46 protein-coding genes, 3 pseudogenes and 1 riboswitch are annotated in these 55,835 nt (G+C 58.8%); of the genes and pseudogenes, 10 read left to right on the top strand and 39 right to left on the bottom strand.

Going from position 1 to position 55,835, the window contains the following annotated elements:
- From AC0L3A_RS28830 to sugE, 3 genes are all read left to right on the top strand, one after another.
- Nucleotides 1-208 (top strand): hypothetical protein (locus AC0L3A_RS28830; RefSeq protein ID WP_473255576.1); only part of this gene is annotated, 208 nt, incomplete at its 5' end.
- A 1,046-nt stretch (nt 209-1,254) separates the two neighbouring features.
- Complete coding sequence (locus AC0L3A_RS28825) at nt 1,255-2,127, top strand: radical SAM/SPASM domain-containing protein (protein ID WP_245329445.1); 873 nt, start codon at nt 1,255-1,257, stop codon at nt 2,125-2,127.
- 91 nt (nt 2,128-2,218) lie between these two features.
- A complete protein-coding gene (sugE, locus tag AC0L3A_RS28820) occupies nt 2,219-2,533 on the top strand; it encodes a quaternary ammonium compound efflux SMR transporter SugE (RefSeq protein ID WP_007600067.1) in 315 nt (104 codons plus the stop codon).
- A 663-nt stretch (nt 2,534-3,196) separates the two neighbouring features.
- Here sugE and AC0L3A_RS28815 read toward each other — a convergent pair.
- Together AC0L3A_RS28815 and AC0L3A_RS28810 are read right to left on the bottom strand one after the other, a co-directional pair.
- A complete protein-coding gene (locus AC0L3A_RS28815) occupies nt 3,197-3,718 on the bottom strand; it encodes a thermonuclease family protein (RefSeq protein WP_473255575.1) in 522 nt (173 codons plus the stop codon).
- A 433-nt stretch (nt 3,719-4,151) separates the two neighbouring features.
- Complete coding sequence (locus tag AC0L3A_RS28810) at nt 4,152-4,904, bottom strand: energy-coupling factor ABC transporter permease (protein ID WP_473255574.1); 753 nt, start codon at nt 4,902-4,904, stop codon at nt 4,152-4,154.
- 373 nt (nt 4,905-5,277) lie between these two features.
- Here AC0L3A_RS28810 and AC0L3A_RS28805 point away from each other — a divergent pair.
- Nucleotides 5,278-5,643: pseudogene (locus tag AC0L3A_RS28805) on the top strand (RMD1 family protein); the annotation flags it as partial.
- Between the two features lie 922 nt (nt 5,644-6,565).
- On the opposite strand, the gene AC0L3A_RS28800 reads toward AC0L3A_RS28805, so the two are convergent.
- The 8 genes and pseudogenes from AC0L3A_RS28800 to nifH all read right to left on the bottom strand — a co-directional run bounded on the left by AC0L3A_RS28800 (nt 6,566) and on the right by nifH (nt 14,200).
- Entirely contained in the window at nt 6,566-6,880 is a 315-nt protein-coding gene (locus tag AC0L3A_RS28800; protein WP_473255573.1) for a hypothetical protein, read from the bottom strand.
- 686 nt (nt 6,881-7,566) lie between these two features.
- Entirely contained in the window at nt 7,567-7,863 is a 297-nt protein-coding gene (locus AC0L3A_RS28795) for a ferredoxin family protein (RefSeq protein WP_473255572.1), read from the bottom strand.
- 40 nt (nt 7,864-7,903) lie between these two features.
- Nucleotides 7,904-9,211 carry an FAD-binding protein gene (locus tag AC0L3A_RS28790; protein WP_317245382.1) on the bottom strand — a complete coding sequence of 436 codons (1,308 nt, stop codon included), beginning with the start codon at nt 9,209-9,211 and terminating at the stop codon, nt 7,904-7,906.
- 11 nt (nt 9,212-9,222) lie between these two features.
- The gene (locus AC0L3A_RS28785) at nt 9,223-10,338 is read right to left on the bottom strand and encodes an electron transfer flavoprotein subunit alpha/FixB family protein (protein WP_433994762.1); all 1,116 of its coding nucleotides are present in this window, start codon (nt 10,336-10,338) and stop codon (nt 9,223-9,225) included.
- A gap of 1,148 nt (nt 10,339-11,486) precedes the next feature.
- Nucleotides 11,487-11,819: a nitrogenase stabilizing/protective protein NifW gene (nifW, locus tag AC0L3A_RS28780; RefSeq protein WP_473255571.1), complete on the bottom strand. Its 333-nt coding sequence runs from the start codon at nt 11,817-11,819 to the stop codon at nt 11,487-11,489.
- 106 nt (nt 11,820-11,925) lie between these two features.
- Nucleotides 11,926-12,354 (bottom strand): annotated as a pseudogene (locus AC0L3A_RS28775) (homocitrate synthase/isopropylmalate synthase family protein); the annotation flags it as partial.
- Nucleotides 12,355-12,514: 160 nt separating this feature from the next.
- On the bottom strand, nt 12,515-13,243 hold the full coding sequence (locus AC0L3A_RS28770; RefSeq protein WP_473255579.1) for a nitrogen fixation protein NifQ: 729 nt from the start codon (nt 13,241-13,243) through the stop codon (nt 12,515-12,517).
- A 66-nt stretch (nt 13,244-13,309) separates the two neighbouring features.
- Entirely contained in the window at nt 13,310-14,200 is an 891-nt protein-coding gene (nifH, locus tag AC0L3A_RS28765) for a nitrogenase iron protein (RefSeq protein ID WP_007600043.1), read from the bottom strand.
- A gap of 531 nt (nt 14,201-14,731) precedes the next feature.
- Here nifH and AC0L3A_RS28760 point away from each other — a divergent pair.
- A complete protein-coding gene (locus tag AC0L3A_RS28760; RefSeq protein ID WP_456766229.1) occupies nt 14,732-15,286 on the top strand; it encodes a peroxiredoxin in 555 nt (184 codons plus the stop codon).
- A 1,711-nt stretch (nt 15,287-16,997) separates the two neighbouring features.
- Here AC0L3A_RS28760 and AC0L3A_RS28755 read toward each other — a convergent pair.
- The 10 genes from AC0L3A_RS28755 to AC0L3A_RS28710 form a co-directional block, all read right to left on the bottom strand.
- Entirely contained in the window at nt 16,998-17,264 is a 267-nt protein-coding gene (locus tag AC0L3A_RS28755; RefSeq protein WP_456769731.1) for a hypothetical protein, read from the bottom strand.
- 10 nt (nt 17,265-17,274) lie between these two features.
- Nucleotides 17,275-17,634: a DUF3024 domain-containing protein gene (locus tag AC0L3A_RS28750; protein WP_456766230.1), complete on the bottom strand. Its 360-nt coding sequence runs from the start codon at nt 17,632-17,634 to the stop codon at nt 17,275-17,277.
- Between the two features lie 11 nt (nt 17,635-17,645).
- Complete coding sequence (locus tag AC0L3A_RS28745; RefSeq protein WP_456766231.1) at nt 17,646-17,885, bottom strand: nitrogen fixation protein NifZ; 240 nt, start codon at nt 17,883-17,885, stop codon at nt 17,646-17,648.
- A complete protein-coding gene (locus tag AC0L3A_RS28740; RefSeq protein WP_473255570.1) occupies nt 17,882-18,202 on the bottom strand; it encodes a nitrogen fixation protein NifZ in 321 nt (106 codons plus the stop codon). Before AC0L3A_RS28740 ends, AC0L3A_RS28745 begins: the two co-directional genes overlap by 4 nt.
- 126 nt (nt 18,203-18,328) lie before the next feature.
- Complete coding sequence (locus AC0L3A_RS28735) at nt 18,329-18,553, bottom strand: 4Fe-4S binding protein (RefSeq protein WP_473255569.1); 225 nt, start codon at nt 18,551-18,553, stop codon at nt 18,329-18,331.
- Between the two features lie 15 nt (nt 18,554-18,568).
- A complete protein-coding gene (nifB, locus tag AC0L3A_RS28730) occupies nt 18,569-20,122 on the bottom strand; it encodes a nitrogenase cofactor biosynthesis protein NifB (RefSeq protein ID WP_473255568.1) in 1,554 nt (517 codons plus the stop codon).
- A gap of 849 nt (nt 20,123-20,971) precedes the next feature.
- Nucleotides 20,972-21,196 (bottom strand): putative nitrogen fixation protein NifT, encoded by a 225-nt coding sequence (gene nifT / locus AC0L3A_RS28725; protein WP_007600030.1) that lies wholly within the window; start codon nt 21,194-21,196, stop codon nt 20,972-20,974.
- Complete coding sequence (nifS, locus tag AC0L3A_RS28720) at nt 21,193-22,404, bottom strand: cysteine desulfurase NifS (RefSeq protein WP_473255567.1); 1,212 nt, start codon at nt 22,402-22,404, stop codon at nt 21,193-21,195. The genes nifT and nifS overlap by 4 nt, the downstream gene beginning before the upstream one ends.
- A complete protein-coding gene (locus AC0L3A_RS28715; protein ID WP_473255566.1) occupies nt 22,405-22,677 on the bottom strand; it encodes a NifU family protein in 273 nt (90 codons plus the stop codon).
- Between the two features lie 39 nt (nt 22,678-22,716).
- Nucleotides 22,717-23,037: an iron-sulfur cluster assembly accessory protein gene (locus AC0L3A_RS28710; protein ID WP_473255565.1), complete on the bottom strand. Its 321-nt coding sequence runs from the start codon at nt 23,035-23,037 to the stop codon at nt 22,717-22,719.
- A gap of 324 nt (nt 23,038-23,361) precedes the next feature.
- Here AC0L3A_RS28710 and AC0L3A_RS28705 point away from each other — a divergent pair, with 324 nt between their 5' ends.
- Nucleotides 23,362-23,952 carry a hypothetical protein gene (locus tag AC0L3A_RS28705; RefSeq protein ID WP_473255564.1) on the top strand — a complete coding sequence of 197 codons (591 nt, stop codon included), beginning with the start codon at nt 23,362-23,364 and terminating at the stop codon, nt 23,950-23,952.
- A 741-nt stretch (nt 23,953-24,693) separates the two neighbouring features.
- On the opposite strand, the pseudogene AC0L3A_RS28700 reads toward AC0L3A_RS28705, so the two are convergent.
- The 10 genes and pseudogenes from AC0L3A_RS28700 to AC0L3A_RS28655 form a co-directional block, all read right to left on the bottom strand.
- A pseudogene (locus AC0L3A_RS28700) lies at nt 24,694-25,557 on the bottom strand (aspartate-semialdehyde dehydrogenase); the annotation flags it as partial.
- A 1,131-nt stretch (nt 25,558-26,688) separates the two neighbouring features.
- Nucleotides 26,689-26,973, bottom strand: a complete 285-nt coding sequence (gene fdxB, locus AC0L3A_RS28695; protein ID WP_473255563.1) for a ferredoxin III, nif-specific — start codon at nt 26,971-26,973, stop codon at nt 26,689-26,691.
- 13 nt (nt 26,974-26,986) lie between these two features.
- Entirely contained in the window at nt 26,987-27,187 is a 201-nt protein-coding gene (locus tag AC0L3A_RS28690; protein WP_369726381.1) for a CCE_0567 family metalloprotein, read from the bottom strand.
- Nucleotides 27,188-27,194: 7 nt separating this feature from the next.
- On the bottom strand, nt 27,195-27,665 hold the full coding sequence (locus tag AC0L3A_RS28685) for a NifX-associated nitrogen fixation protein (RefSeq protein ID WP_473255562.1): 471 nt from the start codon (nt 27,663-27,665) through the stop codon (nt 27,195-27,197).
- A gap of 10 nt (nt 27,666-27,675) precedes the next feature.
- Complete coding sequence (nifX, locus tag AC0L3A_RS28680; protein ID WP_473255561.1) at nt 27,676-28,071, bottom strand: nitrogen fixation protein NifX; 396 nt, start codon at nt 28,069-28,071, stop codon at nt 27,676-27,678.
- On the bottom strand, nt 27,962-29,476 hold the full coding sequence (nifN, locus tag AC0L3A_RS28675; RefSeq protein WP_473255560.1) for a nitrogenase iron-molybdenum cofactor biosynthesis protein NifN: 1,515 nt from the start codon (nt 29,474-29,476) through the stop codon (nt 27,962-27,964). Before nifN ends, nifX begins: the two co-directional genes overlap by 110 nt.
- 5 nt (nt 29,477-29,481) lie before the next feature.
- The gene (gene nifE, locus AC0L3A_RS28670) at nt 29,482-31,125 is read right to left on the bottom strand and encodes a nitrogenase iron-molybdenum cofactor biosynthesis protein NifE (protein WP_473255559.1); all 1,644 of its coding nucleotides are present in this window, start codon (nt 31,123-31,125) and stop codon (nt 29,482-29,484) included.
- Nucleotides 31,126-31,240: 115 nt separating this feature from the next.
- Nucleotides 31,241-32,800 carry a nitrogenase molybdenum-iron protein subunit beta gene (nifK, locus tag AC0L3A_RS28665; protein ID WP_473255578.1) on the bottom strand — a complete coding sequence of 520 codons (1,560 nt, stop codon included), beginning with the start codon at nt 32,798-32,800 and terminating at the stop codon, nt 31,241-31,243.
- Nucleotides 32,801-32,881: 81 nt separating this feature from the next.
- Nucleotides 32,882-34,384 (bottom strand): nitrogenase molybdenum-iron protein alpha chain, encoded by a 1,503-nt coding sequence (gene nifD, locus AC0L3A_RS28660; protein ID WP_007600010.1) that lies wholly within the window; start codon nt 34,382-34,384, stop codon nt 32,882-32,884.
- A gap of 2,608 nt (nt 34,385-36,992) precedes the next feature.
- Nucleotides 36,993-37,352: an XRE family transcriptional regulator gene (locus AC0L3A_RS28655; protein ID WP_473255558.1), complete on the bottom strand. Its 360-nt coding sequence runs from the start codon at nt 37,350-37,352 to the stop codon at nt 36,993-36,995.
- Between the two features lie 2,441 nt (nt 37,353-39,793).
- On the opposite strand from AC0L3A_RS28655, the gene AC0L3A_RS28650 reads away from it, so the two are divergent.
- The gene (locus tag AC0L3A_RS28650) at nt 39,794-40,861 is read left to right on the top strand and encodes a cytochrome-c peroxidase (RefSeq protein WP_473255557.1); all 1,068 of its coding nucleotides are present in this window, start codon (nt 39,794-39,796) and stop codon (nt 40,859-40,861) included.
- 818 nt (nt 40,862-41,679) lie between these two features.
- Here AC0L3A_RS28650 and metE read toward each other — a convergent pair.
- The 3 genes from metE to AC0L3A_RS28635 all read right to left on the bottom strand — a co-directional run bounded on the left by metE (nt 41,680) and on the right by AC0L3A_RS28635 (nt 47,075).
- A complete protein-coding gene (gene metE / locus AC0L3A_RS28645; protein WP_473255556.1) occupies nt 41,680-43,995 on the bottom strand; it encodes a 5-methyltetrahydropteroyltriglutamate--homocysteine S-methyltransferase in 2,316 nt (771 codons plus the stop codon).
- 99 nt (nt 43,996-44,094) lie between these two features.
- A riboswitch (cobalamin riboswitch) is annotated at nt 44,095-44,294 on the bottom strand.
- A 785-nt stretch (nt 44,295-45,079) separates the two neighbouring features.
- Nucleotides 45,080-45,283 (bottom strand): 4Fe-4S binding protein, encoded by a 204-nt coding sequence (locus AC0L3A_RS28640; protein ID WP_473255555.1) that lies wholly within the window; start codon nt 45,281-45,283, stop codon nt 45,080-45,082.
- 577 nt (nt 45,284-45,860) lie between these two features.
- A complete protein-coding gene (locus AC0L3A_RS28635) occupies nt 45,861-47,075 on the bottom strand; it encodes an EAL domain-containing response regulator (protein WP_473255554.1) in 1,215 nt (404 codons plus the stop codon).
- A 731-nt stretch (nt 47,076-47,806) separates the two neighbouring features.
- On the opposite strand from AC0L3A_RS28635, the gene AC0L3A_RS28630 reads away from it, so the two are divergent.
- Nucleotides 47,807-48,148 (top strand): GNAT family N-acetyltransferase, encoded by a 342-nt coding sequence (locus AC0L3A_RS28630; RefSeq protein WP_473255553.1) that lies wholly within the window; start codon nt 47,807-47,809, stop codon nt 48,146-48,148.
- Nucleotides 48,149-48,862: 714 nt separating this feature from the next.
- On the opposite strand, the gene AC0L3A_RS28625 is transcribed toward AC0L3A_RS28630, so the two are convergent.
- The 6 genes from AC0L3A_RS28625 to AC0L3A_RS28600 all read right to left on the bottom strand — a co-directional run bounded on the left by AC0L3A_RS28625 (nt 48,863) and on the right by AC0L3A_RS28600 (nt 54,379).
- Complete coding sequence (locus AC0L3A_RS28625) at nt 48,863-49,006, bottom strand: hypothetical protein (protein WP_473255577.1); 144 nt, start codon at nt 49,004-49,006, stop codon at nt 48,863-48,865.
- 569 nt (nt 49,007-49,575) lie between these two features.
- Nucleotides 49,576-50,403 (bottom strand): citryl-CoA lyase, encoded by an 828-nt coding sequence (locus tag AC0L3A_RS28620; protein ID WP_259217604.1) that lies wholly within the window; start codon nt 50,401-50,403, stop codon nt 49,576-49,578.
- Nucleotides 50,404-50,458: 55 nt separating this feature from the next.
- A complete protein-coding gene (locus tag AC0L3A_RS28615; RefSeq protein WP_473255552.1) occupies nt 50,459-51,724 on the bottom strand; it encodes a CaiB/BaiF CoA transferase family protein in 1,266 nt (421 codons plus the stop codon).
- Between the two features lie 50 nt (nt 51,725-51,774).
- Nucleotides 51,775-52,797 (bottom strand): ABC transporter substrate-binding protein, encoded by a 1,023-nt coding sequence (locus AC0L3A_RS28610; RefSeq protein WP_007599995.1) that lies wholly within the window; start codon nt 52,795-52,797, stop codon nt 51,775-51,777.
- A 33-nt stretch (nt 52,798-52,830) separates the two neighbouring features.
- Nucleotides 52,831-53,604, bottom strand: coding sequence for an ABC transporter permease (locus AC0L3A_RS28605; RefSeq protein WP_231143967.1), 774 nt, complete (start codon nt 53,602-53,604; stop codon nt 52,831-52,833).
- Entirely contained in the window at nt 53,588-54,379 is a 792-nt protein-coding gene (locus AC0L3A_RS28600; protein WP_473255551.1) for an ABC transporter ATP-binding protein, read from the bottom strand. Before AC0L3A_RS28600 ends, AC0L3A_RS28605 begins: the two co-directional genes overlap by 17 nt.
- Nucleotides 54,380-54,543: 164 nt before the next feature.
- On the opposite strand from AC0L3A_RS28600, the gene AC0L3A_RS28595 reads away from it, so the two are divergent.
- Both AC0L3A_RS28595 and AC0L3A_RS28590 read left to right on the top strand, forming a co-directional pair.
- Complete coding sequence (locus AC0L3A_RS28595; RefSeq protein ID WP_473255550.1) at nt 54,544-55,233, top strand: IclR family transcriptional regulator; 690 nt, start codon at nt 54,544-54,546, stop codon at nt 55,231-55,233.
- A 156-nt stretch (nt 55,234-55,389) separates the two neighbouring features.
- On the top strand, nt 55,390-55,835 hold a 446-nt coding region (locus AC0L3A_RS28590), incomplete at its 3' end, for a tyrosine-type recombinase/integrase (protein WP_473255549.1).

Here is a 55,835-nt window from a genome sequence, read left to right as displayed (position 1 = left end):
CCCCATTCGAGTCTTGACGGCAGCACGCCCGATCAAGCCTACTTCACCTCGCTGCCGCTCCGCCTGGCAGCATAACCGCGGCAGACGCGCTCCACTTATCGATGCGCAGATTCTGTTCAGACAACCGGGACCAGCTCAACCTGACTTCAAGCGACTGGGCGAGACAAAGAGGCTTTTAAGCGAAGCCAAGGATATCGAAGTCGGTTGACGATGTCGTTGTACGCGACACCGAGCGAGAAGCGCATCAAGGTCGGCAGGATGCTCGGAGTCGAAGCGAAATTGCGCGTGCCACTCGAGTTTTGTCCGATGAACACCGCAATGAGGTTGTCGGTGAACTGATCCCCCGTGAAAGACGATGAGCGAACCGCGCCCGAGCCAACCGTGAAACTGCTCATCGCGATACCGTAGATATAGGTGAAGTCGCCCGTGCCCTACTAGCGCCGCCGACTTGCTCCAGCGGTTTAGAAAAGTCGGAAGCCAGTAGGGCGGAACATTCGTACGCAAGGCCAGCGCGGCCCCACTCCTGTTCTGGACCCATCATCGAGAAGACGCCTCGCAAGTCCGACCGTAGCCCTGGCGCCCGGATATTTATCCAGCCGCCCTCCCGAGCACACGAAGAGCATGACGACGCCGTTCCCTCGTATAGCGTTTCCAACTATTGAGATTCACGACTTGGTGCATGAAGTGGTGGTAAAGAATTCGCACTGTTGACTGCGGCAAAGTGCATTCCCAGTCGGCACTTCGCGCGGCCGATCCCGATGCACGTCGATGATGATGACTTGGCCCTTGGGGCGGCGGCAACGGCCTCACATTTCATAGGAAGGCTGCGATTCAACTCATTTCGAGAGAGCTTAAATCGTACATAGCGTCATATTGTACGCTTTCGATCGCAGTTGCGCCTCCGTTGTGCCATTGCGAAGACAGTTATCGCGGATGTGTCGGCTTATGGACAATACCGGCAATGGCATGAGTGATGCTTGTTGGAACAAGCGAGAGGTTAGATCGACGCCGTCGATGCATGTGCACTCGGCAGCCACCGGATCCTGCTGGACTGGGGGCGCTAGGGTGAGTGAGCCGTCGGCGCTGTCTTCATCTATCGCGGCCGCGGCTTGCGACCGTGAAGTGTTGCGGTGATGGGCGACGAACCGAGGATGATGCATGAGCGAACCGACATGAGGGATGCAATGCGAGGGTGCCCCCTCAAGATCTCTTTGTTCCCAATGGCGGAGCGCGGACGTGGATAATATACAATCGATGACTGCACAGGAGCTGCGCTCTGCAATTAGTGGCGGCAGGGTCTTGGAGGTAACCACGACAACGGGCTGTGTCGTCGGATGTTCTTATTGCCCGCAGGACAAGTTCGCCGAACGGCAAAGAGCTATATCCGACGTGAAGCATCTTTCTTTGCAAGATTTCAAGCGATGCCTGGCGCGCGTACCAGCAACTGTGGACATCAGCTTTTCCGGGTATTCGGAGCCTTGGCTCAATCCGGCTTGCACCGAAATGGTTGAGCATGCCTACGCGTGCGGCCATGGAATCCGGATTTTCACAACCCTCGTAGGAATGAATGGGCGGGATCTAAGACGCTTGCGTGCGTTGCAGTTCCGCGGTTTCCTGGTGCACGTTTTTGACGACGGCACGCATATGGACAGTGGTCTCGTCAGGCGCAACTATGTCGATTTGATGCGTCAACTTGTTGATGCCGGCATTTCGTCACTGCTCTTCATAGTCATGGGCGAGGTGCATCCCGAACTAGTCGACATAATACCTGACGAAGCGCTCGTTCGCTCGCGTCCCCCGCGCAGCAGGCCTGCGAGCGGCGAGCTTAGGATGGTTGAAGCACGACAGCCAATCGTTGGAGCGCTGACATGTCCTGACGAACGGCAATATCGGAATGTTCTTCTCCCAAACGGCGACGTTACTTTCTGCTGCATGGATTTTGAGCGACGGCACGTTCTGGGCAACCTTCTCCGCGACAGACACAAGGATCTTTTCGAAGGGGCGACATTTGGCAAGATTGCCAGTCGCATGAACGGCGCGGACGGTTTTCTGCTTTGTCGAACATGTGAATTCGCCGAGCCACTGAGGTCGGAATGCTCATCCTTGAGAGCAGTTGACCCTGACTGATCGAAACGAATCGGGAGCCCAGGCGAGGACGGCCTTGCCGCTCATCATCACATCGGCCGCGGGGACGACCCCGCCATGAACGGAGGTCGCCATGGCCTGGAGCATTTTGTTGGTCGCCGGCCTCCTGGAAGTCGCCTGGGCAATTGGCCTCAAATACACCGAGGGCTTTACCAAGCTCGTCCCGTCCGTGCTCACGCTCGTGGCCATGGCTGGCAGCGTGATCCTGCTCGGCCTCGCTCTGAAGACGCTGCCCATTGGAACTGCCTATGCGGTCTGGACCGGCATCGGCGCGGTCGGCACCGCGGCGCTCGGCATCATCCTGTTCGGGGAGCCGGCCGCCGCGTTTCGCTTTGCCAGCATCGGACTGATCGTGGCCGGCATTGTCGGGCTGAAGCTCGTGTCCTGACGAAAACGTCGAAAGCATTGACCCCACTAGGTCAACGCCGCAAGGATCGGAGACTTGCCGCCGTGATTGTCCGACATGGACAATTGAGCTGGGCGCGTTCCAGCGCACCGCCGAGGGCGCTGCGCCGACAACGGCCCCGGTGATACTGTGGCCGAAGAAAGTCGCCGTGAATCAGATGCCGATGCAGGCCCTCTGGGCCGAGACCCGTTGACCGCTAGCCTCAGTGTCGCAACGCGAACGCCCATGGTGAGGACGATACGCCCGTCGGCAACCGGCGTGCCCACGGCCATGGCGTCTGGCCCGATGTACCACGCGGAGCGGCACGAACAATTCGCCACCGAACTCGCGAATACGAATAGAACAGTAATGGATCCCAGGTATGCCGCTGATGCTCCGGGGCGCCGGCTAAGAAAGTTCGCTTGCCCGAGTCATACGATGTCTGCCCTACGGAGCTGCAGGGGAGAAGATGCATCACAGAACGATATGATCGGCAGAGCGTCTTCATCTGCTTCCGACCATCCCGCCCAAGAGTACGAGACCATCCTACTCGTTGAGCATGGTTGGGCGGCAGTGGTGAGCTTGACTCACTCCCGATCGAGCCAGCTCGCCCGTGACTGTCACCTCACGCGGAGCAACCGCGTATTCTGGTGTTGGGGGTAGCCATCAAGGATGTGCGTTCGCGTCGTCAGAACAGCTGGCTGGTCGACCACCCAACCGAATGCAGGCTCGATATAACCAAGGTACGGCAAAGCTGCCCGCCCATAAGCCCAGCCCGGCACGATCGGCCGCGCGTTGCGCAGCATGGTATCGTCCCCTGGAGTATTGCTTCCAATCGAGCACGAGACCGTTGCGCACCAACCATTCTCCAATATCGGTGCCACCAGCTGAACAGGTCGCTGTCGTCCGTCCACACTCATCCTCCAGGACTGGCACGCAACTGACTTCGCGATCTTCAACGAAGCTTTCAAGATCGCGCGCGGCCCTGAGGCCACATTGATATGGATTGCCCTTGATATCTCGGCACATTTGGGTCTCATCCGGCGCGTCAATGCCCCAGAGTCGAACGCGTGTTCTGTTGATTTCAAGGGTGTCGGTGCTGATGACCTTTGCCGGCCCCGTCAGCCCGCCGGCCAGGACGATGCCGAACAGTGCGAGCATGGTCAACACCACGATCAAGCCTGGCATGGCGATTTTGTTCGTCGGACCGCAACCATTCCCGACGAGCGCAGCAGAGCGCTGCCAAGTGGCCAAAGGCGCTCGATCGCAGCAGTGCTAATGTTCCGTAGGTAAGACCGCTCGACAGATGATTCCTCCTGAATCAGCAGCGCACCCCTCCCCTCACCTCCAACCTCGCCCCCGATGCTGTGCGACCCGGCTGCTGCGCTGAGCGAATCGGGCCCGTGCTCCACGTCATTGCGGCAGTCCGCCTCGGCTGCATCGCGCACCGGCAGGACGCACTCCGTCGTGCGCGTCCGCTGATTAGCGACGAGGCAGGCGCAGACGGCCGGCCGCAAGTCGGCGTGATAAGATTTCCCGGTGGCCTTGTCCGAAATGAGCATAAGCTCGGCCGCCTTTCTGGCACCGATAGCAGCAAGCACGCGCCGTCCGCGGTCGCTGCTCACGGCAACTGTAAGGGAAAGCGTATGCATCGCTTGAGCAAAACGGGCGCTCCGACGGCCATCGTTGTTATCAACGGCAACATGCCTTCTACAGGCGGTTGGCGACAACTCCGCCCGCAGTCACGCCGCCCAACTTGTTTCGCGAGCGCCAGCACAGCCATCTCAACCTCTAGCTGGACCAGGGACATAAGTGCGTAGGAAACCCCGAACCACGCGATGTTATAGAGATTGGCGGCGCCGAAGCCGGCGCCGTAGAGGGCCCAAAACGTGACGCAGACAACGATACCAGACTGATACGCCGTCGAGAGGGCAAGCGCCTTGCTGTACTGCAGATCGCGATGCGCGGTGTTGGACGGGATGAGCCGACTGGCGAGCGCCTGCATCGCAAACAACGGCACCAGAAGCGTCGTGGCATTCATACCAAATTGCGGCAGGTCGGCCGGAACAAAGAGTATGTTTTCCAGCAACAGGCCGAGCGCAAGACCAAACGCAGCCGCCGCCGCGCCGAACAACAGAAACAGCATCGAGCCGGGGACGAAGCGCACCTCGGAGACGCCAACCGCAAAGTGCGGCAGGATCTCGAAGAACATGAACACAAGCGTCGCGGCGATGGCTTGCAGGGCAAATGAGAGAGCGCCCCGCTCGCGCATAGCCTCGACCAGAAGCTTGGCGGCGACGCAGCACGTCGCAAGGCCTATGGCGTAGCTCAACACAAGCTTGGCGCCTGTTACTATTCCCGGTTCGATATGCATGGTCCAGGTCCCTCTTGCCTTTTTACTCGGGCCTTGTGTGGAGACCGCTCGAAACGGCATTTCAGTTTCCGCACCTGGGTCGACCGCTAACGTCCTGCTTCCGCCATGTCGGACCGGGTGTGGACATAGCCTCCGCTCGGCCTGCGGGACTTCGATAGCAACAGCTATGCCACCCGCGCCACCGCGCTTAAGCCTCTGATTGCGCATTGAAACGTTCCGTCCCCGCAAGGCTCGCCGTGTGAGTTAGCTGACATACTCTGGATGAAATTGGACACACATGGGTGCCCCGTCTTTGCTCAACCTGTGCCGTTTCGAACAATCGTTCTACCTCCCTCCTTGAATCGGAAATCCTGCGGCCGCCGGCGCGAAGACACCCTTTGCACGCGAACTAGCCGAGCGCGGCCGACCGCGCGAGGACCCAAGGGCATTCTCCAGCTGATCGGCGATGCGCTCCTGGTCCAGCAGCGTGTGGCGGGCCGCGCAGCCATTGCCGAGAAGCCCGACGCACTCTGGGGCAAGCCGGCGCTGGAGCGGCTCTATTCGCGCCTGAAAGACGGATACGAATTGAAGGAGCGGCTTGAGATGCTCCAGCGCAAACTGCGGGCCATCTCCGGAACGGCCAACGCGCCGACGGGCATCATCGGGACACGGCGCTCGCTGCGTCTGGAGGGTTATAGTCGTGCTGATCGCGATGGAAGTTGCGATCGGATGCGGTCAGACTATTGCAGCAGCTCAGTGAAGTGCGGCTGGTCACAGCACGCGAGGCGCTTTCCTGGCGTCTGAGCGGGCCTACTAACGTATCAGGCCCGGTAGTTGCGCGGAACACGCTGTTCGGCGCACGCGGCGGCGTGTTTTGGCCAAGCCTTCGCCGTGCTCGTGCACGCGAGGTTCGACGAAATCCCGGTGCGGCTCGCGACCCAGCAAATAGGCGACGCGACTTCCGGCGCAATTCTCCGGAAATCGATCAACGATCATGAGTGTATGGCAGACGCGCGGCAGAGCGTTCACCCCGACGATCCAGCGTGACCCGAGAAGACCCTTTGTCAGTTTGCGGCGGACCGCCACTGAGCTTGTCCGCTGTTGCCGAGTAGCTCGCGGAATACTTGCCCTTCCCCCGTCGTTCGCCAGCGCGCGGCCAGTGATGACCGGAACAAGGATGGTCGATTTCACCAGAGCGCCTCGCTATGAGCGATCGCCTTTCGCCGCTTTGACACATCGCCGCGGCTCGGTCGACGTCTCCTTCGGTGATTTCCCTTGCTTGGCTGTTAGCGAAAGGCTCCAGGATCGAGGAGCGCAGCGCACCGAGCGTGCTACAACTGAACATGAAAGCTCCGAACCGCGGTCCTCGGGTTGACTAACGCGACGGTCGCCGAGCTATACGCGCTCGGGACTGCCATGGAGCGTGCATGGCAGCTCCGCGTCAGCGATAAACGGACGACAAGGAACTGCGCCGCGAATTTCAAGCGGTTTTGACCTCGCAAGCAGGCGCCGAGATATCCGACGTCGCTGTTGCCTGTAGACATTCCATCTGCAGGGATTGTCCTCAAAGCGCCCTCGCCACTCACGTGCGGGCGGCAACTTCCCCCAAATCCACTTCTGAACAGAACCCGCCATGGCGATGCTTAGCTGGCTCGTTCAGAAGGCCGGCGAGCCTGAGGCCTTCAAGGACTCCTTCGAGCCGCTGTTCGCGAACGATTGCGGCGAGCAGCGAAACGGCCTCCTCCCGATGGACGGAAGCCGACGTCAGGCGCTCGCTGAACCAAGAGGTCCATCAAGGTCGGAAGTTCAGCAACGTGGTCGCGTAAGGTCGAGACCACATCATTGGCGAGATAGGTCGCCAAATCCCCTTTCGCCGGCGGATCAAAGTCCAACTCGACCGCGGCGCGCTTCTCGATTGCCTCTCGTATCAACTCGCGCTGGGTTCGTGCATTCATCGAGAGCATGAACGCCGCATCCGCGAGCTTCTCGCGCGGCAAGCTTCTCAGTACGACTATGCGAGCCTGGATGTCGCCAATCGAACTCTCACGCCCTGCATCTGCTCGCCACGCGTTAGCTCCTGCCCTGCTCTTTTGTACCCGAACCATCGTCATGCTCTCCGGCGGACGATATATCCCGGCGATACAGCGGAATGGAAGTGCAAAGTTGTGTGGTGCATGCGCGCAGTCCGCCTGACGAACGCGGAACCGGCGGTCGCGCGAAGGACTCAGAATGCGCTATTTTCGTGATGCGCTCGTGCTTTTCTAGTCTACAAGGCGCGGGATGGCATGTTGTCGGGTCGTGGCTACGGCGAGCGAAGGCCTGCTTCCAACATTCCGTCAGTAGGTGATAGGCAGCGAGCCGGTGGCGGCGGGCGGATCACCGCCAACCTTCCAGGGAGGACGAAACCGGCCAGATATTCCGGAAGACAACCAGACCGTGGACCAGATCCGAGACGGACGACGTTGCGTTTGCACCCTTGCTTCGGATCCGCTCGCTTTGGCTATCTTCGGGAATATTATAGCGGAAACCGAAAACTGCGTTTGTCCACATGCAAGGGCCCGCCGGGTAGATGGAAAGATTGGGACACCGGTTGAACGTGACCGGGTTAAAGCCGATTTCACGCGTGATTTAGTTGCATCGCGAGAACGACGTAGCCGCCGTGGCAGGGCTCTCACCCGAAGTTTTAACCGAACTTGAATAGGACACCGTAACCGCCGCGTGGGTAACTCCACTTGATATCACCACTTTCTTCGCAGATCACCCTGCAGGTGCCGCATTCGATACACCCGTCGACTGTCACCTCAACATGACCTTTATCGCTGAGCTCGTAGCACCGTGCAGGACAGGCCTTCAACATCGACAAGAGCCGCGAGGATGGCGTGGTGTGCGGACGCACCTTGATATGGGCACGGCCGGAATCGACAAGATAACGGTTGTAGAATAGTTTATCCTCGACACGTTGGGATGGCTCGCTCGGCATTGTTTCTGGCTCCGTCGTTCGTCGTTGTCTTAGGTTTGGATCACCGCCAGGCCCGGGCAATGCGCAGGGCATCGCTAAACAGCCCACTCCAAGACCGCGCCTTGATGAATGAGCTCAGCATCAGCTTCTCTTTCTCGAGCTTTGGTGTGCCGTCGACGCGCACGTAATCCTGCATCGCCCTGGAGAAGAGCTGCGGATATGTGAGAAAGAAGTTCTGCGAGTGGGTATGCATGAGTGCCGGCATATCCTTGTACTTTTTCAGGTCCTTGATCACGAAAGAATCAGTTAGCATTTTCTTGTAAAGTGAAAGATTTTTGGCCGTCATCGGATCTTTTCGCGATCTGATAAGGCAGATCGCTTCCGCCGCGATACGGCCCGACGTCATCGCCAAATTGGACCCCTCGCGATGGATCGCGTTGTTAAGCTGGGCGGCGTCTCCGACGACCACCCAGCCCTCCCCGCAAAGCTGCGGGATCGCCCTGTACCCTCCTTCGGGTATCAAGTGCGCAGAATATTCCTTGACTTCCGAACCTTCGATGAGCGGCGCGACGGAGGGGTGACGCTTGAAACCCTCGAGCAGGCCGTAAGGTGTCTCGCCGGTACGCTGGAAGTCGGCAACAAGACAGCCAATACCGAGCGAGATGCATTCCTTATTGGAATAGATGAAGCCCATACCGGTCATGCCGCGGGAGATGGTTCCTGCCGCTTCGATGACGAGCCCCTCGTCGCCTTTGAGATTGAAGCGAGCATCGATTGTCTCACGCGACAAAAAATGCATCTCCTTAACCGCGAGTGCGACCTTGTCCGGTTTCGGCCGCCCTCTTAAGCCCGCACCCGTCCCGAGCACTCCGTTCACCCCCTCGGCCAGCACGACAACATCTGCATGGATTTCACCCCCATCGCGGTCTGTGCGCACCCCGACGACCCTGCCATGGGAATCCTGGAGGAGCTCGGTCACCGTGGTCTCGCACAGCACCGTAGCGCCGGCCTCGCGGACCTTCTGGGAGAACCATTTATCGAACTGGGCACGGATGATGGTGTAGCGGTTCGGCTTCTCCTCGTTGAAATCATCGGATCGATAGTGAATCCCGGTGTGCGAACGCTCGTCCACGATCCAGAAGCGTTGCTCGACTAGATGCCGCTCAAGCGGCGCATCTTCTCGGAAATTCGGGATCAGCTTCTCCAGCATATCGGCATAAAGGATGGCCCCTTGCACGTTCTTCGACCCGGAATACTCGCCGCGTTCCAGCTGCAGCACTTTCAGACCCCGCTCGGCCATTGTAAGCGCCGCCGCGTTCCCGCCCATGCCAGCACCGACGACGATGGCGTCGAATCTTTCCTGAATCATAACAAGCTCCCCTAGCCAGCGATGCGGTCGTGCGAGTGCGGCGATAGCTGCGCGCGGAATGCAGAGGTCAATGCCGGCAACAGTCGAATGGCGTCGGTGACGATGCCGATATGGGCAAAGTCGAAGATCGGAGCGTTCTTGTCAGTGTTGATGGCAACGATGAGGTCGCCGCCCTCCACGCCGACGCGATGCTGGATAGCGCCGGAAATGCCGGCCGCGATATAGAGCTTTGGCCGGATGGTTTTCCCGGTCTGGCCGATTTGTCGGTCCGAGGTGGCCCAGCCCTTCTGGACCAGCGGCCGCGAGCAGCCATATTCGGCGCCAAGCACGTCCGCGAGCTGGTGTACAAGTTGGAAATTTTCAGGCGATCCCAGACCGAGCCCTCCAGCGACGACCACGTCGGCATAGGCAAGGTTGGACTTTGCAGAATCGCGGTCTGGCAGGAAGGACAGGACCTTTGTGACGATATCTTCTTCTACAAGCCCGAGCGGATGCGAGATGACGCGCGAGACGGCGCCTGTCACGCGCTCGGGCATCGGCATCACGCGCGGACGGACGGTTGCCATCTGTGGACGATAGTTGAGTGTGTAGATCGTGCACAACAGTGAGCCGCCAAACGTCGGCCGGGTCGCCGCAAGCGAGCCGTCGGCATCGACATCGAGCTCGGTGCAGTCCGCAGTTAGGCCGGTGAGCAATGTGGTGGCCACTGAGCCGGCGAGATCGCGGCCGAGTGTTGTTGCCCCTAGGAGTAGGATTTCCGGCTTATAAGTGTTGACCAGCTCTGACAGGGCTTTCGTATAGGACTGGTTGCGATAATCGGCCAAGAGATTGTCCGCGACGATATAGGCGAGGTCGGCGCCGTAGCAGAAGGATTCGGCGACCGCCTGCTGCGTTGTCTCCCCGACCGGGCCGATGACAACCGCGGCGAGGTCAACATTGAGCTTGTCGGCGAGCCGGCGGCCGGCCCCCATCAGCTCCCATGAGACGGGGTGCACAACCCCGCGTTCCTGCTCGATGAAAACCCAGACGTGCTTATACGGCTTAAATCGCTCGGGCAGTTCCCTCTTGGTCGCCGCGCGACCACCACCCGCGGCCGGAGCTGCACTTTTCGGTGCGGTGCTCATCATCTGTACTCCCATTCGCATTCAGTAGCGGCTCGCCAGCGGCGCATGCTCCGCCTCCAGGTTGGAATTTGCGCTTGAAGATTTCTTCAGTTAAGCGTCGGGCCGGATGCCGGCCGGCATCGCGTCAGCACGGCCTGGCAGCAGCGTGGGGCCGATACAGCCGTTGCTGGACCTTGACGACGAGCCCGGAAGCACGCGCTTCCGGTTCGTTCCGGATGCGGCATTCTGGGACGACGGTTTGGTTCCCGGCACTCCTAAGGCACCGACCGGGCCGGTCAGGCGTGCCGATCGATTGGTCCTCCTCATCTTAGAGATGCAACCGAGGTGCAACAGATCAAGGACCTGCGAGGGGCTCGGCTGGTACGATTGTCGGCCGCGTCGTTGCCGGTGGAAGCGCGATCTCATTGCTCCGAGTGCGCTTGTTTCTTGCCGATCATAGCGACAGGCCCGCAACTCCTGGCGAGGACAGGAGGGGCGGCGCTCAAGGCGCCCGGTCAACAGCGCCGCACGGCCGGCGCTGTTGAGCAACGGCTCTCCCCGCGAAACCTCGGCCAGGGATCGGCCAACGGGGGCGCACGAATCAAACGCACCTTTCAGCTCAGCCAGGTATGCGACCATCGCTTTGGCGCCGCGACGCATTATGGTGCCGGCAGGCAGCGCGCGCGAACCTGCGCGGCGTCAAAAATAAAATCGATGCGAACCAAGACGTGCATGCGCTGCTCCAAACTAGCTGAGCATATGTCAGCAATTGTCGTACCAATTGCGCAGGCGATGAAAATTGGCCGCTATTTCAAATCTTACTGAAGAAGTAAGTCGGATTGGCGGCCTCTCACGAGGTCGAAACATTCGAGACCGTACTGACCCGTGTCCGGAATGCGACAGAAGACACTCATCTGAACCTTGCTGAGTTTTCCGCGCAACATGCGCGGTCCCGCTGCCGGCGCATGATTGCAGGAGATAGGCACACCTGCGTACCAGCTCGAAAGGATGGAAATATCGGCGGCGAGTCGTGATTGGCCCCTAAGGAGCCGTTGTGATGAACTGCGGATCCGCGAGGCCGCAACTGCAGCTTTCCGCTTGAATTCGAAGCCATGGCTTGCTGTCAGGCTCTCGGGACCTTCACGGTCCAGAGCACGACATATAAGCTCAATTCACTCCAACAAATCGAGCTGGACCAATGCGGGATGCATGTTCGCTCGTGGTGCGGTCGCATCCTTCAGCACCTTGAATACGCGCTGTTCGATCGGGGAGGACGTGACGAAGTCGGCATAGGCGCGCTCAAGCGTGGTCTTGCAACGCGCGGTGATCTCAGGATCAGATGCACCAGTCAACTCCTCGCCTGCGAGATATTGGCCCATGCGACGCAGTATGTGAAGCCGCGCCACATCGACGATTTTCGCATCGTACTCGACGCCGAGCAGTGCAAAAAAATCCTCTGCCGCCGAGGCCTTGTTCAATCGCGCAAGGATCCCATCCGTCGTCATTCTCAACCTCCATCTCGATCCGCGCCCAGAAACGACCAGGCTGGAATGTTTCAACCGATCGCGCGACGCGCGTGGCTGATTCGCTGTTGACGAGCGAGCTCTCGTGAATGTCGCGCCAAATCGCCACCACCGTTTCCTGCGCAACCAGACCTTGGTGCTCGATGGCATGCTTGCGGACGGGCGCGGGGATGGTTTCGCTTTGCTCGGCGCCGAAAGAAAGTTGCACGATAGCAGCAAGGTAATCGCGGCGAATCCTGAATGCTTGCCGATCATAATCCGGGGGGAGCGCTCGAGCAGCCCCGGGTCTAGCCCTTCGTAGCTGCGCCAGGTCCTTTAGCAGCCCGTGGACGTGGATGCCGGATTCGTTGGTAAGACATGCTCGTTGACAATCGCCTTGTTGAGCGGGACGGTACGGGACGCAGCGGCTGCAACGACGACCGCGACTTTTTCCCAGTTCGGATAGCAGCACGCCGGTATCAACGCAACAGAGCTGTCTGAGTGCGACGGCAACTTCCTTCAGCGGCGCGTTGTCGGCTCCGCCAGATATCAACCCGCGATCATCAGACGCCGCCTCGGCCCGTGGGTCGGGTACGCGCAATCGTTTGCCCCGGTCTGTTTTCACCCCATGCGACAGGTGGCCGAAAGCTCGTAGGATATACCCGCAATGGCGCCAAAGAGGGGTATCAATAATGAACTCAGCTTTTCAAGCTTGGGACGGCTTGGACGGTGTCATCAAGGCGGCGCAGATGATCCCGCCGACGTCCGGCCATCCGGCTCTCCCCGCTCTCTTCGCCGAAGCAAAGATCAAAATCATTGCATTCCGTGCAGACCGGCGTGGTACACATCACCAGGCCGTCATCTTCGCATAGCATGCGATAGAAGAAGCGCTTCCAGCGCATGTTCTTCGTATTGCGAGCCGCCAGCGGCCTGAAATGGCGCATGAGGACACGGGACAATTCATCCCGCTTCCGCAGACCGAGATCTTCCCACAAGTGATTAGGCTCCATGGCGCGCCGCGCGATCATCGTCGCGAGCCAGCCGCCAACCTCGCCATGAGTGGAACGTTGCGCAAGCAGGAGGTCGCGTATCATAACTGTCTCGTCAGGCGCCGGTAAGGCGGACTGATCGCGCCAGGTACAGCTCCTGACCGGGGTGGATGGGAAGTATTGCACCAACAGCGCATTGAGCTCCTGGTTGGTCAAGCCAGCCCGCTCGGGAAGTTGGCCGCCATCCATGGCTGATGTGGCCAGAATGCAAGCGAGCACATGGTGATCGAAGTCATCATTGTCGCTGATGTCGACTTCTGCCGGATGGCGCCCGGTCAGAAGCTGGTAGAGCTCACTCGCGTCGCGCTGCTCGGCGGCGTGAGCTACCGATACGCGAGATGAGATCGTGTCGGCTGTTTTTCCTTGTGTGCCGATCATAACTTTCGCACAGCTTCTGAGTGGACGATGTCGGCCTTCCCGGATCGAGAAGGCCGACAACATGAACTATGCCGAAATAGCGGCGAGCTCGGCAGCGGTCTTGCCGACCTGGCTCTCGTCGACGGGCTTGATGATGCCGTGCTCCATGAGCATATCTTCGAGCTCGTCCATGCTGATTGGCGTCGGGATAGCGCCTTGTCCGGCATTATTGTGGATCTTGGTCGCGAGATTGCGATAGTGATCCGCCTGCTTCGAGTCCGGCGCGTATTCCAGCACCGTCATTCGGCGCAGCTCCGCGTGCTGCACGACATTGTCGCGCGGCACGAAGTAGATCAGCCGGCTACCGAGCTTCTTGGCAAGAGCATCGGCAAGCTCCAGCTCCTTGTCGGTCTGCCGCTCGTTGCAGATCAGCCCGCCGAGACGCACGCCGCCGGAATTCGCATACTTCAGAATACCCTTGGAGATGTTGTTGGCGGCATACATCGCCATCATCTCGCCGGACATCACGATGTAGATTTCCTGTGCCTTATTCTCACGGATAGGCATCGCGAAGCCGCCGCAGACGACGTCGCCGAGCACGTCGTAAGAGACGTAGTCGATGTCCTCATAAGCGCCATTCTCTTCCAGAAAGTTGATGGACGTTATCACGCCCCGTCCGGCGCAGCCGACCCCCGGCTCCGGACCACCGGACTCGACGCATCGAATGTCCCTGTAGCCGAGCTTGATGACGTCCTCGATTTCGAGGTCCTCGACGCTGCCGGCATTCGCCGCCAGGCTCAGAATGGTGTCTTGCGCTTTGGCGTGCAGGATGAGGCGAGTCGAGTCCGCTTTGGGATCGCAGCCGACGATCAGAATCCTTTGGCCCAGCTCAGCAAGGGCCGCCAGCGTATTTTGCGACGTCGTCGATTTGCCGATGCCACCCTTGCCATAAAACGCGATTTGTCTCAGCGAAGACATGTTGCTCTCCATCAACCGATTGCTAATTTTTTCGCGCCGAATGCGCGAGCCTGTTTCTCTCGTAGAAACCATGGGCACACGAGTTTCGGGAAGGAGGCCATCGCTCGCCATCAGCGTCGGCGTGCCCTCAGCCCTCGCTCGTTGTTGCTCCATCCAGTTAGCAACTGGCGTGCCATTTCCTTCGCACCTGCATTAAGCCTCTGATCACCCTCGACTAACAGCGTGGCCTCGGACGCCGGCGTGCTGTGGCGGACCGGACAGCCGCAAGGGCTCTGACAGAAACCCGACAAAGCCTCGGCGCTCGGATTCCACTGCGAGCGCCGGCCAAGGAGCACAAACGGGAAATCCCGCGCCTTACGCCCGAGACAATTGAGGAGACGACATGTTGCAGATCGGGCTCGAGGACATCGCCACCATCAAAGGCGAATGTTCCACGACGGGCATGGCGGGCACTTGCCGCCAGATCGGGTGGCATATTGCTTGCTCAGTCGTGGAACGATGTTCCGTGTGACCCGATGTTGTGAGGACAATATGCTTGGAATTGGAAGTAAGTTGCCGCCGTTCGACATCATAGGCGTGAAGCCCGGCTTTCACCTGCAGGAGGAGGATGGGCAAAGCGCTTTCGAGACGCTGACTGAGAGAAGTTTCCCCGGAAAATGGAAAGTCATCTTCTTTTACCCGAAGGATTTCACATTCGTCTGCCCGACCGAAATCGCCGAGTTTGCCCGCCTGACGAAGGATTTCGCCGGTCGCGACGCAATCGTGCTTGGTGGGTCGACCGATAACGAGTTTTGCAAGCTCGCCTGGCGGCGTGACCATAAGGACCTGCACCGTCTATCCATCTGGCAGTTTGCCGACACCAAGGGCGCACTGGTCGATGGCCTTGGAGTGCGCTCGCGTGATGGCATCGCACATCGCTATACCTTCATCGTCGATCCTGAGAACACGATCCAGCATGTCTATGCGACTAGCCTCAATGTCGGCCGCAGCCCCACCGACACGTTACGCGTTCTGGATGCGATACAGACTGATGAGCTCTGCCCTTGCAACCGCGAAATCGGCGGCGACACGCTTAAAATTGCCTGAGGCAACATATCGATCGTGCAGTTGGACGAGCGTTCCGGCCGCGGGACGTCAGACGCAATCGTTCTTCGATGAGGTCAGGTGAGACGATGCTGCCGCAAACACTGCTAGCGCGTGCGACCCGCAATTCAGGTCTCTTTACCGGTCATGAACTCTGACGCCGCCGCCGCGATATTCGCGCGGCAGTCGCGGCGGCGATATCCACGGTGTCGATCACGACGATGAACAGCGTTCACGGCCGCTTCGCTCACCTCACATCATCTCGAACACAAGCGGATGCCAGCGCGGCTGCCCATGAACATACAAACGCTTGTACGCTTGTACGCTTCTACGCCTGCCGGACGCACATCTCCCGCCGGAGTTCCTTATACTTCGTCGTAGGCCGGACCGCGGTTCTCTTTTGTCTGCGGCTTACCGGCATGCAACTTCAAGGGGGCGATCCAGCGCCCACGGGGTCGGAAACAGGGTACCAATCTCTCCCGCTTGGGGCATTCTAGGTTTCAGTCGCCGCGCCTTGAGAAGGATGGACGCAGCGGCAGATGGCTTAGCCGCGAACGACGTGTGCCTGCCGTCGATCGACGCGCTCGCACAACGTATTTTCCGGGCCCGGCAAATCTATATTCAGCGCCTAAGCAGCACGTTGCGACGAGCGATTCGCTTGAGTCGCTGATTGAACACGACAATCGGTCGGGTTTAGGTCAAGTAACCGGATCGACGGAGAAGCCGGTCAGCTCGTTCGCCGCGCGACCCAACCGTCGGCGCCGAGCCTGAGACGACCAACTGGCCAGTAATCGCACGCCGCCTGACGGTCTCGATCATCACACCGGTCGATTTCCGAAGCTTGATCCCATCTCAGCGCTGGTGACCCAAGCCAATCCCCAAGGTGGACGCTTTCTGCCTTAGGGAGCCTTCGGATCGCTTCATAAGCTTTGAAACCCTAGCTACAGGGGTGCGGGCCCTTGAGTGCGCCTTGAGCAGCTTGACCTCGTCCTTACTATATTCTTTGCGCTTGGTGCTTTTCGCCACGTCATGTTCTCCGATTTCGCTTTGCACATCTATCTGCAGCGCCTTGTTTTTGAAAAACGACGCAACCGCTTCCCATTACCATATCAATGACCATCGGCAACTATTCAAGCGGGCTTTTATCTTCCAGATAAGAACATGAACTACACGCGAATTTGTTCTCTGTCCTTCTGTATCTTTATCCGCGTGACCAACCCGATTCCCGACGCGCGCCAGGCGGTTCAACATGGAAGCAAGCTATCGAGACAGGGATGCTCGATTCGGTCCTTCAAACAACAACTCGAAAGCGCTCGCTGGATCGGCCAGGACGATCGTTGTGCTCCCGCGCATGATGAACCGGCCTTCACGAGTGTACGGCGTTACCGCGCGAAGAATAAACGTCCTCTCATACCTGCTCGGTTCTGCGGACATCCTGCGACGGATGAGGTTTTCTTCGTCAGCTGACCGAGCACGGCTTGCTCTTCCTCATTTGACCGCCGCAGTGTTCTTGATCGAAGGGGCCACGTAGAGATAGCCAGGAAATGCCATCCTCAGCGAACAAGATGCGAGACCATCGCCTGCCCCGTGTCATGGACCCGATGAACGAGCGAGCGACCTGATCGTGATATTTCGCCAGGCCGGGCACGACGGCATGGCAAAAAACCCGCGGGCCTAGCGCCCTGTGAGCCTGGCACCGGCAGCGATTGCTTGATCATGACATGGCAGAGCGCTTGGCCAGCACAATGCCGCTGGCGCGCCGCGGATCATTCGTGATCTGCGCACATTGATCTCCGCGGTCGAGTAAATGCAGGTCGAACTGGCCAAACCGGCGGAACGGAGTGTGCGTCATGTCGGAGGCGTCGCAACAAATCCAGGCAAGATGTGGAAATTTCTGCCGGAGCGTCAGGCAGGGCTCAGAGCCTGTGTCAATAGCGGCGAGCGTCTGCTCAATCATGGTCAATTCACCTTGGCACACCATCCACAAATCCTCATCGCCAGAATAAACGTTCAGGATCGGCATTCAGAACCGTTGTCGCCAAGCCAAGCCGTTGATGGGTCGAATGCCACTCCCAGACGCCCTTACCGTGATCTTTGCGGAACAGCTGCCATGCCGCCCCAGTCCTGTCGTGGCGCAGCAGCGCGATCTCGACCAGGCCGCCCTCCGCATTGATATTGCCTGAGCAACACGGGCTCTCGACCAGATAGCCGCCAGGAACCGCAGTCACCTCTGGCGAGACATATCGGTAGCGCTCGCGCTTCGTGAGTGCGCGCACGATTCGCCATCGGTCGAGCTCGTTGGGATGCGCAGGCAAGCCGGAATGATGTCTTCTGATGATTGCCGCGTTCATTGCGCAACCTCCTAGACTGCAGAAATTTCTGCCTCGATGCAGCCAACCACCAACTGCTTGCCGAAGTCGACCATATAAATGAATAGGTTCGCGTCCGTATGGCGACCGATCTGGACGATCTCACCAACGTGCCCGACGCTGACTAGACACTCTTCCGGCGACGCGTCCGGAAAGGAACCGTCATTGAGCAGATCTATCGCCGCCTTGACACGTTGGCCTGACTGGTATCTTGGCAGTCTTGGTTCGATCATCGGGATGCCGCTCCTGGCAAGGAAGGCTCCTCGCCTTCGCGGCTTCGCCTGACTAGATCGAGCTCCTTGCCTTTCATGCCGACGCGATAGCCGGAGCCGAGGAATTCGACCCCATAGACATAAAATTGTTGTAGGAACGTGCCGATCGAGACGACATAGCCAAGCTCACCTTTCTTGACCAGAACCTCACCAATCTCCTTGCCCACATAAGTGCCGTCGTTGCGGATGGTGCGGTTGGCCCGCACCTTGTCGCCATAGTCAAACAAGGGGGCGTCCGTCAGCTCGACGATCTCACTATCGCGGGCGATGTTGCTCATGCTGTCGTCCCCGTTCCACAGTTCGATACAACGTCTCGCACAGCCGCGGCCGCCGCCCGTCAATGCGGAGCATCAACCGCCCGAGTTTCTGAACCGCTAGTGTCGTCATGACATCCAACGTGGCGCTCAAGTAGGCTCCTGGTGACGCGGCAGCGCCGCGTCGAGCACGCATGTATTGTCAACGGGGCAAACCGCCACGCATTGTGGCTCGTCAAAGTAGCCGGCGCACTCGGTGCATTTCTCAGGATCAATCAGGAAAACGCCGGCTCGCTCGGAAATAGCGAGGTTCGGGCATTGCGTTTCGCACGCCGAACAGCCCGTGCATTGCGACGCGATGATCTTGAACGGCATTACTTGAACCCATCCTCAGGCGGCGGAAGTCAGCGCGTTGTAGCGGGCCGCTGCATCGACCCTTTCAACGTGATGGATCTTCCCCTCATTGACTTTATCGAGATAGAGTTTGAACCAGGCGGTGACCGAGCCATCGATGAACTCGCAGGCGTACCGATCGACCGGCTCTATGCCGGCCTTGATCAATTCGGCCTTCGGGCAGCCGCCGATCTTTGACACGAATATGGCGTGGCAATCCTTGATGGCGCCGATGGCCATTTCGAGCTTGCTGTCCTCGCCATGACCACCTTGGCAATAGGAATGGATTGCTCGATGACCAACGTATTTTGCGCCTGAAGTCGAGAGCTCGTAGACCTGGAACTCCTTGGCATGACCGAAGTGCTGGTTGATCAATCCCGAGCCCTTGGTTGCAACCGCCACCAGCACCTTGATTTCGCTGGACGCGCTGGCGAGCCGCGCAAGCGCCTCCTGCTTGGCCACAAGGTTCGCGGTGCGCGCCTTCTCAACCTTAGCCTGATACTCCTTCCGGGCCTGCTCGTCGTATTTGATGTCCATCGCCATGATTTTTTCCATGGTGAACTCCGCGCCGCGGTCCTCCCCGAGCAGTCCGACGGCGTCGGCCCGGCACTGGCGACAGTGACGCATCATGTTCATCTCGCTTTCGCAGCTATCCTGCAATGCTACCACTTCCTGTGCAGTCGGGCCGCGTTGCCCCCTGAGGCCGAAGACGGTCCCATGCTCCGGCGACGATATCAGCGGCATCACGTTATGCAGGAAGGCGCCGCGCGACTTCACGGCCTTGTTAACCTCGACCAGATGCTGATCGTTAATCCCCGGGATCATCACCGAGTTGACCTTGCACAGGACGCCGCGCGCGGTGAGCATCTCCAGCCCTTGGAGCTGTCGATTGCTGAGTATTCTTGCGGCTTCAATGCCGGTGCAGCGCTTGTGGCCGTAAAAGATCCACGGATGGATCTTTGCACCAATTTCGGGGTCGATCATGTTGATCGTGATCGTCACGTGGTCGACCTTGAGTCTCGCGATTGTGTCGACATGATCGGGTAGCGCAAGGCCGTTCGTCGAGAGGCACAGCTTGAGATCTGGCGCGAGCCTATTGACGAGCTCGAATGTCCTGAATGTCTTGTCCGGGTTCGCGAGCGGATCGCCAGGACCGGCAACGCCGACCACGCTCATCTGAGGGATCGCGGAAGCGACCGCCAGCACCTTCTTGGCGGCCTGCACCGGCGTCAACTTTTCACTGACAATGCCAGGCCGCGATTCGTTAGCGCAATCGTACTTACGATTGCAGTAATTGCATTGGATATTGCAGGCGGGTGCGACGGCGACATGCATGCGGGCATAATGGTGGTGCGCCTCCTCGCTGTAACACGGATGGTTCTTCACCTTTTCCCAGATCTCAATTGGCAGATTGGCGATGCCAGCCTGAGATCCGCAGCTTGCCTTACCGCTGCCACCGATCGTACCGCAGCCCTTGTGCGTCGCCATGACTTGCATGGTCTCGCTGATCTCGCCGCCGCAGGATACCTGGTGTTGCGCTGAAGTACTCATTGTTCCAATTCTCTTCGCAAGCCGAACCCTTTCGGCAAGCATCCCCAGAGTCTTTCTGGAAAGCCAAGAGCAACTGGCGTGCCATTCCTGCAGGATGAATTTAACATTTCGCTTTCAAGTACTTAGCTAAGCCCTTAGCTTTATCAATTCATGTTGGAAAGCTGACAAGGGTTGCGATCACAACAGCGCTGACACCATTGTTTTGAGGCCCGGCAGGCAGCTTCAGCTATGGCTTCGGCAAACGGCAGGCGGGTGGCGTCGTTTGGAAGTTGATCTTCCGTCAGAACGTGACGCCTAGGCAAAGCACAATCCGCAAAAGACGTCCGGGGCGCTTTGAAGGACAGGTTGATAAGGCGAGCCTAGAAGCAGAGAAAGCAGTCCTGTGACTGACCTATGCCATGGAAGATCACGCGGACCCCTGCGTGATGCTCCGGAAGGGCATTGTCAACCAGGTGAAGAGAAACGCCCGCTCGCCAGGGTCAGGGATCATCACGAAGGTTGATACTTCTGAGCCTGCGATCTGGGCCGGCGCGCGACTCAACCATTCAAAGCTGAACCTTATGGAGTCCAGCCATTGGCCTGACGCTGTTAAGACGCGCGGAATGCAACGAGCGGCCTGGCGGCCGCCGAAAAGGGGAGGTCGCGAAGGCCTCCCCACCAATGCCATCCCGCTGGCCGGATGCCTCGATGCTGCGCCCCGGCCAAGATACTGCCTTTGGCAGCGCGCGGCAGCACGATCTTGGTTCCGAACAAGCCTGCATGGGCTGTCGCGTTGACCGGTACGCGCTGACCGCGCCCGCCAGACTTCCCTGGACATCCCAGTTTGACGACGTCCATAGACACGGAGTTTCATTTTTCGGTTGCTTCGCCGCCGCGCTTCTTGGCGTTTATGGTGATTGGTAGGGTGGTGTCGCTCGCCATCGCCGGTAGGTCGAGCACCCAGCCGTTTGCGATTTTAATCCAACCACCCCACAGCGTCTCGTGCTCCCAGCCGACGATCGGCTCCTCAAGATCTTTCTTGGGTACATAAATCGAAAGGCCTGTCTCAGGCGAACGACGAATCATGACCTTCATAGGGGCTCTGCAGGTTGCGAACTCTCGCCCGCACGCTCCTGACACGCACGCAACAGGGCTCTCTGTTCGGAAGTAATGTGCGCCAGGACTTGCAGCACACGATCGATCTCATCCAGCGCCGTCTCTCGCGAGAGCGAGAAGCGAACCGCACCGCGCAAAAACGCCGGCGCTACTCTCATCGCGCGCAGGACATGGGACGGCTCCATCGAGCCGCACGCGCAGGCTGAACCGAGTGAGGTGGCAATTCCGTCACGATTCAGGTGGTGGACGATGGCCTCCGCTTCGAGACGCTCGAAGGCAATGTTAGAGGTATTTGGCAGGCGGTTTTTGATATCACCAAGCACGATGCAACCGCCGAGCGCGAGAATGCCGCGCTCCAGCCGGTCGCGAAGGGCGCAAATCTGGATCTGATCTTGTATGAGGTGTGCCGCCGCGAGTTCCGCCGCCTTGCCGAGGCCAACAATGCCTGGGACGTTTTCGGTGCCAGCGCGGCGACGCCGCTCTTGCACGCCGCCGAAGATCAGCGGCCGGAACTTAATGTCCTTGCGCACATACAGCGCGCCGACGCCCTTCGGACCATGGAGCTTGTGGCCGGAGAGCGACAGCATATCGATGTCCGTCGTCTTCAGGTCAATGGGAATCCGCCCGACGGCCTGGACTGCATCGGTGTGAAAGAGCGCGCCGACTGAGCGCGCCATCTTGGCGAGGGACTTCACCGGAAAAATCGTACCGGTCTCATTATTGGCCCACATGATCGAGGCGACTGACGTACGCTCCGACAAGGCATTGCCATAACTCTCGATGTCCAATCGACCGCTTGCATCGACCGGAATGACATGGATCTTGATTCCTCGTCGGCCTAGCTCCTCGGCAAGAGACAGCACGGCCGAATGCTCAACGGCGGTTGTGACGATCTCGTCGCGTCCTTCCTGCACGGCGAGCGCGGACAGGATTGCAGTGTTGTCAGATTCCGTCGCGCCGGAGGTGAAAACGATCTCGTGATCGAATGCCGCGCCAATGAGAGCCTGCACATTTCGGCGCGCCTGCGTCAATGCGGGTGCAACCTCAATGCCGAATGCATGCCCGGACGACGCATTGCCGAATTGCCCAGAGAAGAATGGAAGCATTGCGGCGACCACCAAGGGATGTGCAGGGGTCGTGGCGTTATTGTCTAGGTAAATCGGCTGCACGGAGAGTTCGCTCTGCATTTAAGCCCTCACTTTGGCAGCTCCGGGCAGCGGGATCAGGCGGACACACTGTCCGAGCCGCTCGCTCAGGCCCGCCTGAATGACCGCGAGCGTCGTGCCCGGAAGCTTGCATACCATGCAAGCGCCAGCGAGCCCGACCATGATCTTGTTGCCGTCTATTGCGACGAGCTCACAATGTCCCCGACTCTCATCGAGCACGGCGCGGACAATCCGCTCGCGATCGAAAGGCGCGATAGTCGAAGACTGCTTCGTCCGTTCAGCCTTCACGCCCATGTTCGATGCTCATTCCATTGCCAAGCGTACCAAGGCGACTCAGCTGAACGATTTTCCGCATGAACAGCTCGATTTGGCATTTGGGTTATCGAAGCGGAATCCTGATCCTTCGAGCGACACCACGAAATCGATCGTGGTGCCGTTGAGATGCGCCCGGCTCGCGTTGTCGACAAAGACTTTAATCCCGCCTTGCTCGAACACGGTCTCATCGGAGCTTGGCTCATGAGCAAGACCCATTTTATATGTGAATCCCTGGCAGCCGCCGCCTTCGATCATGATCCGTAAACCGCTTGCCGGCTGCGCAGTCGAGAAGATTGCGGCCTTCAGTGCGTTGATAGCGCTATCCGTTAGGTTGATCATCTCTGGCTCGTTCTCAGTTCTCTCGCAAAGCACAAATGGCAAATCCCATGCCAGTCGAGATGCAGGTGAAACCAGCTTCTGTTGCAGAGACCCACCGCTCGATTTGCGACCTGTCGGGTTCGCGACAGGCGGTTTTCCGGCAGCAGGATGTCATGCGTGCGAGGCCTCGTGATGGTGGCAGCAGGTATCCACGCAAATCGCGCCAAGCCGCCGTTTATGCTCTACGTCGCTGCAGACATCGCGGACGGCAAACAACTTGCAGAAAGGTAGGGGCACGTCGCATTGGGCGACCCGTGCACACCACAAATTGATGAGGAGGCTTCCATGACCTCGATCGACAACACCGCTCTTGGCCCGCTGGACAAGGAGGGGCGATTGCTGAATGCGGTGCTTAAGAGTGAAACAACGAAGTCGGGGCGATTTGGATTTCGAGGCGACATCGCGCTGAAGTTCCAAGCCCAGTTCGCCGACGAAAAACGACCACCGGATTATTCCATCGAACAAGTTCTTGCAATCGCACAAGAAGGCGAACCAGCCATCCCAGTCCTTGCCGGATATCTGCATTCTTTCGCTTATCTACCCGAGGCCGCGAAGGTGCTGGATGGCAGGCTGAGCCCCAACGGCAGCTATTTCATCTTCTGCAACAACATTGATCTGCTCGCGAAGTACCGCACTAAAATAGGCGACATCACCTTCCGCATTCTGCCTTGCAATGAATCAACCGTATGGAAGGAGATGATGGACCTCGCCGGCATCGACAAGAACGACCTCAAGAAGCTCGGTACCGCCGCGAGGCTCGACTACTTGCTCGATGCCGCCAAGGAAATCGATGGATCATACACGGAGATCTCATACGAGGACGGCCTAGCCAAAATGGAGCCGGTGAAGAACAGAAGCGAAAATCGCCCAGTCTGAGGCATCGCCTCAGACCCCTTTCTCGCCAGCTCGACAGTCCGCCGCAAAGTGAGTCACTGCAAACGCGTCGCCTGCGGCGGGCTCTTTCAAACCTTGACGATGCACTTCCGGCCCAGCTTTTCGGGAAGATGACATGCCCACTCTGCTGGTCGTGTGTTGGCCAAGAGCACTGTCGTCATCACGCTGAGGCCGGCTCACCGCGACGGTCCGACTGAGCGGGTCTATCGTGATCAGGACATTCTCAGTTTGACCGGTTCATGGTCGCGGTCACACTTCAAAGGCCGATCGACGGTGTGTGGATTGGCTTTGGCGTTGCGCTCCAGGCCTTTGCCGGCCTGAGCGGCGCTGAGATGTCGCGCGAGGAGCGATCACTATGCTGATGTTCACGGAGGGACCGCCGGTGATCCGGACATTCCGGGGCTGCGCGATGTCTGTGCTGCGGAAGCCGGCGGCATCCGCGACTGCAGCGACCACACGTGGATGCAGAACTCGCGCCGACCCGGAAGCGCGGTAGCGTACGTGCGAAATCGCCCGACAGAATCCGCCGCTGGGAGTGTGGAGGACGGAGTGGTCGCCAAAGGGGTGGAGGTGCTGCCAACTGTGTAGGAGTGCCCGAGTACCCGTCGCGGTAATCAGCAGCACCCGCGAGGTCGAGCAGGCGGGTGGATTTCCCGTCAGCCTCGGCTTCGGCCACCCAGGCCTAGACCTATCGTCTCGGCGTGCGCCTGATGACAGGCCCAGCAACAGCCCTGCGATCTGCATGGCGTTCAGCGCCGCGCCTTTGAGCAGTTGATCCGAAGCAACGAATATCGAGATCGGATGCCCTGAGGGATCGCTGAGGTCCTTGTGGATGCGGCCGACCAGAACATCACCCTGGCCAGCGGCGGCGATTGGTATCGGATCTCGTTTTGGTGCGGTCGGACGACCTTCACGCCGGGCGCTTGCGCCATGATCGGGCGCACATGCTGCTGGGTGATCGGCTTCTCGCATTCGAAGTTGATGGGCGCGCAGCACGGGTACGCGGATGCAGGTCACACCAGTCACGATTATCCCGTCCTCGAAGATCTTGAAAGTTGGCTATTGAGATTGACACGCGTGAATTTCAGCAACCTCTTCCATCGCAGCGGCGCCGGCCCCGCTGGCGGCCCGGTAAGTTGCGCTTATCACGCGCTTGGTGCGGTTCTTCTGGTGGATTGGCCAAAGCAGCACCAGCGCGGTGATCGCGGCGCACTTCGGGTTGGCGATGATGCCCTTGCGGTCGCGGACGCGGGCCGCATTGATCTCGAGGATCACCAGTGGCAGGTTCGGATCCATTCGGAAAGCGGAGGAGTTGTCGATCACGACAGCGCCTGCCCTGACCGCGATCGGCGCGTCCGTTCTGGAGATGCCGTTGCCATCCGAGAACAGGGCGATGTCGTCAGCTCCTCGATCACGACGCCCTTACTCCAGAACGACATCGTCTTGCCGGCCGAGCGGGAGCTGGCCAGCGCTTCAGCCCGCCGGGGCGAAAGCCGCGTTTGTCCGTGGAGGCGTGAATTCGGCGCCCCCCGCGCCTGTGGCCGCCGACAATCGCGAGCACGGGTCGTTACTCACATTTTCCTCCATTTCGGTTTGAGCATGATCTGGTTGGAAACCCGGATTCCACTCTTCCGGATCATGCTGTGCAGACAACAAAAAGGTGCAGGACCAGTGGCAGCGTGGCTTCGGTAGAGCTGGTGCGTTCAGTGGACGAGTAGGCGCGCATGCGTCCCCGGGCCCCAAAGGCCGTGGTAGTCTTGGTCGCGTTCGGTCGTCGTGAACATGACCGCTACTTGTGCGGTATGCTTCGCAAGAATTGATGTTGAGGAGTCACGGATCGATGGCTTGAAGCATTCGAGATCGGACATTCTTAACTCCCCTTCAGCATTTTCTGAACCGGCCACCTCCTTCTTTTAAGAACAACAAGTTCTGTTCATTATGCTAGCCCAATAAAGCATGGGATCCACGTCGGCGGCGGCGCAACCGGTAGAAGACTGCCAGATCGAACCTCGACGCTGCATAAGTGAACGACAACACGCACCTTCCGCGTGCGGAACGCTTTACGATCGGCAGGGATGTTTCGGAACTATCCTCAATACTGGGCCGGCCTTCGGCGGCCTCAACTGCTCTTCTTATATGGTGGTAGACAGGCTACTCACGAGCATTTCTGCCGCACTGATGGGCGGTGACCTGTCCATTATTTGGCACGCAAGCGTTGCATCGATCAGTTCGACCCAGCGCTCCCGTGTTATGCGGGTTGCCTTGGACGTGCGGTTCCGGACAATCTCAAATAGGGTGGCCGCGTACTGGCTGCTCCAACCTGGCTCGGGGGATGGTGGAGCAGAGTTGACCGCGCGTACTCAATACAGTGAGAACGACGTGAAACTATGCAGAATGTCGCAACCAAAGTCATCTAGCCCATCAACTCCTTGCGCCGTGGTTACTGGAGTCCGCGAGCACGAGACGGCGCGGTCGTGTCATTTGACCGATCCCTCCCAAGGACAGCCGACAGTCCATGTTCGGGCACGGTCAGCTCAGGAAAGCTGGGTTGGCTCCAACAGCGCAGGTTGGATGTCGCACGTTGGCGAATAGCAAATGAATCTCCGACTGGGCTTCGATATTGAACATCGCACCGTAGATGTCGTCGGCTCGATACCGGACTCCCGACTTGCCTTCGTCTCTGACAAGGCAGCCGTATTCATAGCGGCGAAAGTCGCTTCAAGCCCGTGGCGCGTGCGTCTGACAGTTTGTTGGACACACCCGCGCGCAGGCGCTGCAGCCGATGCAAGCGCCTTCATCATTCAACACCATGACCTTTTTTTCGAGCTCATCGTCCTCCTCATCGAGATCGATGATTTGGCCACCCTCGCTTAGCCCCTTCAGCGTCATGACCTCGCGGCCGCAAACCTTATAGCAGCGGCCGCAGCCGATGCACTTCTTGAGATCGATAGAAACCAGGTAATCCGGCTCCCAACTGCGGCCGTCGCGGGTCCTAAATGACACGGCTTGAGATCCGCTATGCTTTGTCTAGCGCTTGGAGATTTTGGCGCTTGCTTTCTAGCTCGCTGAAGGCAGCGTGGGCCTTCTGCGCCACACTCAGGATCGAGCACCAGTTGACCGGCAGCTCCTCGGAGAGGTCGTGGAGGTCCATCTTGGCTTGGGTCGCCTTCGCCGACAGCTTCTTTATTTCCGCTTTCAGCGCTTCAACATCGTTCATGCTTGCCTCAATAATTCGCCACTTCCGGGAACTTACGGATCATCTCAACGCCACTGTTGACGAATTTGTCGCCTTGATCAGCGAGATCAGAGAAATGGTCGAAACCAAAGCGATGCACGTCGCGCAGCTGCTTGCTCACGACAACGAGTCGACCGCCGATCAACACGATCCGACCGAACCCTTCGTTGTGCATCTTCAGCATTGGCGAGATCATCACTCCGGTCGCCTTCTCGATCGAGAGCGCAACCGCGTTAAAGAACAGCTCCAGCCGCCATGTCGTCTTGGGGTCGGGATTGCCGACAATAGGCAGCGCACGGCGCTTGTGCTTGTCGAGGACGTAGGGTTCGAGCAAATCGAGATCCTTCTTGCCCTCCCAGGCACCGTGGGAGTCCTGGGCGCGCCAGATCTTGACGAGCTCTTTCAGAAATGGCCGCTCCGCCGCTGCGGCGGCTGGAGTGACTTCGGACGTATCTCCCATCCTCGTTCCTTCAGGTTTCGAAATCCACTGTACGTTCCGGGTTTTTGGCGAGCAGCTTCCGCAGCCAGGGCGGCGGCGAGCCCTTCAGCACGGTTTCGAGTTTGACGCAAAGTTCGTCGATGGGCTCTGGTTGCAGCACCTTCATCGGATGGATCTTGCTCGCGACGACTCGTGCAGCACCCGAGCCGCCGATCGCCGCAACATAGAGGATTGCGCAGTCCCTGATCGCCTCGATCTTGGGCGCTAGCTTATCCTCATTGCCGTCTTCCGTGAGGTCACCACCGAACTGGATCGCCTCAATAAACCGATGCCCCTCCGGGCCGACCTCGTAGATCGCGATGTTCTTGGCCCAGCCGAAGTGCGCATCGACATGCTTCAAGTCCTGAGTGGCAAATGCAACTTTCATCCGCGTTGTTTTCTCTCCCTGCTGAATGCAACCCAGGCGAATCGACCTGCAGGCCAGAGTTGGTGAATCGCCAGCTGTCAGGCGTCGGCCGATGGTTAATCTCTCGGTCGGTGATGATGAGATTGGCGATATCAAAGATCAGGTCGCGCGTGCCGCGATAACCAACGATTGTGAGGTGCGCAGCCCCAAGGCGATCGAACATGGGAAAGCCTACCCGGAAGAATGGAACATTGAGTCGCGAAGCCGCCTGGCGACCATGTGAATGGGACATCAAGAGGTCGCAGTCACGCGACCTGGCAAGCTCTTCAAGATCCTCCAGATCGCCGATTAGGACGTCCTCGGTCCTGACCCGCTGCAGCACCGGTGAGTTCGTCGTCGTCACCGCAGCAGTGACCTGCGCCCCCATCTCGTCGAGCGAGCTGGAGAGATCAAATAACAAGTCCGGCTCGGCGCCGATCGCGAGCTTGCGGCCGCCGATATGGAAATGAGCATCCAGCATGGCGTCTGCCAGCTGTCCACGCTGCCGGCGATACTTCGAGGGTACTGACCGGCCGGTGATCTGGCTCAAGAACGCCATAAATTCGTCGCTTGGGATAAGGCCACAGAGCCGCTCGAATAGACGGAACGGCACGCCTGTCCGCACCTGCATGGTCTCGGCCGCACCGCGCATTTGCGCGCCGATCGCGATCGTCCAGGCCACCTGCCCCATGGTCGCAATTTCGTCCACTCCAATCCCCCCGATCGTAGTCGGCGTGAATTCGTCGGGGATGTGGCCGTCCAGCGAACCTGCAAGGTCCGGCAGGAAGGAGGGCTTGAGACCGAAATCCTCAAAGATCGTGCGAAGCTCGTCGAGGTCGCCGGGCGTGAGGTGGCAACCAGGTAGCACGTTAACGCGGGACGCATCGCGCGGTCTGGCTGCGTCGAACGGTGCCACAAGCACCTCGATCATCCGCGCCACCGTCTTCCCCCAGCCATCCTGAAAGGCATCCTTGAAATCCGGAGTCGAGACGTAGACAAGGGGGAGCTTTTCGAGCTGCGGGTGCTTCTGTCGGATCAACCGGATGAAGGCTTCGACGTCATCGCCGTTGGTTTCGGTGACCCCAGTTGAATTGATGCCAATGATTTCGGGCTCGGCGCGATTGTAGATGTTGAGGATCGCCTGTTCGAGATTCTCGTGGCCGCCGAGCACGGTTGCGACCTCGCTCATGGCAGTCGTCTGCATCGGCACGGCTTCATTGAAATGGCGCACGAACAGCGTCAGCCCAAAGGAGGCGCAACCTTGAGGGCCGTGCAAAAGCGGCATCGCGCCGCGCAACCCCATGAAGGCAAATGAGCCGCCGATCGGCTGGCTCATCTTGAGCGGATTGACCGAACAGGCTTTCTTCGAGGTAGTGACGATCGCCATGTCCCCTACTCCGCCGCCTGCAGTGCCGCCGGCTGGAGATCGGAAGGAATGTCCTTACAAGCAATGCAACGCCCGATGGAACTGGTGCAGGGCTTGTTGGGCTCGCCGAGCTTCGGGCCATGCGGCGCAATCGCGCTCTCACCCTCGCTGGCCTCAGCTTGATTGGAGAAAGTTATCGTCCTGACGCCGTTCCTGCTCGGGTCCCGAACTGGATCCGCGGCTTGCGCATACATCTGCGCAGCCGTCTTTGCCTGAAGCTTCCGGTCGAAATCATCCCATGGCGCGGCTTGGCGGAGCTGATCCCATATCGGATTGTAGAGGGCCTTCTCGATCTCCTCCATGAGCTTGAGAATCCCGACATAGCCCATATAGGCGTGGCAGCGCTCCTGGTTGACATCGAGCCAAGGCATCGCCGCCTTCAGTGCGACGAATTGCGACTTGCCGCCCGAGAGCATGATATCGGCTTTTGCGTCCTTGAGCATCTTGTAGATCTCGCGAGGCGACATGTCCTCGATCATATGGGCGTCCTGGCCCATTAATTTCTTGATACGTTCCTTGTCCTTCATGGTCGATTTCTTCACGGACGTGCCGACGATCTCGAGCCCGGCCTCCTGCAAAGCGGCCACCATCGACCAGGATTTCACACCGCCGGTGATGAGAACAACCCTCTTGCCGGCAAAGCGCGGCTTGAAACGTTCAATCGCAGCCCAGGCCTTGGTCTCTTCGCGTGCGATCAGGGCTTGCGTGCGTTCCATCAGCTCAGCCGGCGCACCACTCTCGATCAGCATGCGCGCGATCTGGCGGAGTGAATCGTTGGTATCCTCAATACCGTAGAAGGAGCCTTCAAAAAACGGGATGCCGTAGCGCTGCCTCATCTTGCGTGCGACGTTGATCATTGCCCTTGAGCAAACCATCATCGCGGCTTTGGCTCGGTGCGAATAAGCGACCTCGCGATACTTGCCGTCCCCCGAGATGCACGACAGGATCCGGATTCCGAGCTCATCGAGCAGGGGCTTGATCTGCCAAAGCTCGCCGGACAGATTGTATTCACCGATGATGTTGATATCATACGATGTCGTGTAATCCGGCTCTCCGGTACCGATGACGTGCTCCAGCAGTGCTTCGCCAGCAAGCTTGTTACCAAGGTTCTTCGACCCGACAAATCCCGGTGAATTGATGGGAATGACCGGCTTGCCGAATTTGGCGGAGGCCGCCTTGCAGACCATATCGATGTCGTCACCGATCATTGCGGGCACGCATGTCTGGTAGACGAAGATGGCCTGCGGGTCGTATTTCTCTGTGATCTCCTTGACTGCCCTGTACAGCCGCTTCTCGCCGCCGAAGACGATATCGGTCTCGCTCATGTCTGTGGTGAAGCTTCTGCGCCACAGATCGGAGCCGGACGAGACCGAACCACGATTGTCCCAGGAATTGCCCTCACAGGCGATTGGACCATGCACAAGATGGGCGACATCGGTGAAGGGCTGCAGCGCGACTTTGGCGCCATCGAAGGCACATCCGCCGGCGGCGCCGCCCGGCTTGAGCTGCTTGGTGCAACCATTCTTACGCTCAACCTTCGACTTGCTCGCGTTCCTGGCGCAGCCCGGTTCGTTAAAGACGTCCTGTATGGTCGTGGGAAGCGAAGTCATGGTGTCTCTCTCGGGGATGTCAACACACCGCAGACCACAAGGATGGCCGGCGGAGAACCTGTGATCCCCGCCGCAGCGCCGCTGTTTCTGCGGACGATGAGGCGGGGAGCTCGCCTTAGCGTATGATGTCGAAGCTATAGTCTGTCTTGCCAACCGAGCTAGTCTTTCGATCGATCTCATCGAAGATCTTGTCGAGAATCTTGACCAGCACATTCATGCTCCCCTGATAGCCCCACACTGGATAACGATGGTGATGATGGCGATCGAAGATGGGAAAGCCGATGCGGATTAGCGGCGTTCCGGTGTCACGCTCGAGATACTTGCCGTAGGTGTTACCGATCAGGAAATCGACCGGCTCTGTGAACAGGAGCGATCGCATGTGCCAGAGATCCTTGCCTGGGAAGGCGCGGCAGTTTTTACCGAAGGGCGAGCTCGCGAACAGCGCCTGCATCTTCAGCTCCCACGCCTTACTCGCGTTCGTCGACAGCACGTGGATCGGCTCAGCGCCGAGCTCCAGCAGGAATGCGGCCAGGCCATAGCAGAGGTCTGGATCGCCATAGATCGCGAACTTCTTGCCGTGAACATGCGCGCTGGAGTCAGCCATTGCGTCTACCAGACGCCCACGCTCCTGCTCCAGTGCATTTGGAATTGCCTTGTTGGTGACACGCGACAGCGTCATCAGGAAATCGTCCGTGGCGCTGACGCCCAGCGGGTGATTGAAAGCGACGACCTCCTGATCGTGCGCCTTGATGAAGGACAACGTCTTCTCCGTGCAATATTGCTGCATGGAAATGGTTGCCTTGGCGTGGACTGCGTTCGCGGCATCCTTTAATGTAGTGCCCCCATCATACATGCGGAACTCGCCGTCCGTGGGGGTATCGAACACGTCACTGTTATCCGCGAGGATGGTGTAGCCGATGCCCATCAGCTCGAAGATACGCTTTATCTCACGGACATTTCCGACAGTGTAGCCGTCGAAGCCACCGATGAAGTTGATCGTGTTGTTCGCTTTGCGCTCGAGTTTTGGGGCCGTGCCGGCTTTGCCATCCCAGAAATGCTCGAGGATGCCCTTGAGCGTGTTGTCGTAGCCAGTAACGTGGCTGCCGACGAACGCAGGAGTGTGAGCGAATGGTACGTCGTAGTCCGCTGGGACTGAACCTTTTTCCTTTGATGTTTTGATGAAGGCATTGAGGTCGTCGCCGATGACTTCCGCCATGCAGGTCGTGGCGACCGCGATCATCTTCGGCTTGTACATGTTATAGCTGTTGGCAAGCCCGTCGGTAAGATTGTTAAGCCCGCCGAACACGGCCGCGTCTTCCGTCATGGACGAGGAGACGCACGAGGTCGGCTCCTTGAAGTGCCGTGACAGATGGCTGCGATAATACGCGACGCAGCCCTGTGAGCCGTGGACGAACGGCAGTGTGCGCTCGAACCCGAGGGCGGCGAACACCGCACCCAGCGGCTGGCAAGCCTTCGCCGGGTTAACGGTTAGCGCCTCGCGGGCGAAGTTCTTTTCGCGGTACTCGGATGTCTTGGACCATTCTTTGATGCGATCGACGTCGGCGGGATCATGCGGATTCTCAAATAGCGCCTTCTTCTTGGCCAGCATCTGCTGGTATTCGTCTCCCCGGAAAAGCTCAGAGTGGTCGAGTATGTGTTCGGCGTTCTGTGTCATCATGGCACTCTTTGGGTTCTTGCGTTCGTTCTCCTGCCCTTCCCCTCCTCTGCGGAAAGAAACGGCCCGGGGTCGGCCTTCCTATTCCGCTGCCATGAGGCTCGGCTGCGGAGCGTCCTTCCAAGGCGCGGTGGTCTTCCCCCAGATCGGGGAGTTAATCGCCATGTCCATGTCGCGGGCGAAGATCGCGAAGCCGTCATAGCCGTGGTAAGGACCCGAGTAGTCCCAGGAATGCATTTGGCGGAACGGCACGCCCATTTTTTGGAAGACGTATTTTTCCTTGATACCGGAGCCGACCAGGTCTGGCCGGATCTTTTCGACGAAGCGCTCGAATTCGTAGCCGGTGACATCGTCGTAGATCAGCGTGCCATCTTTGACGTAGTGCTGGGCGGTGCGTTGGTAGTCATCGTTATGCCCGAACTCATAGCCCGTGCCGACAACATCCATGCCGAGGTCCTCATAGGCGCCGATGACGTGGCGAGGACGTAAGCCGCCGACGAACAGCATTACCGTCTTGCCTTCAAGCCGCGGCCGGTATTTCGCGGTCACAGCATCGACAAGCGGTTGATATTTCGCGATGACGCGTTCGGCGCCTTGCTTGATCTTGTCATCGAAGAAGCTTGCAATTTTTCGCAGCGACTCCGCGATTTTGGAAGGACCGAAGAAGTTGTACTCGCACCAGGGAATCCCGAATTTTTCCTCCATGTGCCGTGAGATGTAATTCATCGAGCGATAGCAATGCAGTATGTTGAGCTTTGCCTTCGGCGTCGCCTCCAATTCAGCGAGAGATCCATCCCCGGACCACTGGGCGATGACGCGTAGGCCCATTTCTTCCAGCAGGATTCGTGACGACCATGCGTCGCCGCCGATGTTGTAGTCGCCGATGATCGCAACATCATATGGCGTAGGTTCAAATTTAGGGCTGGTCTCTGGGGCGCTCTTGTCAAAGATCCAATCCCGAACGGCGTCGTTCGCGATATGGTGGCCGAGCGATTGCGACACGCCACGGAAGCCCTCGCACCGCACAGGCACGATGGTTTTGCCGCCATATTCCTTCGACTTTTCTCGGGAGACCGCCTCGATATCGTCACCGATCAAGCCAATCGGACATTCGGACTGAATGGTGATGCCCCTGTTGAGAGGAAATAGCTCCTGGAGCTCATCGATGAGTTTCGTGACCTTTTTATCGCCGCCGAACACGATGTCCTTCTCCTGAAAATCGGAGGTGAACTGCAGTGTCACGAACGTGTCGATGCCGGTCGTCCCGACGTAGTAGTTGCGCCGCGAGCCCCACGAGTACTGACCGCAGCCGACCGGACCGTGGCTGATGTGGATCATGTCCTTGATGGGTCCCCAGACCACGCCCTTGGAGCCCGCATAGGCGCAGCCGCGGATGGTCATCACGCCGGGAATGGACTTGATATTCGACTTGACGCCACAATCCGACTTCCCCGCCTCGTGAACACTGAGATGCTTAGCGCGCCTTTTGGCGGTCTTCTCGGGGTAGACCGTCAACACCTCATCGATTAGCTGCTTGTTGCGCGCCTTGATCTCTGCAACGCTTTGGGTAGGTGCTCGGCTCATACAGGTTTCCCTTTCGATTGTGGTCTCAACAAGAAGCGACGCTTTTGCGGAAGACCGACGGATTTCCGATCCGGCGTTCAGGTAAGCGTGCAATCTGCGTGGGCGGTCCTACCGATCGCAACTTCGCGACGTTCATGCCGCAGGGGTCGTTCACGGTCTGGTAGCTCATCTCGGCTGAGCGGTTAGAAGCGCCATGTGTGACGCTGTCTATCGATGACCAAGACGCTTCTCGGTGAAGTCATGCCTGCTCTCCAGCGGTTGGTCATATCGGCTTCTTTATTCACTCGCGTGCGATCACGGGGCATGTCCCTGTGCATGGGATGCAAAGGACTAACAGCCGCCTCCTGTGCAGGGGTCTGCAACGAGTGTGCCAGCGCCGGTTGAATAGAAAAAGCAACGTTTATAGAGCTAGATAGCTGCCGGATGCGGATTGTTGTAAACCTGACCCTGTCTGCCACCAACAAGCGTAGCCGCAACGCCCTGTCTGAAACAAAACAATCGGTTACGCTCTCCACCAGCGGGGAGTCTGGCCGCGCCGACGTCACTCGGATGCGCAGCCTTGCTTCGTACGCGCCGATCCAGCGATCGCAAACACCATCCGTTCGAAGCGGATTTCAGCGCGGTTAGATGTGCCCATCGTGCTCGCGATCCCACCCCGAGCAAGAACGCATCGAGCGCTCCACCACCTGCTGCAGATGTCTCCACAAGAACTCAGTTGCCCAGCAGCAGTCCTCTTCCATTTCCGCATGGTCTCTCGCTCCGGCGTTCTTTTACTTGATACTGTGGAGAGGCGCGCTCGGAGGAGCGAACAGCTGACGCCGTGGAGAGCACGTAAGCTGATCAATTCCCAAGCAGCGCGGTAGCTTAAAATCCGCAAACGGTCACCTTGGGCTTGCCCGGATTTGAATTTGCCGGCTACGACACAGGGCGCTTCCGCATCAAACAATCTGCAGGTTTTTGCGTTCGGCGTAGTTCGACAAAGGGGAAGATCGGATTCTGGCGCGTCAGACAGTTTGAGCGGATTCACGGAAAGGCCAGCAGCTTCGCAAGTGTCGGCAGTCGAGATAGGGCAGGTCGAATGCGAACCACTGGTCGATTTCTCCTTTCTCGCTCCAGGACAGGATCGATTCCTTACGCTTACCTCCGTTGCGTGGTATATCAATCGCCATTGAAACCAGTTTTGCTAACGCGCTCCGCCAGCATTTTTGCAGAACAGCGTGCCGATGGTCCACTTGAACGGTATTTTTCTTACCCAGGTAATTTATGGTAAAAAGGGCCAAGATCTCGGAGCGAAGTGCTCAGGTGCGGATGTCGCGCATTGCAACGTTTGTAAATTGGTGCATCACCACTGTTACGGCGGTAATAGCGCTTGGGTTCGTGGGACTTGCGCTTGAGGACATACCCATCGGCGGCGCTGTCGAATGCAACTCCTGAACTTATCCAGGTTGCCATTCTGAGCGTTTATATTTCGTGCTGGGCTTACGGGACCAGCATCGACACGAAAATCCAGGGTGGAATTTATGCGGACGACCGACAGGGAGGACGTGTCCGGACCGGATCAATTGCTGCTGTCGCCTTTCTCGCGGTTGTTTCAGTCATTTTGCGTCTTGAATGAGATGGAGGAGAAGTTCACGTTAGCACCGGCCATCGGGCGTGAGCGATCCCGAAAGCCCAGGGGTCGGCGCCGGCGTTCTTCAAGATGATCAGCTTCGGCTTCCGTGACGGACCCTGTTCGTCGATGCCGCGCTTCGCGAGGAGTATGAACGGCTCCACTTCGAAAATCGACGCCGCCAAAGATCGGTTACTTGCCGCATTGAAGCTCGAGGGAGGACGAAGAAAGTATCGCCCAATCGCTCACCTTGAACATCACCGAGCACCGGCAGTTCGGGATCGGACTCATCGCTGCCATCGTCGCGCTTTCCGCTTTGATCAGCATGTCCGTTGGACTGGTTGGAATGATCCCACTTGGTACCTTCTGCCAACCATCATCGCCTTCTAGGTTCGGCTTCACTACGCCTGGGGCCATCCTGAACGTCGTCTTTGGCTTGACCGCGTTCAGCTAAATTGACTCTCCGTGACAGCCCCGATTGTCCTCGAAATCCGCATTGGACGCCATGTCACGGCATTCGGTACTTGGGCTGGCGAAGACTCCAGCCGGGATCCCGCTCTAACGATGTCTGCCCTCTGGATGGACGATGCCCGTCGTGCAAGCGGAGATCATCTCCTCCGAATCGATCGCTCTGCCTCGCGCGCCTTTCGCTTCTGTAGGGACGAGTTGGCTGCTGCACTAAACCGCCGCGTCGGTTCACGACCTAGCGTTCGATCCGTTAATCTTCCCTTTTGAGCTTCTCGCGCTCCTGCTGGAGCGCTTCGGTCTCTCGGGCGACCTCGCGTCCTTCGCCCAGTTATCCCTGGAAACGCTGGCGGGTCTCGGCGAGAACAGCGGGGGCGAAGGATTCAGTCAGCCGAACCCCGATTGCCGATCGGGCACTGCAGGGTGAGTTCATGAGCGCTTTTGCCGCCGTAGGGTTAGATATCACCGTTTCGGCAGCTCTTAGGCCCGAATAAACGTGATCCGGCCCCTTCGCCACGCTTTGTGGCTTTACCTTTATTTCGACGTCCTGATCGAACGCCGCCAGCATGCGCAGCGGCTTTCCGTGAACTGCCCTCGAAGCAGCTTGGAGATGTTGGGCTGCTTCACGCCGACGAGCTTCGCGACTTCGGTCTGAGTGATCCCCCGCTCCGCCATCAACCGCTTCAGTTGTACAATGAGGGCTGCCTTGAGTTTGTACTCGTCGGCGTTCGGGAGGCGGTTGGCCGGCAACTTCTTCTTCGTGCTCATGATCGAGCTGCGTTTATTCCGTGTTGATAGCTTCCGTGTCGCGCAGGCGCTGCCATGCGACGCCAGATCGTCCGATATGCGGATCGGCAGCCAAAAGAGCTGCTGATCGGACCGCGTGAAGGTCAATTTGAACGCTCTACCGCGGTCGAGTGCTTTCGGAGTTTTGGCTTAACCTGTTGCAGGTGTGCTCGTCTTGGGGGACGGCATATATTGGCCGGGCAGCACATATGTGTGTGCTTAAGAGTATGGACAGTATTCCTGTGCGCGCGCCTGCGGAATTCAGCGTAAGACACGCGTCATTTCCATAGAAGAGATTCTGGCCAGTCTGTGAACTCCAACTCGAAGCTACGTAGGCCGGTGGGTTTTGTCGTGAATTTAAGGGTCTTCCCTGAAAGGTCGGCCAATGAACCAGATGCGAATGTGAAAACTGTCGTGCCGGAAGTTGCGACCCCAATGCCTTGCTCGCCTTCCATGCTAGAGAAGTCGGTCGCCTCGGAGAGTTGCCCAAGTGCAACTCCCTCCAGCGCGTGGTGAAATTCCATGGAGGCCAAGTATGTCCTTTTGTCAGCGGCCCACTCGCTGACCGACACTGCTGTGATCCCCGCGTCGGTCAAGAGACCACCTGCGATCCGGCAGCCATATTGAACGGTGAGAATAACCCGCTCATTCCGAACTCCGGCCGGCTCTCGATCGGCGGCAGTGATCGTGCACGCGTACCGCCTTGTTTCCGCAACCGCCCCCATACCTAGCCCGATCCACTCGAGAGCGGAACATAGTACAAAAGCGAGAGCGGGTCTTATCATTCGACTGCACCTGAACTGAAACATCGTTCTCTGCTCTGTACAATCTGACGCTACGGGCGATTCAAGCTCCTTCGATCGCTCTGCCGGATCAACGTTACTCAGGTGACTGCGGTGTCGCAGAAGCCAGGCGAGCGGTATCCCCCGGCAGTGCCCTTGGACGGGGCCGGACCGATTTCATTATCGATGCGCAGCGGGCAGCACGTCGGTGAACCAAGGCTATGGGCCGAGCTTTTCAGGTCGGCGGCGGCCATGAGAGGCGCGACGGCCCGCGGCGCCGGAGCGCTACATTCCTGACCCAGGCGCAGGCGCTCTGTGAGCGGACGCTATTTAACGCGGAATGCTCCCGCGGCACAGGTCCCGAAATTTTGCTTCACAATCTCAACGTAAAAGGAAACGTGGCCGAGACGAGCCGTTCAAAGGCAGACTGCCGCTCAAGCAGACGCTCTTCGAGCATCTTACGCTGGAGATCATCTAGCTCGCTTTGAAGCCTTCTGCGACAACGCCAAATGTCATTCCGTACGGATCTGATCTCATTCAAGCGCTCGTCAATCGACGTCATCACGGATACCGTATCCAACTTGAACCAGCCATGGACAAGTGCTCAATCACGTTCTTCCTCGCTAACACGCCGATAAATCTCAGGACTTGGGCCATCTGCGGACTGATGTCACGATCTCCTCCCAGCGTGTCCTCTTGTATCGGCATCATTCAACGCAAGAGCACGAAGTAGCGGTTGCTCCTGCAGAAGTTCAGCTTATTTTGCCCCAGCGCGCAGGATTTCAAAAGCGAGCAGCAGCCCGTGAGTGGGCCGACTTGGTAATCCAACCAACACCCGGGGTCAGGCTGGTCACCTGTCGAATTGGAGTAGCGATCAATCGGACGGTCGCACCGTCAAACTCTGGGCAGCCGCGCCTTTCAGACTTGAGCACGGCAATGCCATGCCAGCGAACCTCAGGTGGAATTGAATCAAGCCATGTTCGGTCTCGGAGGCTCGTCCTTCACGAACGAGCCGGGCTTCGCGGCGGCGGCGCGCCAGAGCGGCCCGGATATAAGTCGGAGAGGCTTCAGTCGGCCGGGCTCGGCGAAATCGTGAACGATGCGCACCGCCGGGCGCCTCTCAGTGTCTCGCCCAGCTGCGTAGGTCTTGTTACCGCCGTTCCCGCGTGCGGCCGGCAAGCTAGCAAGCGAACCTCACCACAAAAGTATCTACGATCACCTCTAGCCGGGCCTGGCGCTTGTGGCATCTGTGACACTGAATGTAGTGATCAAACCAAGACATCAGACTTTGTTTGTTCGTCCGGACCCGTTCTACAACTAAATCAGCAACTTGCATCTCGGACGCAACTGGCATCGCAGTTGCTAATTGTCCAATGACACCGTGAGCGCTGAGCGCGGCCATTGGTGTAAGACGGATACATCAACTTTGCGGGAGCGTATTGGCCACCCAATCGCTCGATGGAGCACCGATGCGGCCACCGGACAGCTTACTGCTTGCGGCACACTTGTTGTTGTCAGATCGACCATCACGCCGAACGTTGAGGCGCTAGGCTGATCGACCAACAGAAAGGCCGCGATCTAAGCTCAAAGCCAACTCGCGAATCACGTAAGCCCCTCAAGCCCGTGCGTGAACGCCGGCGGCGAGCTGCAAAGTCGCACATTTTTGCAGCCTCGCTTCAGATGATCCGCTGCATACTGCGCCGGACCGTCGAGGAACGCGTGGCATCGCTTTCGACTGTTTCCCAATCAGAACTAATGAGGCGGTGTATGAACATGTCAATCCCGGAGCTTCGGCTTGTCGCTGAAGCATCGATTTTAGCTATTGGGCTGCTGATGTCATCAGGAGCTAACGCCGACGATGATCTGATGAGAAACGCCAAGCAGACCTTCCATCCAATCCCCTCGGTCATTCCTGCGGTAAAAGACAATCCGGTGACGCATGGAAAGGTCGAGCTTGGCAAAATGCTGTTCTTCGATCCGCGGCTATCAGCGAGCGGGATCATTAGCTGCAATACGTGCCATAATCTCGGCACCGGCGGAGTCGATGCCGGTCCGACCTCCGTTGGTCACGGCTGGAAGGTCGGCCTACGTCGGGCGCCAACCGTCTACAACGCAGTGTTCAATGCGGCGCAATTCTGGGACGGACGCGCCGCGGACCTGAAGGCGCAAGCCACCGGCCCGGTGCAGGCGAGTGCCGAAATGAATGCGACTCCGGATCATGTGCTCGGTATCTTGAACTCAATGCCCAGCTACGTCGTCTTGTTCAACAACGCGTTTCCGAACGAAGCGAGACCGGTCACCTTTGAAAATTTTGCGAAGGCGATCGAGGCTTTTGAAGCGACTCTCATTACACCTGCGGCTCCGTTCGACCAGTATCTGGAGGGCAATACACGTGCTCTCGATGATCAGCAGAAGTCAGGGTTGGCACTGTTTATGGCGAAGGGATGTTCCTCTTGCCACAATGGTATCAATCTCGGTGGACAGGCCTACTTCCCGTTCGGCGTGATGAAAAAGCCGGACGCAAGCGTGCTTCCGGACGCCGATAAGGGCCGGTTTGCGGTCACCAGGGCGGTCGGCGACGAATATGTCTTCCGCGCGGCGCCATTGCGAAACGTCGCGTTGCGAGCCCCTTACTTTCATTCGGGACAGGTTTGGAGCCTGAAGCAAGCTGTTGCCCTGATGAGTGAAATCCAGCTCGGCACCAAGCTTAGCGATAGAGAGGAAAACGACATTGTCTCATTTCTGAATTCGCTGACCGGTCGGCTGCCTAAGATCGAATATCCGATACTGCCGACGCGCAACAACACGACACCAAAGCCTTCAATAGGCAGATAGCCTTAGCAGCACCGGCCTCATTCCCTGCCGAACAGCAACAGATGCGCTCCAAGAACCCGGGGTCCCGCAATGACGCCAAAATGAATGATCCCCTGCTGTCACTGATAAGCAGGCACATAAAAAGCCGCCCGGCCTCAATGCGAGGCCGGGCGAAAGTCACGCGGGAGCGACGCTGCTTTCCGCATCGTTCCAGCTTTCGTCGGTAGGGAGGACTACCGGCGATCGACTTACGACGAGGGCATTCGCCGTCAAACAAGGAGAAGCGGATATCGCTCTGCACAACTTAGCGAGCCGCTTGCCTTTCGCTGCTGTCGTAAACTTCAGGACTTGCTCACCACTTGCCAGCTGTCCGGTTGGCACGGGCAGCGCCTTGATGGAGCTGGGATCCATCGCGCAGGCGGTTTGACTGCCGAGCCCTGAAACTCAACCGTCAGTTTGCCGTCACGCGCCAGTATTTTGGCACCGCCGAATACCAGCAAATCTTCCCGAAGACCGCGCGAAGGCGCAAATTAGGTATGAAATTCCGCAAGGGCGGTAAAATAGATTGTTTTGATGGGACGCATCCACGCGATGGATAAATGAAGCGATAGGACCGTGGTTCGCGTCGAGCGTAAGTGACTTGGAATATGTCACCTAATCGGTATGGCCGGCATGCGGTCGTCCGCCGGTTCGAGCTTGTCGCCGCTGTATGCGATCGCCTCCGCCGGGGCAAACCGGCATTCGCAGGCGCTGGAAACTTTGGAAGCTCGCAAGGATACGCGAGCTCCCAAAGCGCGTTCATCTTATTCACAGATACGTTGGCGACACGCTCCGTACGATCATGCCTCGGCCCGCAACTCACGTGCGGCGGCCACCATATTGACGAGCGCGGGACGCACCTCCTCCCATCTTCGAGTTTTCAGTCCGCAGTCGGGATTGATCCAGAGCTGCCGATCGGAAACCCGCTGCCGCGCCAACACAATCAGCTGCTTGATCTCGGCTGCTGCGGGAATGCGCGGTGAATGAATGTCATAGACGCCTGGCCCGATTTCATTAGGATATTTGTAGCTCTTGAAAGCGTCGAGCAATTCCATTTTGGAGCGCGACGCCTCGATTGAAATGACGTCGGCATCCATTGCTGCGATCGCATCGATGATTTCGTTGAACTCGGAATAGCACATGTGCGTATGGATCTGAGTTCCGTCAGCGACAGCGGAGGAGCAAACGCGGAAACTGTCCACTGCCCAATCGAGATAGTCCTTCCACTGCGATTTGCGCAGCGGCAATCCCTCCCGCAACGCAGCCTCGTCGATCTGGATCATGGTCGCTCCAGCCGCCTCAAGGTCGATGACCTCGTCTCGGATCGCGAGAGCGATCTGTCGGCATGTCTCGCTCCGCGGGATGTCGTCACGGACAAACGACCAGTTCAGGATCGTCACCGGTCCGGTCAGCATAGCCTTGACGGGTTTTTTGGTCAGAGACTGCGCATGTCGCCACCATTTAACGGTCATGGGCTTCGGGCGGGAGACATCTCCAAACAGGATAGGAGGGCGAACGCACCGCGAGCCATAAGACTGAACCCAGCCGTGCTTGGTGAATGCGAAACCCAACAGCTGCTCGCCAAAGTATTGAACCATGTCATTGCGCTCGAACTCACCGTGTACGAGCACGTCCAGGCCGATATCTTCCTGCCAATGCACGGTATGGGCTGTCTCCGCTTTCAGAAGCTGCTCGTACTGCGTGTCATTCAGCGCTCCCCGCGCATGAGCTGCACGCGCATTGCGGACGTCCGCCGTTTGCGGGAAGGATCCGATGGTTGTGGTTGGAAACATCGGCAATGCGAAGGCGACGCGCTGGACGTCGGCGCGCTGGGTGAACGCACTGCGACGGCGACGCATGCTATCGTCGATCGCGGCCATTCGTCCGGCGACGTTCGCACTGTGGATCTTCGGCGATGTTTCGCGGGTGACGGATGCATCCTCTGAGAGCGTGAGTTCATCGGCCACGTCGGCAGCATGGCCAGCCAGCGCTTTGCCCAATATCGAAAGTTCCTTGATCTTCTGCACTGAGAACGCCAACCACGTCTTCAGATTGGGATCGAGATCGATCTCTAGTTCAATGTCGGTCGGAACATGAAGCAGCGAGCAGGAGGGGGCAATCTGAACACGGTCCCTGCCCAGTTTTTTGACCATAGGAGCAAGTTGGTCGAGTAGCGCCGGCAGATTAGAGCGCCACACGTTGCGACCATCAACGACACCGAGCGAGACCACGAGATCTCTACCTGCTCTGGCGACAATCGCGTCCAACTGGTCAGGTGCACGAACCAGGTCGACATGAACCCCGGCAACGGGCAAGGCCAAGACTGTTTCAAGATTGTCGCCGACACCCCCGAAGTATGTGGCCAGCATGATTTTAAGGGCCGGCACGGCCTTAGCGAAATGAGCATAGGCCCGGCGGACAGCGGCCCGAGATGCTTCGTCGGCGTCCATCACTAGGCATGGCTCGTCGAGCTGAACCCATTCAGCGCCGCGCGAGGCTAGTTCGCGGAGAACATCGACATAGACGGGGAGGAGTCGATCAAGCAGCGACAGCGGATTGAATGCGGGATTTACGCTTTTGCCGAGCTTCAGGAAAGTGACTGGGCCCACTAGGACGGGCCGCGTCTGATAACCGAGGCTTCTTGCCTCCTCATATTCCTCAATCGGCTTCCGAGAGGCATGCTTAAAGATCTGATCCTGGTGAAATTCCGGCACCATGTAGTGGTAGTTCGTATCGAACCACTTCGTCATCTCCTGTGCGGCTACGCCGGGCCCATGCTGAGCGTGACCACCGTCTTGAGCGCCACGCGCCATGGTGAAGTAGGTTTTGAGCGACACAGGACCTTCGTTCCAGCCGTAAACGTCGGGAATGGCGCCGACCATTAGGCTGGTATCGAGCACATGGTCGTAGAGCGAGAAGTCATTCGAAGGAATGACGGTCGCACCGCGGGATTTCTGGCGTGCCCAATTAGCGGCACGAAGTCCACTCCCCGCCTCGAGGAGCTCGGCTTCGCTGGATTTTCCCGCCCAGTAGCTCTCGAGTGCGAATTTGAGTTCGCGTCGTGGGCCGATGCGTGACGTCCCCAGTGTGGCAACGGGAAGCGAAAGGATTGACATAGCTTAGACCCCATGTTGGGGCAAAGGCCATGGCGGACGCAGACAGCGAACATCGCGTGAGCGACAACTGCTTGGCGCACACCGGGACGCCCCGCCCGTGGACGATATCTTGTCGAGGCAGGTCTCCTGGCTCACGGGTCGTCGCTGCTGTCCGGCCTTCCCGAAGCCGCATGGCTTCAGTGACTTCGTTGGACAGCGGCTCGCCGCTTACAGTTGCGGGGGCAGCGCCGGCATTGCACCGGCTTCCCTCTTAGCTCCGGATCAAACGAAATCCGGAGACCGCGACGGCTTGAATTATGCGCACGAGGATCGATGCGTCAACCTACCGATTCTCGCTGCGGTATTGCCAAGCGATTACGAGCGCACTAGGCGGGTACGACGGTCTTGCTCGCGGCCTGGTGAATACGCCCGGATCTGTGGAGGCTCCGCTTGTGAATGCATTCGCTCCTTGCTCGCGTAACGGTTGAGCTCCACCACCGGAACGAACCCGGGCCGCTTTCGGTATCTGTGTGATCGCGAGGAGGCGACCTTTTCCGTCAGCAGCTTTTCGAACCTGCGCGTCAGGAACGTGCGATCATCCTCGGCCGGCTCCGTTTGGTCACAGCCCACGAGGCTCCCTAGAAATTTCGAAAGCCGGATTGCTCCAGGACCGCACGGATGATCAGGTCGGCTCCTTGGCGTTCGGCGGGCCCGCGACCAGGCACGAGGTCGTCCGCCTCCGTGAGGTTGGCCAAGATGATCTTCTCGGTGCACTAGGTGTTCACGTGCTGAGCGACTTTTGCGCCCGGCTTCGATGCGTCCGTTGCCGCTCGACGCCGGTCTGCCTCGCCTCGACTCGCCGCCAGCGACGATAGGCCTTAACGCGGCCACTGAGCATCGAGGGCCTTGTCCTTGTTCGTGACAAATTCGACGGTGTCCTCCGACAGAGCCCTTTGAGCGGTTCCTCGAAGTCGCTCAGCGTCTTAAGCTCATAACGATCTTAATCGACCTCGATGCGCCCCATGCGGTCGTGGTCTCCTCAAGGTCCCACATCTACAACTTCGTTCGCGAAATCGAGCGATGAGGCCTTTTGGTCGCGGGCTGCCTATCCTGTCTTGGACGGGACACAGGTGTCAGGGACCGGACAGACCACCGCGCATTGCGGCGTGTCGCAATGGCCCTCGCACTCCGTACATTTTTTGACATCGATAACGTAAATGTCGCGCTTCAGACTGATCGCCGCGTTGGGACACTCGAACTCACATGCGCCACAAACGGTGCATTGCGAAGCGACGATCTTGTAAGCCATGCCTTCCGACTCCTTAGGCGAGCGATGCCATGGGCGATCCCTTTCAAATGCCGTGCCAAACGCAGACGCGCTCAATGTTGGGCAATTTGCTCAATTCGGCTGTCCCGGATCTGAGACCATGTTGCATCTGCGACAGCAACAGGTCGCTTCAATTTCAGGCTACGAGCCCTCGGGCCCTCTTGCGAGAGTCAGTCGCGACTTGACGCTGGAAGCGTCCGTCGGTTTGTTTGGCACGCAGCGCGGGGGCAAGCGAGGCTGACGCTTCCTCAACCGGCGGCGACAAAAAACCGCCAACGGACGCAGGTCTACGTTGGATCTCGGCAAACCTCCGGTCACACACCCCGACTGGAGGTTTGTGCAAGCCTCGCTCATGGCTGCAACGCTAGCTGCGCGGAGGACTCGCTGGAGGCATGCCAAAACGGGCTTGTGGTATAACAAGCTTCGGAGGGAAATGAAGTGGCGGCGGGACGAGCGACACTGGCCTTGCAGACCGAATTGCACTCAGCCTCATGCCTGGTGCCGAGTAGGCATGGCGGTGCTCGTGAGCGTCGCTTGGCCGCACTCAGCCACTCGCACACTATTTTTGACGAGCTGGAGCAGGGTTGAAAGATGACTGTGCAAATTGCTTCAGTGGCATGGCTTTTCCGAACAGATGGCCCTGCGCAAGGTCGAAGCCGAGTTCGGCCACAGCGATTAGGTCAGCCTGGCTCTCCACACCTTCGGCGACGGTGCGCACATTGTACGCTTTGGCTAGATCGACGATATGGCGGCACACCGTTCGCTTGAGGGGCCCATTCGCGCAGCCGCCGACGAACTGACGATCCACTTTCAATTTCATGAACGGGAATTTTGTCATCCCCATCAGCTGCGGCCAATTGGCACCGACATTGTCGATTGCAAGGCCAATGTTGTGAAAGCGAACCTCACGCGCAACCTCGACCAGGAGATCTAGGTTCTGGATCGCTTCCACGCTCTCGATTTCAATCGTCAAACCGCCGAAAGCGGCGTGCGACGGCATGCGCCGACAGAGATCGCGTACCGCCTGCGGGTCAATCAGGAATGCTGCCGGGAGATTGATGGAGAGATCGATCGAAGTTTGCTGCTCCAGGAGATACTGCCAATCCTTGATCGCGCGGTCGATCACGAACTGCGACAAGTTCCTAAAATGCGGATCGTGAGGTTCCGGGATGAAATAGGCCGGTGGAACAACGCCCCAGGTCGGGTGCCGCATTCGCACATGCGCCTCGGCGCCGCGGCGGCTAAGGGTACACGCGTCGAACTTCGGCTCATACCAGAGCTCAAGCCAGCCAGCGTGTAAGGCTTCTCCGACATGGACCGCGGGACGGGGCGCCGGCTCTTTTGGCAAGAGCATGCCGAGCCGATCGCGCAACGTCTCGGCTGCAAACGGCGCCCTGAGCGGCGGCAGCATAGCAAGTCCATATTCACTGCCGACCTGCTGCACTGCCGCCATGATGATCGACTCGCGCGCTCCGAACGCCAGCACTCGGCCTGCAAATTCTTCGCGCACCAGTATCTCGAGCAATCGTCCAGGCTCGATGCGGTCCGAGCCAATGCCGAGCAGGATCAGATCAGGGAACTCCGTGCGGAGTACATGCGGCAACTCGTCAGCAGTCCTGCATTCGCTGATAACAAATCCCATATCCTCCAGCACATCCCGTAGAAAGGCGCGCAGATGCCGCTTGCCGACGGCCAGGCATGCCCGCGGCCGCACCTTACGTTGCCCGAAGATTACAGGTTTCCGTCCGACCAGTTCGGCCTGCCCATGTTCCATCGCAACCACTCCCGTTCCGTGACGGTGCCTTAAACGAGGAGCGAAGGTCCAAACAAGCTGTGCTTCCCGATATCTTTCGATTGTTCGAGATAAGCTTAAGATAGTGCATTAGTGTGCAAAATCTTTCGCGGTCTTGCTCAGACGATTTTATCGGGCGCACGCGTATGATACCTGTCGCGCTTCGCGCAACTTTGTACGATGTCGTACGCGAGGTGGGAATCTCTCCTTCGGACGGACCGAGCTGACGCTCTATGGCGCTGCGATCATCGTGGCGCACGATTTATTGAATAGAGTAGTTCGTGAGCGACGATCGGCAATCACTCTTACGAACGTTTGATCGACATGACCGGCGCGTGCCGTTTGGTGATTGTTTTCCAATCGAAGGCAGCCCATCATGAGTGCGCAGCTGCTCAAGCCGCAGTCGATTCTGAGAACGGCAATGGCTTGCAATTACCTCAGCTCTGTTGCCTATAGCGAGTGTGGCCGTGCTGCTTCCTACCGAGCCAGATAGTTGCTCTCAATTGCGTTTTCTGTATCCTCCTGAGCATGAATTTCCTCCAGAGGGCTAAGTCAGTTGTTCGTGTTGGCGCTGAAGGGCAAGGCACGTCCAGCGCGGGCACGGCTTTGCGCAAGAGCGTGCCAGGAGATGAGAACGCGGTCGCAAAAGCGGTCGAAGAGCTACTTTCCGAGTTAGGTGGCCTCGGACACTTCAACGCGCGAAGCAGGCGGCGTTGCGCCTGATTCAGGATCCCGAACAGGGCTTCATTTTTGTCGTCGAGGAACAAGGCACCGGGCAGATTGTAGGGGTAGCTAGCATCTCGGCCGTACAGGCCGTGAGAGCAGCCGGAGCGTACGGCGTGCTTCAGGAGCTATGGATTTCTCGTGACTTCCGCAGCTCTGACTGCGGTCGGCATCTGCTCGAGGCGGCAGATTCGGAGGCGAAGCGACGCGGCTGGCAGATGATTGAGGTTGCGTTGCCTCCGGATGGCTATCCGGCCCTAGAACGGGTACGCCACTTCTACGAGGAGAGGGGATATCGGGTGGGAGGATTGCGCGCGCGCAAGAGGCTCTGACAGTGGTACGACCTCTGCGCCACACACTTAAAGCGCTCCTGGGCTAGCGTGCTATCGGTAAAGTCCGTCACGCAGTCAGTCCTGGGCTTGTTGCTTCTCAAAACGAACGCTTCACGCGTGCGTCGCGGCCGAGCCTGATCGAGAACCTTTGACGCTGATGCGGTGCTGACTCCCACCGCGAGCGGTTACCTCTTCGGCCTTCTTGGCGAGAACGTTCGAGAATATTAGCGATCAATCATTCTGCATGGTGGGAAGCGATACCGCGACCCGCCCGACCAAAAGGCGACAGGTCGGCGGCGGCCCGTCGCAGGCGAAGCCCGACCCAGCCTTACGAATCGTTCTTTTGCGCTTCCCATGCAGTGCGATTTACTGGCTCTGGTTTGAGATCACCCACACAAACGCCATCCATTCGTCACCAATTACATTCTCTCGGCAACTGGCCAGCCAGTCGTCTACCAGACTCATTTCCTGCATCTTGGTGCGGCGGACCGGCGCGTGAAAGCATTCCGCACCACCTTGCCACTCCTGCTGGCGAATTTCGAGGAAGGTGCGCGAGATCAGCCATCACACTGATCCGGTAGATGATTCCGTAATGAGCAATGTGCCGAGTGCCGCGTCCAATACGACATTCGTGCAGCTCCCTCCCTGCGCAGGACTGGATGCGAGCGGACCGCTTCGCCGTTTGGCGCCAATACGAAAACGTGGCCGAGGGGATCATGCGCGACAAAGAGCCGCCCTTTTTTGATCGACCGTCAGTCCGTCAGGACCGCTCGTCGCGAAGAACCAGCTGAATCGTCCGACTTTCCCCACGCCATCACGCATCAGCGGTACGCGCCAGATGCTATTGTCGCGCGTCATTGCAACGAACAATACGGTCTCGTCCGGACTGAGCACCAGGCCATTCGGGCCCGGGCCATTAGAAATCAAGCAATGATCCGGCCGTCAGGGCACAGTCGAAATGCCCGGCCGGTCCGATCGTGCAATCCAGTCTGGCCCTGATCGGTGAAATAGATGTCGCCTTTGGTCGCGATATGCAGGTCGTTGCAGCCTATGAAGGACTCGGAATTGCGGTGGCCCAGCACCGGTCGGATGGTCCCTCTCTGTGGATCGCTCCAGGAGACCGTTGATATAGTCGGACACGAGCATCCGGCCGTCCGGAGCAACCTTCAGACGTTCGGCCAGCCGTCGTATTCGATGATCAAAGACCAGATGCCCTCCGGTAAAATCCGGAAATGCAGCCGAAGGGGATGTCGACGACATAGAGATTCCCGGACTGGTCGAACGACGGTCCCTCCATGAAACAATCTACTGGATATGCCCCGCGGTTCGCGTCTACCCATTCCGAAGAAGCAGCCGGGCGACGAAACTCCGCCGGCATCGACGAGAACACGCTGGCCTCCATCAGCTTGGGCGGGTTTTCGAGATGCTCATGATGCGCCTTCGAGCCTGCGACGCGGCTGGCCCTCGTATTTGTAGCCGAACTGCTTGGGCATTGGGCCCTTGTTGCGATCGTTGCGCCCAGTTTGCTCCCAGGCGTGAGCCAGGATTCCGACCGCGCGCGACAAGCAGAAGACCCCCCGCGCGAGCGGAGAGGCGAAGCCCAGTTCGCCGTAAATGACCGCGGTCGCGCCATCGATGTTCATCGGAATGAGCTTGCTCTTGCGCTGTTGCATCACCCGCTCGATCGCGCGAGCGGCCTTGGCATAATCGCCGCCGACACTGCCCTCGTCAGCTGCGGCATCCACCAGCGCCAATAGCGGGGCCGCGCGCGGGTCGACTGGATGAAACCGGTGGCCGAAGCCCGGCAGATATTTGCTGCGGGTTGCGGTGAAATGGTCGATTGCAGCGCCAGCGGCCTGCTCGATCTCTCGCCCTTGGCGCCGTCGCAGCACATCCTCGTAGAGTTCGATAGCCTGCTCCCCTGCTCCGCCATGCACGTCATCGAGCGTGTTGATTGCCGAGGCCATTGCGCCATTCAGGGGCAGGCCGCAGCTCACCGCCATTTGGGCAATTGCAATGGAGGGCGCGTGCGGACCGTGGTCAACGGATCCAACCAGCGCAGCTTGCAGCAGCTGCTCCTGTGCTGGCGTCGGCAGATTGCCACGTAACATCAGCCAAATCATGGCGGGAAAAGAAACGCGGCCTATCAAATCTTCAATTGGATAACCCCGATAGGCGATGCGACCTGGCGCGATATCGCAAATGGAGGTTCGCCACCAACTGGCCGCTTGCTGTCTCAGTTCTTCTTCGCTCATTTCCGGTTCCGTCCTTTCAACCTGCCGATTGCCAACCGACGCAAGCCGTCGGATGTCATGATATCGGTCCGTCCGTGGCTGCGCGGACGGGCAGGAAATCAGCCTCTCCTTGCTTTGGCGTCCCGACGGCTCGGCTTGAGACTAGTTGCTCAACCTCCGCATACGAATAGCCGAGCCGCTGCAGCCATCGCTCAGTGTCTGCTCCGAGCGTCGCAGGTGGTGAAGGCACCGAAAACTCCTCATCCAGCCGGAACCCCGGCCGCGTGATTCGTAACGGCTGCGCATCGTCTTGTTCTGCCGCCAAAGTCTCGACGAATCCGCGCTCAACGACCTGTGGCTGCTGCAACACTTGCGAGACCGTCAGCACACGGCCGGCAGGGACACCAGCCAAGTTCATTTGGGCCTCCCATTCCTCAGCGGGCTTGCAACTCAATGCCTTGTTCAACTCCGCGCTCAGCGCAGCGCGGTTCACCTTGCGCATCTCGCGTCCAGCAAAGCGTGGATCCGTCTTCAGATCCGGTCGGTCGATCAGGTCGCATAGGGCTTGGTACTGCTTCTGCTCGTTGGCAGAAATGTTCAGCGGGCCCGTTGCGGTGCGGAACGTGCCGGAGGGAGCCGCGGTAAAGTTCTCGTTGCCGATGGGCTGCGGCTCGATCCCGGCGTTCAGGTGGTTGGAGACGACCCATCCCATCGCCGCAATGGTGGCCTCGAGCAGGGACACGTCGATGAACCGACCCCGTTGCCTATGCCGCTGGTCGACCAGAGCCGCGGCGATAGCAAACGCAGCAGTCAGTCCCGCAATCGTGTCCGAGATCGGAAAGCCCGTGCGCAGGGGAGCCGAGGCTATATCGCCGGTGACGCTCATGGCTCCGGAGAGACCCTGGACGATCTGGTCATAGGCCGGACGGGCGGACCACGGTCCGCTCTGCCCAAAGCCGGAGATCGCGCAGTAGACCAGACGCGGGTTCAGCCTGACAAGCACATCAAAGCCGAGGCCAAGGCGTTCCATCACCTTCGGCCGGAAGTTTTCGAGCACCACGTCGGCTTCCTTGACCAGTCGCAAGAACACCTCGCGGCCCGCTTCCGATTTCAGGTCCAGTGCAATCGATTGCTTGCCGGCGTTCACAGCGACAAACGAGAGTCCCTGCAGGCGCTCCGCTCTTTGCGGATCCGCGCCGAGGCGCCGCGCCAGGTCGCCGCCGTTCGGATTTTCCACCTTAATGACCTCCGCGCCAAGGCGTGCAAGATGGTAACCGCAGAACGGACCCGCCAACACGTTTGACAGGTCGAGAACGCGGATACCGGTTAGCGGCAGAGACATCTGAAGAGCCTTCTTGTAGGTGATCCGATAGCGAGCGCTTAGTACGCAACTTATTTCAGTTGCTGCGCAGCACGTTCCGCGAATCGATTCGTGAAGGTCTTGATCAGGTCGATCTTTGCGGCTGCGATCTTCGGATCAAAGTCGCCTAGGACAGCCAGCGGGATCTTGGCCGCGTCGATGTCCATCTGACCGGTTGGCGAGAACAGCGCTTTCGACGCGTTGATGATCTCGATGTTCACCTCGCGATTGTCGGTCTTGTATGCAGGAGGCATCGCGTCGACGAGCTGCTCCGCCGTAACCGTGTTGATCCAGCGATGAGTTTTGAACAAGGCGTTGACGAGGCGCTGGACCGTTTCCGGATTTTTGTCGATGAAGGACTGCTGAAGGTAAAGGCACGCGGTCGGATAGATTCCGCCAAAGGCCTGCCTTGAGCCTTCGACCGTACGCGCGTCGAACAGCGGTGTCGCACTTTTCTTGCGCGCGAGAAGGGTCGCAATCGGATCGAAATAGACGAGCGCGTCGATATTCTTGGCCTCGAGCGCCACCATGCCGGGTGCACCACTGCCAACCGCGATGATGCTTACATCGCGCGAGCCCAATCCCGATTTCTTGATGTAGTAGCGCGCCATGGTATCGGTCGAGGACCCCGGCGCCGTGATCCCGAGCTTCAGGCCCTTCAGGCCGGCACCTGTCTTGACCTTGTCAGCGAGGTCGCCGCGGACACCGAGCAACACGCCGGGAATGTCATTGAGCAGGAACACGCAGGAAATTTGCTTGCCTTGGGCCTGCATCTGAATGGTGTGATCATAAAAGCCGACGGTCCCGTCCACCGAGCCGCCGATCAACGCCTGCAAAGCCTTCGAGCCACCGGCCTGGAAGTTCTCGACGGTCACGTCAACCCCTTCTTCCTTGAAGGCGCCCAGCTTCACGCCAAGTTCGAGAGGCATATAGTTGAGGATCTGTGACCCCACTGCGATCTTCAATTTTGTCTTCTCGGGCTCGGCGGCATAAGTCGAGATAACCGGGAATGCGGCTATCGCGATGACCAGCATCAGTCGTGGAAAAGCGTGCATGGGAAACTCCATGAGAATGGGAGAGCGGTACGATCAGGCTTCGTGGGCAGGTGCGGGCCGCCAGACCAGGAGCCGTTTTTCCGCGCGGTCGACAATGGCATCGAGAGCAACGACGAAGGCGGAGAGGACGATGATTCCTGCGAACACTCCGGTCGCGTCGAGGACGCCCTCGGCCTGCGCAATCAGGTGCCCCAATCCCGCGGACGAACCGAGATATTCGGCGACCACTGCTCCCATCACAGCCATGCCGACCGACACCCGCAGGCTCGACAGGATCCACGTGGTGGCGGACGGCAGGTAGACATGGCGCAGCAGGGAGGACTTCGATGCACGTAGCAGGCGCGCATTCGCGAGCACGACCGGATTGACCTCGCGAACGCCCTGAAAGGTGTTGAAAAAAGCGACGAAGAGAACCAGCGTCACGCCCAGCGCGACCTTGGAGGTGAGGCCCAATCCGAACCAGATGACAAAAATGGGCCCCAGCAAGATGCGCGGGATCGCATTGAACATCTTGATGAAGGGCTGAACGACCTCGGCCGCAAACGGGCTTAAGCCCAACCAGATACCAAGCGCCGTGCCGATCCCGATACCAGCCAGGAAAGACAGGACCGTCTCCAGCAGTGTTATGCTGACATCGGTCCAGAAGTCGGCCGTTGACATCCACTCTCCGATCCTTGCGATGAGTGTCGACGGGGCCGGAAAGAAGAACGGGTCGATCAACCCGGCCCGCACGCCCAATTCCCAGATCAGGATCAGCCCAAGCACGATGGCGAACTGTGTGAGAGCGACCTTACCCCTGCGTGGCATAGCTTTTCTCCACTTCGGCGCCGAGCAGCGACCAGATTTCACGGTAAAGCGCGACGAACTCGTCGGTGGTCTGTAGCGCCGAGACGTCGCGGGGACGAGGCAGCGTGATCCTGACATCGCCAACCATGCGGCTCGCGGGACCGGCAGACATCACAACGGCGCGGTCCGCCAGTGTGATCGCCTCATCGAGGTCATGGGTGATGAAAACGAGTGAGCGCCGGTCCGCCTGCCAGAGGTCGAGTAGGATACGGTGCATGAGACGACGGGTGTGAACGTCCAGCGCTGAGAAAGGCTCATCCATCAGGACGATCTTCGGTTGCATGATCAGGGTCTGCGCCATGGCGACCCGCTTGCGCTGGCCGCCGGACAATTGGTGCGGATAGCGCTCCTCGAACCCTTTCAAGCCAACCTTGGCGAGCCAGGGCCGCGCCTGCTCGCGCGCTTTCGCGATCGAGCTTCCCTGAAACACCAGCCCGAGGCCGACATTGTCCTGGGCTGTTTTCCAGGGCAGCAGCCCTTCCTGTTGAAGCATGTAGCCGGACTGACCGTTCAGGCCCCCAAGCGATTTGCCGAAAATGCGAACCTCGCCGGCGGCCGGCTTCAGCAGTCCGGTGACAGTATTGAGAATGGTCGATTTTCCGCAGCCGGTCGGCCCGACCACTGCAACGAATTCGGTTTCGCCGACCTGGAGGTTCATGCTTTTCACGGCGGTGAAGTCGCCGAAGCGAATCATCACGTCGCGCAGGTCGACGGCAAGTGCCGGCTGCCCTTCCATTGTTTCGCTCCGCAGAACCTGTTCTAAGCCTCAAAACAGGTAACTGCCGCTACATCCGGAGTCAATTTCATTCTGCAACATAGAACCCAAATGAGCATTGAATACTGGACTTTCTGTCCATTCTGGATATCTGTTCTGCACAACAGAACACGAGGACTGTATCAATGGCAAAGACAGGGGTTGATGCGGTCGGGCGCGCCCTGGCGATCCTCAAGGCCTTCGGCGCTGAGCGCGCAGCCATGACGCTGACCGAGATTGCCGAGGCGACCGACTTCTACAAGAGCACGGTCCTTCGCCTTGCCGCATCCCTGGAAGCGGACGGATTCCTGGTGCGGGGGACCGACCGGCTATTTCGACCCGGACCGGAGCTATGGCGCCTTGGGGCGCTCTATCAGCGTGGGCTGGACCTCGGTGACCTGATCAGACCCTCGCTCCATCGTCTGGTCGAAGCAACCGGAGAGACCGCATCCTTCTACATCGCGGAGGGCGACGAGCGCATTTGCCTTTATCGCGTTAATTCTCCGCGTTCCGTCCGGCATCACCTCGAAGAAGGACAACGATTGCCGATTGATCGCGGCGCTGCGGGCCGCGTTCTTACCGCTTACCGCGATTTTGCATTAGCTGATGGAAAGAAGATCAGAGATCGTGGCTTCTACGTCTCGATCGGCGAGCGTGATCCTGAGGTTGCGGCCGCAGCGGTGCCCGTAACCGATGTCTATGGCAAATTGCGGGGCGCGCTCTCAGTCTCCGCCATTCGCACTCGCTTTGATGCAGATGCTCGGAAATCTGCCGTTGAAGTGCTGAAGTCCGAGGCTAAAGCGCTGATTGGTTTGCTGCCTGCAACTGAGCGCTGAGCTACATGGCAGCGTTCTGGTTATAACGCACAGCTCGGCGGGTGCCGCAATGGCCTCTCCGAAGCCGCTGTCGCGGCGTGCGTGGCGAGGTGGCGTAGATCGCCTCCTGGCTGAGAGGATGTGGGTGTTGGAGCCCCCCTCAGACAGGGTATTGAGATGGCCGATTTGAGCCCTCTTCGCCGCCGCATGATCGAGGACATGACAGTCCGCAATCTGTCGCCGGCGACGCAGCGATCCTACATCAGCGCGGTTTCGAAGTTCAGCCGCTATTTCGGCCGATCGCCTGACCGGTTGGAACTGGAAGACGTCCGCGCCTTCCAGGTGCATCTGGTCTCGACCGACATCTCATGGCCGGCGCTGAACCAGATCGTCTGTGCGCTACGGTTTTTCTACGGCGTCACGCTCGGCGAGGCGCTGATCCCGGAGCGCATTCCCTATGCGCGAGAACCGCGCAAGCTGCCGGTCGTGCTCAGCGCCAACGAAGTGGTTCAGTTCCTCGAGGCCGTATCCAGCCTGAAGAGCCGCGCCGCGCTCACCACGGCCTATGCGGCCGGACTCAGGGCCTCCGAAGTCGCGGGACTGCGGATCGAAGACATCGATAG

This window comes from Bradyrhizobium sp. MI1.3 (assembly GCF_055811695.1).
Note: the sequence above shows the minus strand (reverse complement) of the source record. Positions and strands in the feature narration are given on the sequence as shown.

Coding starts and splice junctions, on each gene's coding strand:
- AC0L3A_RS28825 (WP_245329445.1), top strand. CDS start 1,255: ATGACTGCACAGGAGCTGCGCTCTGCAATTAGTGGCGGCAGGGTCTTG.
- sugE (WP_007600067.1), top strand. CDS start 2,219: ATGGCCTGGAGCATTTTGTTGGTCGCCGGCCTCCTGGAAGTCGCCTGG.
- AC0L3A_RS28815 (WP_473255575.1), bottom strand. CDS start 3,718: ATGCCAGGCTTGATCGTGGTGTTGACCATGCTCGCACTGTTCGGCATC.
- AC0L3A_RS28810 (WP_473255574.1), bottom strand. CDS start 4,904: ATGCATATCGAACCGGGAATAGTAACAGGCGCCAAGCTTGTGTTGAGC.
- AC0L3A_RS28795 (WP_473255572.1), bottom strand. CDS start 7,863: ATGCCGAGCGAGCCATCCCAACGTGTCGAGGATAAACTATTCTACAAC.
- AC0L3A_RS28790 (WP_317245382.1), bottom strand. CDS start 9,211: ATGATTCAGGAAAGATTCGACGCCATCGTCGTCGGTGCTGGCATGGGC.
- AC0L3A_RS28785 (WP_433994762.1), bottom strand. CDS start 10,338: ATGATGAGCACCGCACCGAAAAGTGCAGCTCCGGCCGCGGGTGGTGGT.
- nifW (WP_473255571.1), bottom strand. CDS start 11,819: ATGACGACGGATGGGATCCTTGCGCGATTGAACAAGGCCTCGGCGGCA.
- AC0L3A_RS28770 (WP_473255579.1), bottom strand. CDS start 13,243: ATGATCGGCACACAAGGAAAAACAGCCGACACGATCTCATCTCGCGTA.
- nifH (WP_007600043.1), bottom strand. CDS start 14,200: ATGTCTTCGCTGAGACAAATCGCGTTTTATGGCAAGGGTGGCATCGGC.
- AC0L3A_RS28760 (WP_456766229.1), top strand. CDS start 14,732: ATGCTTGGAATTGGAAGTAAGTTGCCGCCGTTCGACATCATAGGCGTG.
- AC0L3A_RS28755 (WP_456769731.1), bottom strand. CDS start 17,264: ATGGTGTGCCAAGGTGAATTGACCATGATTGAGCAGACGCTCGCCGCT.
- AC0L3A_RS28750 (WP_456766230.1), bottom strand. CDS start 17,634: ATGAACGCGGCAATCATCAGAAGACATCATTCCGGCTTGCCTGCGCAT.
- AC0L3A_RS28745 (WP_456766231.1), bottom strand. CDS start 17,885: ATGATCGAACCAAGACTGCCAAGATACCAGTCAGGCCAACGTGTCAAG.
- AC0L3A_RS28740 (WP_473255570.1), bottom strand. CDS start 18,202: ATGAGCAACATCGCCCGCGATAGTGAGATCGTCGAGCTGACGGACGCC.
- AC0L3A_RS28735 (WP_473255569.1), bottom strand. CDS start 18,553: ATGCCGTTCAAGATCATCGCGTCGCAATGCACGGGCTGTTCGGCGTGC.
- nifB (WP_473255568.1), bottom strand. CDS start 20,122: ATGAGTACTTCAGCGCAACACCAGGTATCCTGCGGCGGCGAGATCAGC.
- nifT (WP_007600030.1), bottom strand. CDS start 21,196: ATGAAGGTCATGATTCGTCGTTCGCCTGAGACAGGCCTTTCGATTTAT.
- nifS (WP_473255567.1), bottom strand. CDS start 22,404: ATGCAGAGCGAACTCTCCGTGCAGCCGATTTACCTAGACAATAACGCC.
- AC0L3A_RS28715 (WP_473255566.1), bottom strand. CDS start 22,677: ATGGGCGTGAAGGCTGAACGGACGAAGCAGTCTTCGACTATCGCGCCT.
- AC0L3A_RS28710 (WP_473255565.1), bottom strand. CDS start 23,037: ATGATCAACCTAACGGATAGCGCTATCAACGCACTGAAGGCCGCAATC.
- AC0L3A_RS28705 (WP_473255564.1), top strand. CDS start 23,362: ATGACCTCGATCGACAACACCGCTCTTGGCCCGCTGGACAAGGAGGGG.
- AC0L3A_RS28690 (WP_369726381.1), bottom strand. CDS start 27,187: ATGAACGATGTTGAAGCGCTGAAAGCGGAAATAAAGAAGCTGTCGGCG.
- AC0L3A_RS28685 (WP_473255562.1), bottom strand. CDS start 27,665: ATGGGAGATACGTCCGAAGTCACTCCAGCCGCCGCAGCGGCGGAGCGG.
- nifX (WP_473255561.1), bottom strand. CDS start 28,071: ATGAAAGTTGCATTTGCCACTCAGGACTTGAAGCATGTCGATGCGCAC.
- nifN (WP_473255560.1), bottom strand. CDS start 29,476: ATGGCGATCGTCACTACCTCGAAGAAAGCCTGTTCGGTCAATCCGCTC.
- nifE (WP_473255559.1), bottom strand. CDS start 31,125: ATGACTTCGCTTCCCACGACCATACAGGACGTCTTTAACGAACCGGGC.
- nifK (WP_473255578.1), bottom strand. CDS start 32,800: ATGACACAGAACGCCGAACACATACTCGACCACTCTGAGCTTTTCCGG.
- nifD (WP_007600010.1), bottom strand. CDS start 34,384: ATGAGCCGAGCACCTACCCAAAGCGTTGCAGAGATCAAGGCGCGCAAC.
- AC0L3A_RS28650 (WP_473255557.1), top strand. CDS start 39,794: ATGAACATGTCAATCCCGGAGCTTCGGCTTGTCGCTGAAGCATCGATT.
- metE (WP_473255556.1), bottom strand. CDS start 43,995: ATGTCAATCCTTTCGCTTCCCGTTGCCACACTGGGGACGTCACGCATC.
- AC0L3A_RS28640 (WP_473255555.1), bottom strand. CDS start 45,283: ATGGCTTACAAGATCGTCGCTTCGCAATGCACCGTTTGTGGCGCATGT.
- AC0L3A_RS28635 (WP_473255554.1), bottom strand. CDS start 47,075: ATGGAACATGGGCAGGCCGAACTGGTCGGACGGAAACCTGTAATCTTC.
- AC0L3A_RS28625 (WP_473255577.1), bottom strand. CDS start 49,006: ATGACGCGCGACAATAGCATCTGGCGCGTACCGCTGATGCGTGATGGC.
- AC0L3A_RS28620 (WP_259217604.1), bottom strand. CDS start 50,403: ATGAGCGAAGAAGAACTGAGACAGCAAGCGGCCAGTTGGTGGCGAACC.
- AC0L3A_RS28615 (WP_473255552.1), bottom strand. CDS start 51,724: ATGTCTCTGCCGCTAACCGGTATCCGCGTTCTCGACCTGTCAAACGTG.
- AC0L3A_RS28610 (WP_007599995.1), bottom strand. CDS start 52,797: ATGCACGCTTTTCCACGACTGATGCTGGTCATCGCGATAGCCGCATTC.
- AC0L3A_RS28605 (WP_231143967.1), bottom strand. CDS start 53,604: ATGCCACGCAGGGGTAAGGTCGCTCTCACACAGTTCGCCATCGTGCTT.
- AC0L3A_RS28600 (WP_473255551.1), bottom strand. CDS start 54,379: ATGGAAGGGCAGCCGGCACTTGCCGTCGACCTGCGCGACGTGATGATT.
- AC0L3A_RS28595 (WP_473255550.1), top strand. CDS start 54,544: ATGGCAAAGACAGGGGTTGATGCGGTCGGGCGCGCCCTGGCGATCCTC.